Genomic DNA, 52,254 nt, shown 5'->3' with positions numbered 1-52,254 from the left:
GGGCCGATTGGGTGCGCCGGATGAAGGTGCGGGCGAATGCCGAAACCCCTCTCGACGCCGATACGGCGAGAAAGTTTGGCGCCGAGGGCATCGGCCTCTGCCGCACCGAGCACATGTTCTTTGACCCCGCGCGCATCGGCGCGGTGCGGCAGATGATCATGGCCGAGACCACGGAAGGCCGGCGTGACGCCCTGGCCAGGCTGCTGCCCTTCCAGCGTGATGATTTCGCCCAGCTCTTCCGCATCATGGCCGGCCTGCCCGTCACCATCCGCCTGCTGGACCCGCCGCTGCACGAATTCCTGCCGCATAGCGATGCGGAAATTGCCGAAGTGGCGGCCTCGCTGGGCGTGGAGCCGGCCACCATGCATCGGAGGCTGGAGGAATTATCCGAGGCCAATCCCATGCTTGGCCACCGTGGTTGCCGCCTGGGTATTTCCTTCCCGGAAATCTATGAGATGCAGGCCCGGGCGATTTTCGAGGCCACAGCCATCGTCGCCCGCGAGACCGGCCTGGCGCCGGTGCCGGAAATCATGATCCCGCTCATCGCCACCAAGCGCGAATTGGATATCACCCGCGCCCAGGTCGAGGGGGTGGCCGCCCGGGTTTTTGCCGAAGCGGGCATGACGCTGGAATACCTGGTCGGCACCATGATCGAGCTGCCCCGTGCCGCCATCACCGCCGACAAGATCGCTGAGGCAGCGGATTTCTTCAGCTTCGGCACCAATGATCTGACGCAAACCACCTTCGGTTTTTCCCGCGATGATGTGGGCAAATTCCTGCCCGATTATGTCGACCAAGGCATCCTGCCAAAGGACCCCTTCGTCTCCATCGATGTCGAGGGCGTGGGCGCGCTGGTGCGGATTGGCTGCGAGAAGGGGCGTTCGGTGAAGAGCGACCTCAAGCTGGGCATCTGCGGCGAGCATGGCGGGGATCCCGCCTCCATCGCCTTCTGCGAGACGGTGGGCCTCGATTACGTCTCCTGCTCGCCCTATCGCGTGCCTGTCGCCCGTCTGGCGGCGGCGCAGGCCGCCCTCAGCGGTGGGGGCGACCGTACGGCCTGAGATACTGCTCGGCCGCCTCGGCGGCCGGTTGCATGCCATAGGCGGCAAGCGCCGCCCTTTTTGCCGCCTGTGCCGGTGGAGGGGCGAGCCACGGGGCGCCTGTGCCGTGCTGCCACAGGGCCACGGCGCTGTCTTCCGCCAGGCAGCGCGCGGCCGCGGCGGCGCAGTCTGCATCGGCATCACCCGCGGCCGGCGCCAGGATCACCCCGCAATCGCGCGACCACATCAGGAAATGCAGCCCGGCGACCAGCCCACGAAACAATTCGCTGCCCATGGCCGGTGCGGTGCCATAATGCAGTCCCAGCAGGAATAGCCGCCCCGCGGGCAGGCAAAGCGCGGCTGCGGCGGCGCGGGCCTGGCGGGCGCGGGCCTCGGCCAGGGCAGTGTCACGGCCGCCATCGGTCATCACCGCCACCACCGGCGGCCGGCCGCGCAGGCAGGCCTGGGCTATCAGCCCGCCGCAGTGCAAGACCTCCTCGCCTGGATGGGTGGCCAACACCAAGAGGTTCTCGCATTCGGCCAGGGCCGCGACTTCGCTCATGCACAACAGCATGGACAAGCGCCGCACAAGGCGGAAGATGGCACAATCACCGCTGGAGACTTGGCATGGCCGAAACCGCGCCGATCACGCAGGACGTGCTGGATATTCGCTTCCCCCGCCGCGATGGCTCGCGCATTCCCTATGCCGTGTTCAATAGCGCCGAGGTCTATGCGCTCGAGCAGGAGCGCATCTTTCGCGGGCCCACCTGGAGCTTTCTCGGCCTGGAAGCCGAAATCCCCGAACCCGGCGATTACAAGCGCAGCTATGTCGGTGAGACGCCGGTGGTTATGACCCGTGCCAAGGATGGCGAGTTGGCGGCCTGGGTGAACCGCTGCTCCCATCGCGGCGCCGAGATCTGCCGCAAGACACGCGGCAATAGCGTGGTCCACACTTGCGTTTATCACCAGTGGAGTTTTTCGGCGAAGGGCGACCTGCAGGGCGTGCCGTTCCGCCGGGGACAGCGGGACCAGACGGGCATGCCCCCCGATTTTGACGTGAAGGATCACGGCCTGCGCAAGCTGCGGGTGGAAAGCTATCGCGGCCTGGTTTTCGGCAGTTTTTCCGAAACGGTAGCGCCGCTGGCCGACTATATCGGGCCTCAGATGCGGCCCTATATCGACCGCATCTTCAATCGCCCGATCGAGTATCTCGGCTGCACCAGGCAATTCTCCAATTCCAACTGGAAGCTCTATCTGGAGAATGTGAAGGACCCCTACCACGCCAGCCTGCTGCATCTCTTCCACACCACCTTCAATATTCTCCGTGTGGGAATGCAGGCCACCACCACCACCGATGCCACCGGCCTGCACAGCGCCCTGCTGGTCGTGAAAAATGCCGAGGACAATGCCGAGGGCTACAAGGCGCAAAATATCCGCACCTATCAGGATGGCTTTCGGCTGGAGGATTCTTCGGTTCTCGACATGGTGCAGGAGTATGAAGAGCTTTCCACCAACCATATCCAGCCGATCTTCCCGCAGCTCGTCATCCAGCAAATTCACAACACCCTGGTCGCGCGGCAGATCATCGCCAAGGCGCATGACAAATTCGAGCTGGTCTTTCACTTCTTCGGCTATACCGATGACACGCCGCAATTGCGGGCAATGCGGATCAAGCAGGCCAATCTGGTCGGCCCCGCCGGATATATCTCGATGGAGGATACCGAGGCGACGGAGCTGGTGCAGCGCGGCATCACCGGCCATGGCCGCGCCGCCTCGATCGTGGACATGTCCCGCCACAAGCCCGATGAGACGGCGACGATGATCTCCGAAGGACTCGTCCGCCGCTTCTGGGAGGGCTACCGTCAGCTGATGGGCTTTGCCGCTGAGGAAACGCTATGATTATTCCATTGCGATGGCAACTTCTCGAATTGCAGGACGCCTATATCGCCGCCATCGATGACGACCGGCTGGAGGATTGGCCCCGCTTCTTCACCGATAATGCGCTCTATGAAATCATCCCGAAGGAGAATGAGGATTTGTCGCTACCAGCCCCTATCCTGCGCTGCGACAACACGGCGATGATGAGCGACCGTGTGGCCAGCCTGCGCCACGCCAATATCTTTGAACAACCAACCTATCGTTACATGATCTCCGGCCTGCGGGTGCTGGAGGAAACCGGAGAGACCGCGGTGATGCGCACAAATTATCTGGTGGTGAACACCTCGCTGGAGGGCAGCACGAGCGTCTATCAGGCCGGCATCTACAAGGATGTGGTGGTGCGGACCGAGGCGGGCTGGAAATTCCGCGAGAAGCGGGTGGTCTACGATACTTCTCGCGTACAGACCCTGCTGGCCTATCCGATATGAGAATCCCCCGTCGCGCCGCGCTGTCGCTTCTGGCATCCCCGGCCTTCGCGCAATCCTGGCCGAACCGGCCGCTGCGCATCATCGTGCCCTTCCCCCCCGGTGGCGGCGTGGACCTCACCGCCCGGCTGCTGAGCGAGCCGCTGGCCCGCGAGTTGGGCCAGACCGTGGTGATAGAAAACCGCGGCGGTGCGGGCGGCGTGATCGGGGTGGAGGCGATGTCCCGCGCGCCGGCCGATGGCTACACCCTCTCACTGACCGGTGCGGGCACCATCACCGCCGGGCCGCATCTGCGCCGCCTGCCTTATGACGCGCTGGGCCTGGCCCATGTCACCATGCTGGTGCGCATGCCCTTTATCGTGGCCGTGCGCAGTGACCTGCCGGCGCGCACGCTGCCGGAATTCCTCGCCCTCGCCCGCCAGGGCGGCTTGCGCTACGCCAGCGGCGGCCCCGGCACCAGCCAGCATCTGACGGGCGAGTTGTTCAACCAGATGGCCGGCGTTGCCATGGAGCATGTGCCCTATCGCGGCACCGGGCCTGCCCTGAACGACCTCGCCGCCCGGGTGGTTGATGTCTATTACGGCGACCCGGCAACCCTGGCGCTGATCAGCTCCGGCCAGGCCCGCGCCATGGCCGTGACCTCGGCCCAGCGCTGGTCCCTGCTGCCCAATACCCCCGCCGTGGCCGAGGCAGTGCCGGGCTATATCAGTGAAAACTGGTATGGGCTGGCCGCGCCAACGGGCACGCCGGAGCCAGTGCTGGAGGCGCTCTCCGCCGCTGTCCTCAAGGTCCTCAATGACCCGGCGGCCAGACAGCGCTTTGATGCCGCAGGCCTGCACCCAGCGCCGATGGCGCGCGCCGAATATACTGCCTTTCTGCGCGCCGATACCACAATCTGGGGCCGTGTGGTCACCGCCGGCAATATCAGGATCACCGACTGAATGAACGCGCGCCTGGCCGTCGATATCGGCGGCACTTTCACCGACCTCGTGCTGGAAACGCCCCAGGGCACCCGCTCCCACAAGCTGCTGACCACGCCCGACGTGCCCGAGCGCGCGGTGCTGGAGGGGGCGAAAAAGCTCCTGCGTGGCGAGACACTGCGCCTGGTGCTGCATGGCACCACGCTGGCGACCAATGCGCTGATCGAGCGCAAAGGCGCGCGCACCGCCCTGCTCACCACCCAAGGCTTCCGCGACAGCATCGAGATCGCCTACGAGCATCGCTTCGCGCAATATGACCTGACGATGGAGCGCCCGGCGCCCTTGGTGCCGCGCGCCATGCGCTACACCGTGCCCGAGCGCATCGCGGCCGATGGCGGCGTGCTGCTGGCACTGGATGAGGCTGCCTTGCACACCGTGGCGGAACAGGCCCGGGCCGATGGGGTGGCCGCTCTCGCCATCTGCTTCCTGCATTCCTTCACCAATGATGCGCATGAGCGACGCGCGGCGGAGATTCTCTCCGCGCTGCTGCCCGGGGTCTCCATCTCGCTCTCCTGCGAGGTTTGCCCCGAGCTGCGCGAATATGACCGCGCCAGCACCACCATCGCCAATGCCTATGTGCGGCCGCTGATGGATGGCTATCTGGCCCGGCTGGAGGAGGGGTTTCGCGCCATCGGCATCGCAGCCCCGGTGCTGATGATGATGTCCTCCGGCGGCTTATGCACCGTGGAGGCGGCGCGGCGCTTCCCCGTGCGGCTGGTGGAAAGCGGGCCGGCCGGCGGCGCTATCCTGGCGCGCCACGTCGCCGCTGAGAATGGGCTCGACAAAGTTCTGGCCTTCGATATGGGCGGCACCACCGCCAAGCTCACATTGATCGACGATGGGGCCTTCCACATGGCCCGCAGCTTTGAGGTGGCCCGGGCCTATCGCTTCGTGCAGGGCAGCGGCTTGCCCATCCGCATTCCGGTCATTGAATTGGTGGAAATCGGCGCCGGTGGCGGTTCGATCGCGCGGCGCGACGCGCTGGGGCGTATCATGGTCGGCCCGGATTCCTCCGGCAGCGCGCCAGGGCCGGCCTGTTATGGCCGGGGCGGTCTATCGCCAACGGTAACGGATGCGGACCTGCTGTTGGGCCGGCTGGACCCTGCCCTCTTCGCCGGTGGCACCATGCCGCTGGATGAAGCCGCCGCCCAAAAATCCTTCGCGCCCCTTGGCGCCGATGCCGCCATCGGCGTGGCCGAGATCGTGGACGAAACCATGGCCAGCGCCGCGCGGGTGCATGCGGTGGAGAATGGCGAGGACACCGCCGGCCGCACCATGATCGCCTTTGGTGGCGCCGCACCTCTGCACGCCGCCAGGCTCGCACAAAAGCTGGGCATCACCCGCGTGGTGGTGCCGCTGGGCGCGGGCGTGGGCTCGGCGCATGGCTTCTTGCAGGCGCCCATCGGCTTTGAAGTGGTGCGCACCCGCTATACTCGCCTCGACAACATGGACACCACCGCGCTGGAGGCGATGTTCACCGATATGCGGGCCGAGGCCGAGGCCGTGGTGCTGCAAGCCGCGCCAGCAGACGGATTGGTGGAAAGCCGCACCGCCTTCATGCGCTATCGCGGCCAGGGGCATGAAATCCCTGTTCTGGTGCCGCCGGGCCTCGCCGCCACGGCGCTGCATCAGGCCTTTGTCGCCGCCTATGCCAGGGTCTTCGGCCGCGCCATTCCGGGGCTGCAGCCAGAGGTGATGACCTGGGCGCTCGCCCTCTCCAGCCCGCTCGCACCGCCGGCGCGCCTGGCCGAGGCAGCCCCGCTGCCCATGCCCGCCACCAGCGCCAGCCGCATGCTGACGGACCCAGCAACGGGCGCCGCGGATAGCGCCGCGATCCATGCCCGCACCAGCCTCGCCCCCGGCGCCACACTCTGCGGCCCCGCGCTGATCATCGAGGACGAAACCACCACCATCATCCCCAAGCACTGGACCGCGCGGATCAATGCCGGCGGCCAGATCATCCTGGAACACGCGCCATGAACGACATTCGCCTCCAGGTCATGTGGAACCGCCTGCTCTCAGTGGTGGAGGAGCAGGCGAAAACCCTGGTCCGCACCGCCTTCTCCACCTCGGCGCGGGAAGCGGGGGATATTTCTGCCGGTGTCTTCGCCGTGGATGGCCGGATGCTGGCCCAGGCGGTGACCGGCACGCCCGGCCATGTGAACTCCATGGCCCGCAGCGTGAAGCATTTTCTGGCGGCCATCCCGGCAGACAACATGCGCGAGGGTGACCACTACATCACCAACGACCCCTGGATGGGCACTGGGCATCTCTACGACATCGTCGTCACCTCCCCGGCTTTTCATCGGGGAAAAATGGTTGGGCTATTCTCCTGCACCGTGCATGTGGTCGATATCGGCGGCATCGGCCTCTCGCCAGACGGGCGGCAAGTGTTTCACGAAGGCTTACGCATTCCCATTATGCCCATGGCGCGCCAGGGCGTGGTGGATGAGGGGCTGATGAACCTCATCCGCGCCAATGTGCGCGAACCGGTACAGGTGGAGGGCGATATTTATGCGCTCATGGCCTGCAACGAGACGGGCGAGCGCCGCCTCTCCGCCATGCTGGAGGAAAACCAGTTGGAGGATTTGGAGGTGCTGGGCGCGCATATCATCGCCCGCTCGGAAGCCGCCATGCTGGCCGAAATCCATAAACTCCCCAAAGGCACCTGGCACGGCCATATGCGCATTGACGGCATCGAGGCGCCGATCGACCTGCACGCGGCACTGACCATCGCCGAGGATCACATCGCGGTCGATTTCGCCGGCACCTCGGCCCAGAGCAGCTACGGCATCAACTGCCCGCTCTGCTACACCGATGCCTATACCGCCTTTGGCCTGCGCTGCATCATCGGCCCCGAGATCCCCAATAATGCCGGCACGCTGGACCTCATTCGCGTCACCGCACCCGAGGGATCGATCCTCAACGCACCCTTCCCCGCGGCGGTGAATGCCCGCTCCACCATGGGCCATATGCTGCCTGATGTGGTCTATTCGGCCCTGGATCAGGCGCTGCCGGGCCGGGTGCCGGCCGAGGGCACCTCTAATCTGTGGAACCTGAAACTCGGCGCAGGCAATGGCCTGACCGGCGGCACGCAGCGGCCCTTCATGGTCACCATGTTCCATTCTGGCGGCGCCGGCGCGCGGCCGGGGCAGGATGGGCTTTCCGCCACGCCCTTCCCCTCCGGCGTGAAAAACGTGCCGGTGGAGGTGACGGAAACCATCGCCCCCATCGTGGTCTGGCGGAAGGACCTGCGTGACGGCTCGGGAGGCGCGGGCGAGTTCCGCGGTGGCGACGGCCAGATCATGGAAGTGGCGCATCGCCATGGCGAGGCCTTCGGGATTTTCGCCACCTTCGAACGGGTGACCTATCCGCCGCGCGGGCGGCATGGCGGGGAGGAGGGTGCCCGCGGTGTCGTACGGCTGGGCAGCGGCACCACGCTGAAGGCCAAGGGTTTTCAGGTGATTCCGGCCGGTGACCGGTTGGTGGTGGAAATGCCAGGCGGCGGCGGCATGGGCCGGGCTCACAAGCCCGGCGACAAATCTTCGTAAAGTTCCCGCGCCTCGTCCGCCGGGCCCCTGCGGGTGCCAAGCTGCGCCACCCGCCACACCCGCACCTCACTGCCCCAGGTATAGGTCAGCACATCACCCACCCGCAGCTTTGCATGCGGCTTGTCGGTGGGCTGGCGGTTCAGGCGGAAACCGCCATCCTGCACCGCCCTTGCACAAAGGGAGCGCGTCTTGGAGACGCGGGCATACCACAGCCAGACGTCCAGCCTCTCCCAACTCTCGGGAGTTGCCGTCACGCCCGCCGGCTCATTTCAGCTTGAGAGCCGCGAGCTTGGCGAAGGGATTATCCTCATCGGCCACCTTCACGCTGTCCTGGTGATAGACCCGGGTCTCAGGGCCACCAGGGCCACGATCATCGCGCCGGGGGCCGCGGTCACGATCATCACGGCGCGGGCCGCGGTCACGATCATCACGGCGCGGGCCGCGATCCTCACGGCCACCGCCGCCACCGCCGCCGCCAGGGCCGCCGGTCTTGCCAAAGGCACCGCCCGGGGCGCGAGGCTTTGCATTGCGATTATTGTTGCGGTCATCGCGGCGTGGCTCGCGCTCGGGGCGCGGGGCCTCGGCACTGGCCTCGCTGGGTGCGGCCTCGCTGGGTGCGGCCTCGGCCGGTGCCGCGGACGCTGCCGTTGCATCGCGGCGCGGGCCACGGTCACGGTTGCGCGGCGGGCGGGCATCACCATCGCGGCGCGGGCCACGCTCAGCGGCGGCACCTTCGCCACGCGGCTGCTGGTCACGCCGCGGGCCACGATTGTTGCGCTCGGGCTGCGCCGGGCGCTGCCAAGCCACCATCATCGGCCGGGTCGGCCCCTGCACATCCTCGCCCAGCACCTCGGCCTCGATCACCCGGAAGCCCAGGCCCGCCAGCACCAGCGGCACCATCTCGCCCTTGATGGCAAAGCGGCCCAGGATTTCCGGCGGCAGCGGCGAGGGTGCGCGGCGGGTGAGGTAGCTCAATTCGCCGGAGATACGCTCCGCCACATCAAGGCGCAGCAAGAGCGGGCCGGCCGGCACCCAGCCGATGGTCTCGGCAAAGCCGGGCAGCCAGGAAAGCGCGGTCACGCCATCGGCCGCCAGCGAGACCAGGCCGGGCGCGGGCAACTCGGGCGTGGGGATATTGCGGCTCAGCGCCCAGAGTTGGGCGCGCATGGCCATCGCACGCGGCTTCAGGGCCTCGGGCACATAAAGCGCATAGCGGCCGGCCCTGGCGCCAATAGTCTTCAGCTTGGCCTGCACTTCCTGAGGGAAATGCGCCTTGGAATTGCCCGGGCGAATGCCCAGCGATTCCCGCAGCATGAAGGCCGGCCCGCGCAGCGTATTGTCATCCTCGGCCTTTTTCTCGACCGCGGCGATGGATGAGAGATCCTTGGCGAGCGTGCCCTCGATGAAATTGCTCAGGCGCAGCCGCACCCGCTCACGCTGGGCACTGTCCAGAAACTCGCTGGGCAGCACCTCAACCACCGGCTTGGAGGGCTCGGCACCCGCGCGCAGCCGGGCGATATCGGCGCCATCCCATAGAATTTTATGGTCAGCCGTCAGCGAGAAGGCCTCGGACTTACCAATTTCCAGCGCGGCAACGCGGCGGGGCATTTCCTCGCGCAGCGCGCGACGGGCCGCGCGCAGCACCAGCTTGCGGGTTTCCTCATCCTCTGCCGTCGCATCGGGGTGGAAAATAAAGCCTTCTACCCGGCCGACATTATGGCCCTCGACGATCACATCGCCCTGGCGCGTCACAGCACTCAGCAGATCCTCTTCCGAGGCAGGGTCGAGGCGGCGGATCAATTGTGCGGCACGACGGTCCACAAAGCGCTGGGTCAGGCGCTCATGCAGCGCGTCGCTCACCATATCCTCGGCGGCGCGGGCCTGGGCCTGGAACTCGGCGGCGTTCTTCACCCAATCGGCGCGGGCGGCGATATAGCTCCAGGTGCGGATACCCGAGAGCCGGGCCATCAGCGTATCAAGGTCACCCTCGGTATTGGCGGTATTGGCGATCTGTGCCGCCAACCAGTCTTCCGGCAGGGCGCCATCTTCCGCCATATGGCGGAAAATCCGGCCACAGAGCTTCGTATGGCTGTCATCGGCCAGCTTGCGGAAATCCGGCACCTGGCAGGCTTCCCACAGCGCACCCACCCGGCCGCGGCCCGCGGCAAGGCGGCGAATATCGCTCTCGCGCGCCAGCATGTTGAGGGTGATGTGGTCCGTCGCGTCATGGCCCTTGGCCAGGCCAGCGGAGGGTGGCGGCGCGGCTAGGCTGTCCAGCAGCGCATCGACGCTGGTGAAGTCGAGATTGGAGTTGCGCCAGGCCAAAGCCTGCAAAGGCTCGAATTGATGGCCCTCGATCTTCTCCACCATATCCTCGGGCAGCGGGATGCAGTCGCCGGTGCTGCCAAAACTGCCATCACGCATACCGCGGCCGGCGCGGCCGGCGATCTGGGCCGCTTCCTGCGCGTTCAGCGCGCGCGGCGCATGGCCGTCAAACTTGTTCAGCGAGGCGAAGGCCACATGGTCCACATCCATGTTCAGGCCCATGCCGATGGCATCCGTCGCCACCAGAAAATCCACCTCGCGGTCCTGATACAGCTTCACCTGCGCATTGCGGGTGCGCGGCGAGAGGCGGCCCATCACCACGGCGCAACCGCCACGGCGGCGGCGAATGGCCTCGGCAATGGCGTAAACCTCGCCGGCGGAGAAAGCGACGACGGCGCTGCGCGGCGGCAGGCGGCCCAGCTTGGTGAAGCCGGTATGGGTGAGTTGCGAGAGGCGCGGGCGGCTCTCGATCTCAACCTGCGGCACCAGGCGCTGCAGCAAATGCCGCACCGTCTCCGCCCCCATGAACATGGTCTCGACCATGCCACGGGCATTCAGCAGACGGTCGGTGAAGATATGCCCGCGATCAGGGTCGGCGCAGAGCTGAATCTCGTCCACCGCGACGAATTCGGCCCGCCCACGGCCCACCGCGATATCGAGCGGCATGGCCTCAACCGTGCAGGCGAACCATTTCGCGTCGGGCGGGATGATCTTCTCCTCACCCGTGATGAGGGCGACGTTCTTCTCACCCTTCTTGGCCACCATGCGGTCGTAATTCTCGCGCGCCAGGAGGCGCAGCGGAAAGCCGATGATCCCCGAGGAATGCGCAAGCATCCGCTCCATCGCAAGGTGGGTCTTGCCTGTATTGGTAGGGCCCAAAATGGCCCGGACGCGCGCTTCGAACATGAGATGAAAAACCGGCTGCTGATCGTGGCAGGCTTGATGCGGCCAAAGCGCGCGGATTGCAACGGGCGTGGGCCCGGGCTGGACTGGATTACCGGAATAGGCGCAAAGCGGGGTGCCGTGAGAATATCCCCGCCCACCCGCTTCGCGCTGCTCTTTGCCGTGCAATTCGCCTCGCTCGGGGCGGCGATGCCGTTCATTCCCGCGGTATTGAGCGCGGGCGGGCTGAGCGCCACGCAGCTTTCCATCGTGCTGGCGCTGGGCAGTGTGACACGGCTGCTGACCAGCCCCGCCTCGGCCCGGCTGGCCGATGGCTGGGGGCTGCGCGCCGTGCTGGTGAGCGGTGCGGCGCTGGCAGCGCTCACCTTGCCCGCCATGGCGCTGCTGCAGGGCTTTGCCATGCTGCTGCTGGTGCAATTGGTGCATAGCGTGGGCGTGGCGCCGGTGGTGCCACTGAGCGATGCCGCCGCCATCGCTGAAATGCGCGCAAGACCCTTCGATTACGGCCGGGTGCGGGCCTGGGGGTCGATCGCCTTCATCGTCTCAGCCGTGGCCGCCGGGCAATTGGTGAGCCTGACAGGGCCCGCCGCGGCCCTGTGGCTGGCGGCCTGCTGCCTGGGTGCCACGGCGCTCGTCGCGGCCGGGCTGCCGCAGCCACCAGGGCCGCGCCCACGCCCCACCGGGGGGATGTGGGAGCCTTTGCGCCACCCGGGCTTCCGGCGGCTGCTGCCGGCCTCGGCGCTGATCCAGGGCAGCCATGCGATGTATTATGGCTTCGCGACGCTGCATTGGCAGGCGGCGGGGCTCTCAGCCGGCATGATAGGCCTGCTCTGGGCCTGGGGGGTGGTCATGGAGGTGGCGCTGTTCCTATGGGGGCGGCGCCTGGTGGAGCGGCTGGGCGCACCGGGCCTTGCCACCTTGGCGGCCCTGGCGGGGGTGCTGCGCTGGGTGGTGACCGGGGCGACAAGCGAATTGGTCCCGCTCTTCCTGGCGCAGACGCTGCATGCGCTCAGCTTCGGCGCCATGCATCTCGGGGCGATACGTGCCCTGGCCGCGCTGCCCAGCGGGCTGGGGGCGCGGGCGCAGACCCTGCATTCCTCGCTGGGGGTGGGGCTGGCCTCGGGGGCGGTGATGCTGGCCTCGGGGCCGCTTTATGCCGCTTTCGGCGGGCATGCCTTCTGGGCGATGGCGGGGCTCTGCGCCCTGGGCGTGGCGGCGGGGCTCAGGCTGCGGGGGTGACGCGGATGGCCACCTCATTGCGGCGCAGCGGCGGCAGGGTCCAGGGCGGGTCATAGAACCAGGCGGTGGCCTCACCCGCCGCAACCCAGCGCGAGCCCGCGAGCATGGCGCGGAGGCTGGAGGCATTGCGCGCCACCGCCGCGGGGTCGGTGCTGCCGGTGAAGCGCAGCACGGCGAAGGTTTCGGCCGGTAGGGTGGTGACGCGCACGCGCGGGTCATTCGGCTCGGGTGCGGTGTCCGCAGTCAGGCCGACGGGGAGGAAGAAGCGAATGCGAAAACCCTCGGCCACGGCGTCCTGCGCGACGGGCGCGGTCATCGCGATGCGGCTGGGTTCCTGCGCCACAGGGGCGGTCATGGCGATGCGCCTCTCGCCCCGATTGGCGCCAAAAATATAGCCGGCGAGGCGGCGAAAGCCTTCACTGCGCGCCGCATTCTCATCCGCCTCCACCTGAGTTTCAGCAACGACGCGGGGCGCATATTCGCGGATCTCCACCTCACCCAGTCGGGCGATGACGCGATGCGGCGGTTCCTCGCTGCCACGTACGCCTACCACCGAGCAGGCGCCCAGCGCGATGGAGGAGAGAATGACGAGGGCCTGGCTGAACATTCATGGCAGATGGGCCGCCCGCAGGGCGGATCAAGGCGCGCGGTCAGGGCCGGGGCTGCATCGCGAAACGGCCAGGGCCGGTCATGGTCAGAACCAGCAAGCCGCCGCACAGGGCGATATTCTTGAAGAAAGCCAGCATCTGGCCAAGCTGCGCGCCACCGGTGAATTCCCAGAAACGATGCGCAATAAGGTTGGTGCCCAACACATAGACAATGAGGCCCAGGGCCGCCCAGCGCATCCGCAGCCCCAGGATGAGAAGGAGGGGCAGGATGGCCTCGATGGCGGTGGCAATAACGCCCCCGAGCATGGGCAGCGGCGCGCCCTGATTGTCCAATAAGGTGACGATGCCGGGCCATTGCGCAACCTTATAAAAGGCGCTGATCAAAAACAGCGGCGCCATGGCCAAGCGAGCGATGAGCAACAGGATGTCGCTAGAGCGGGATGGGCTGATAACCGTCACGCGGGCCTCCTGCTGGGGATGGGCGAGGCTAACGGCACATGATGCGATGCAGCAAGATGATTATCAGATTGTGGGCGGCTGGATGGCGGTTACAACGAAAAAGGCTCAACCCGTTGAGGACCTGCCTGGCGGCAGGTCCTCGCGGCCAGTCGATAACGGCTTAGTTCTTCGCCTTGTCCACCAAAGCATTCGCCTTGATCCAGGGCATCATGGCGCGCAGGCGCTCGCCCACCGCCTCGATGGGGTGTTCGGCCAGGCGGCGGCGGGTGGCCTTGAGGCTGGCCTGGTTGACCCGGTTCTCCAGCAGCCAGTCGCGGGCGAAGCTTTTCGCTGTGGAGACCGGCTATTTTTTTGGAGATGCGAGGTCTTCAATGGAGGCGGGGACAGGAAAACCGATCTCGTAGGCGGTATCCAACCATCGCAGACCGCCGGTCTGTCCTTCCTCGGAGAACAGCAGCTCGGTTCCAATCCGCTCCATAGTGAGTTGAAGCGCCTGGAAAGCGTCGATTCCCATGACCGAGCCGCGACGCTGTGTTCGAGGGCCGGCAATGCCATAGTCGCACAGGAAATCGCCAGTCTCGGTTTCCTCGCGCGGAACTGTTATCCAAACAGCGACGGGACCATAACTGCTCTCCAGGGTTCGGCGCGCGCAGATGGTCATTGCGTTCTCATGATCCTTTTTGGTCACTGTTCTGGCTCCTCATTCGGGAAGGGACAGGCGCGGCAGTTCTCTTCCTGCCATACAGGCTCCAAAACGCAGGTTCACGCTGGCCCAGCAGAGAGCACGGGCGACACGAGCTGTGGGCCGTAAGCGTCGGCATCGTGCCTCGTCTGCCGCAGCCTGTGCATCACACCGCGCGCGCCGCTCGGCATCCGCATGCGGTCCCGGCCGGTCCGCGAACTGCACAGCAGTTCCATTCGTAGCCTCGCCGCCGGCCGGACCGCGTCGAGAATATGCAGAAACCTGGTGTCCGTCTCGGATATAGGATCGCACATGAACGATCCCGTGCGTCGTGCCGTCCTCGGGCTAGAGCGCGCGAAAGCCCTCCGACACCCACTGCCGAAATGCTTGGGCTTCAGGATGGTTCGAATTGAGATAACGCGGGTCGTTGATTGCGTTGCGAAGCGTATCACGTGTGACTTCGACAGTTTCGCTCATCGTCAATCTCCTTTGACGCGGATTTTACGCGCCTGAGGGACGATTGTCAATGAAATAATTCCCACAACGGCTATTATTCTTAGCGTGTGACCCCTGCATCGCTCGCTGGCGAAGGAGGCAGGGGTTCGCCGACGGGCAATTACCCCTGCCTCCCCAACCTCTCCTTAGTTCTTCGCCTTATCCACCAGGGCATTCGCCTTGATCCACGGCATCATGGCGCGCAGGCGCTCGCCCACCGCCTCAATCGAGTGCTCGGACAGGCGGCGGCGGGTGGCCTTGAAGCTGGCCTGGTTCACCTTGTTTTCCAGCATCCAGTCGCGGGCGAATTTGCCGGTCTGGATATCATCCAGCACGCGCTTCATCTCGGCCTTGGTTTCGGCGGTGATGATGCGCGGGCCGGTGACGTATTCGCCGTATTCTGCCGTGTTGGAGATCGAGTAGTTCATATTGGCGATGCCGCCCTCATAGATGAGGTCAACGATCAGCTTCACCTCATGCAGGCACTCGAAATAGGCCATTTCCGGCGCGTAGCCAGCCTCGACCAGGGTTTCGAAGCCAGCCTTGATCAGCTCGACCAGGCCGCCGCACAGCACTGCCTGCTCGCCGAACAGGTCGGTCTCGCATTCTTCCTTGAAGGTCGTCTCGATCACGCCGGCGCGGCCACCACCCACGGCGGAAGCGTAGGAAAGCGCGATTTCGAGTGCGTTGCCCGAGGGGTTCTGCGCCACCGCCACCAGGCACGGCACGCCGCCGCCGCGCTGATATTCGCTGCGCACCGTATGACCAGGGCCCTTGGGCGCGATCATGAACACGTCAAGGTCCGAGCGCGGGTCGAGCAGGTTGAAATGCACGTTCAGGCCATGCGCGAAGGCCAGCGCCGCGCCGGGCTTCATATTGTCATGCAGGTGTTCGCGATAGAGATCGCCCTGGCCCTCATCGGGGGTCAGCACCATGATCACATCGGCCCATTTTGCCGCATCGGCGGGGGAGAGGACCTTGAAACCCATGGCCTCGGCCTTCTTGGCGGAACCGCCGGGACGAAGGCCAATGGCCACTTCGGCCACGCCGCTTTCGCGGATATTCAGGGCATGGGCATGGCCCTGGCTGCCAAAACCAATGATCGCGACCTTCTTGGCCTTGATCAGGTTCACGTCAGCGTCACGGTCGTAATAAACGCGCATCAGGGCGCTCCTCGTTGCTCTTGGTCAAAAAAATGTCAGGCGGCGATGTGCCTTGTGCCGCGGGCGATGGCAACAGCCCCCGTCCGGCAGAGTTCGGCAAGCCCCAAAGGCTTCATCAGCGCACAAAAGGCATCGATCTTCTCGGCATTGCCGGTCATCTCGAAGACGAAGCTCTCGGGCGTGGCATCCACGACGCGGGCGCGAAAGGCATCGGCCAGGCGCAGCGCCTCCACGCGATGCTCGCCACGGCCCACCACCTTGATCAGCGCCAATTCGCGCTGCAGGTGGGCGCCGTCCAGCGTCAGGTCGCTCACCTTATGCACCGGCACCAGCCGGTCAAGCTGCGCCTTGATCTGCTCGATGGTCATCTCGGTGCCCGTGGTCACCACGGTGATGCGGCTAATGCGGCGGGTCTCATCCACCGGCGCCACCGTCAGGCTCTCGATATTGTAGCCGCGGCCGGAGAAGAGCCCAATGACGCGGGCCAGGACGCCGGCCTCGTTCTCGACGAGGACCGCGATGGTTGCTGTGCGTTCCATGGCTTCAGACCAACACCTTGCCTTCATCGGTGACGCCAGCGACGCCACCCTGCTGCCCTGCGGCCAAAATCATCTCATTATGCGCGGCACCCGAGGGGATCATCGGGAAGACGTTTTCCTTCTGGTCCACGCAGATATCGGCAATGACCGGGCCGGGATGGGCGATCATTTCACGGATCACATCATCCAACTGATCCGCCTCGGTCGCCCGCAGCCCCTTGGCATGAAAACTCTCGGCCAGCTTCACAAAATCCGGCAGCGCGGCGGAATAGCTCTCGGAATAACGGCTGCCATGCAGCAACTCCTGCCATTGCCGCACCATGCCCATATATTCGTTGTTCAGTATGAACACTTTTACTGGCAGCCGGTACTGCGCCAGCGTGCCCATCTCCTGGATGTTCATCAGGATAGAGGCCTCGCCGGCAATATCGATGCACAGCGCATCCGGATGCGCGATCTGCACCCCCATCGCCGCGGGCAGGCCATAGCCCATGGTGCCCAACCCGCCCGAGGTCATCCAGCGATTGGGCTTGTTGAAGCCGAAATACTGCGCCGCCCACATCTGGTGCTGACCGACCTCGGTGGAGATGAAGGTCTCGCGCCCCATCTCCTGGGTGATCTCGAAGAGCCGCTTCACCGCATGCTGCGGCTTGATGATCTTGCCTTCCTGGACATAGGCCAGGCAGTCCTTCTGGCGCCACAGGTCTATCTGCCGCCACCAGGCGGTCTGCGCCTCCTTATTGATCGGCGTGTCATCCTGCTTCCAGCATTCGATCATCGCCGCCAGGATATTGCCGGCATCGCCCACGATCGGCACATCCACCTTGACGTTCTTATTGATCGAGGAGGGGTCGATATCGGCGTGAATCTTCTTCGAACCGCGGCTGAAGGCATCCAGCCGGCCGGTGATCCGGTCATCGAAACGCGCCCCCATATTCAGCATGACATCGCAGCCATGCATCACGAGGTTCGCTTCGTAGGTGCCGTGCATGCCCAGCATGCCGATGAATTGCGGGTCGGAAGAGGGAAAAGCCCCCAGCCCCATCAGCGTATTGGTGCAGGGAAAACCCGTCATGCGGACAAATTCAGTCAGCAGCCGTGAGGCCTCGGGCCCGGAATTGATCACGCCGCCGCCGGCATATACCACCGGGCGAGCCGAGCGCTTGAGCATTTGCACGGCTTCGAGAATACGCGCCGGGTCAGGCTGCGTCACCGGACGGTAGCTGCGATGGGGCGTGCTGGGCGCCGGGGTATAGGGCGCGGGCTTGATCAGGATGTCCTTGGGCAGGTCGATCACCACCGGGCCGGGGCGGCCGCTGCGCGCGACATAGAACGCGTCATGCACCACGCCGGCCAGGTCCTCGCTGCGCTTGACCAGATAATTGTGCTTGGTCGCGGGGCGGGTGATGCCGGTGGTATCGGCCTCCTGAAATGCATCATTGCCGATCAGATGGGTCGGCACCTGCCCGGTCAGGCAGATGATGGGGATGCTGTCCATCAGCGCATCCACCAGCCCCGTCACCGCATTGGTCGCACCCGGGCCGGAGGTGACAAGCACCACCCCCACCCGCCCGGTGGAGCGGGCATAGCCCTCGGCCGCATGCACCGCCGCCTGCTCATGGCGGACGAGGATGTGGCGAATGGAATTTTGCTGGAACAGCGCATCATAAATCGGCAATACTGCACCGCCGGGATAGCCAAAAATGACTTCAACGCCCTGCTCCGTCAAAGCCCGGAGGAGAACCTCAGCACCCGAACGGTCTTCCGTGGTGGCGGCTGCGGTGGCGGTGGTGGCGGACATGATGGTTCCGTGATGATCTGATGGTGTTGCGCCGCTCCCTTATGCCCCGGCCGGTGGGGCGTCAACATGCAATTGAACAAAACTGTCCATTTCGGTCCATTTGCTTTGCGAAAATTGCGCCAGACCCGCAAACCGCGCATGGATCGTATGCAACCGCGTCGGGGCCACCAGGGCCTGATGGCGGAACCAGGTGCCCTGGCGCTTGGTGTATTGATGGGTGTGCAACACCGCCTGGTCACGCGCCGCCCGCGCATCCATCGCACCGCGCAGCAGCGCGGCGATCTCGGGCACACCATGCGCGCGCATCGCCGGCAAGGCGGGGTCGAGGTCCAGCAGCGCCCGCACCTCCTCAAGCGCGCCACCGGCCAGCATCGCATCGAAGCGGCTGGCGATGGCATCGCGCAGTTCCTCCCGCGCCGGGTCCAAGCGCAGGGCGGCAAAGCGATAGGGCGCGGGCGGCAGGGCGGGTGCCTCGCGCTGCCATTCCACCAACCCACGGCCAGTGCCGCGCCACACCTCGAAGGCGCGGGCCACGCGCTGGCTATCGCCGGGGTTCAGGGTGGCCGCGGTGGCGGCATCGAGCATGGCATGCAGCGCAGGGGCGCCGCGCTCGGCGAGCAGCATGCGCGCCTCGGCCCGCGCCTCGGGGGGCACAGCCGGCAGGGCCGAGAGGCCCTGGGTCAGCGCGCGCAAATACATCCCCGTGCCGCCGCATAGGATGGGCAGCCGGGCCTGCGCCATCGCCGCGAGCGCCTCTTCGCGCCACCAGGCCAAATTCGCTGCCTCCGCCGGCGAACGAATGCCATAAAGCCGGTGCGGCGCCGCTGCATGCTCCGCCAGGCTGGGCTGCGCCGTGATCACCGCCATGCCGGCATAAACCTGCATGGCATCGGCATTGATCACCGTCCCGCCCAGCGCCTGGGCGAATTCCAGCGCCAGCGCGGATTTCCCGCTGGCGGTCGGGCCGCAGATGATCAGCGCGGGTGGTTGCATGGCAGGGGCGCGATGGGCATGGTCAGATTTCCATGCCGCATATCCTCACCCTTGTCGCGCCCCCGGGCGGATTATCCCACCACATGCTGGCCGCGGTGCTGGCGGCCCTGGCCGCGGGCGGTGCCGTTTGCCGGGCGCCAGACTGGCTGTCCGAAGGCGAGGCGCTGGACATCCCCTTCTCCGGCATGGCGCCCGCCGCCGCGCAGGCCGCCGCCCAGGCAGCCCTGGCCGGCCAGAAAGTGGACGCCATCGCCCAGGCCGCCGCCACACGGCGCAAGGCCCTACTGCTGGCCGATATGGACAGCACCATCGTCACCACCGAGACGCTGGACGAATTGGCCGCCGAGGCCGGGCTGAAGGAGCGCATCGCCGCCATCACCGCCCGGGCGATGAATGGCGAGTTGGATTTCAAATCCGCCCTGCGCGAGCGCGTGGCCATGCTCAAAGGCCTGCCCGAGGCAGCCCTGCAGCGCACCTGGGAGACGACGGAACTGATGCCCGGCGCCCGCGCCCTGGTCGCCACCATGCGCGCCGCCGGGGCCCATGCGGCGCTGGTTTCCGGCGGCTTCACCTTCTTCACTGGCCGGGTGGCGGCGCTGGTGGGCTTCCATGAGCACCACGCCAACCAATTGATCCTCGCCGATGGCGCTTTGACCGGCACGGTGGCCGAACCCATTCTGGACCGCGATTCCAAGCTGGCCACGCTGCTGCGCCTGGCCCAATCGCTGGGTCTGCCGCTCGAGCGGAGCTTGACGGTGGGCGATGGCGCCAATGACCTGCCGATGCTGCAATCCGCCGGGTTGGGTATCGCCTTTCGCGCCAAGCCCACGGTGCAGGCGGCGGCGCATGCGCGGGTCAATCATGGCGATTTGACAGCCCTGCTCTTCGCCCAGGGTTTTCGCCGTGCCGAATTCGCCGCGATGTGACCGGGGGCTGGCTGCTTTCCTGCGGGCGTGATACCACCCAAAGTTATTTCCAGGAATAATTATAAATTTGATGTTTATTATAATTCATATTAATCAGTAAAGAATTCGATTACCCTCTGGTAGCACCGTGAACATGGGTATGTTATTGCGCCAATTGGGATGATGTCATTAACATAACGGAGTGGTCGGAGTGGATCCAGTATCGATTGCCATGGCTGTTGCCATGGTGTTTGGCCTCTTATCCGCAGATGCGGTCGTCAGCGCCAATACGGTCACGGTGAATGTGTCGGTGCCCCCAGCAGTGGCCTCTACCGGCCTCTCACAGGACGTGGCCGAGCGTGTCTTCACCAGCGAAATATGGCGGATGAGCCAGGCCCGATCGCTGCTCTCGCCCGCCAGCGTGCGCTCATCGCGGGACCCGACGATCGTTGGCGTGGTAGCGAATGCGTTGAAACTCGATGGTTTCACCGCCGCCCTGCAGGACCTGTTCGGGCTGGAGCGCCCGCGGGTTAACGCTTCGATCATTTATCAGGATGCGAACCGCTCCCGGCTCCTGATCAACGGTATAACAGGGCAAACCACCAACTTCTCCTTGCAACTCGACGGCGAGGCCGGGGCCGAGGCTCTGCTGCGTCGCGGCGCCACCGAGACCATGGAGCAGTTTGAGCCATACCGCTCCGCGCTGTATTACTTTGAGCAGTCGCTGAATGCCCGCAGCAATGACTTCAGCAGGACCAAAGCGGTGGCAGAGCGCGAACTCGCTCGTGTTCCCCGCGCCGAAACCATCGTGCGACGCGCCTTCCTTGAGAACCTTTTGGGCGTCGTGGCCCTGATGGAGAATGACAAGGCCGGCGCCGCAAGGCGGTTCCGCAATTCTTTCACTAACGACCCGAATTTTCATGTCGGCCGGCTCAATCTTGGTTTCGTGCTGATCGAGCTTGACCGTTATCAGGAAGCCATTGATCTCCTGACCCCACTGACCAGGGTCACACTGTCTCCATCGGCAGCACTGAGTGGCGCTTTCGCGCCGCTGTTCGAAGCCCTGCACAGCACCATCGGCGTCGCCCGCTGGGGCCTGGGCGACCTTGATGGCGCAGAGCTAGCCTTTAGAGACGCGGTGCGCGCCTTTCCCGACACAGAGGCCGCTTATACCTATTGGGCGCGCCTGCTCAGGGAGCGCGGCCGTACCGCCGAGGCTGAAGAAAAGGAAGCGATTGCCCGGGTCAATGCTTTGACCTTCGACAATTATCCTGAAGTGGCAAACCTGTTCTTCTGGATGAATCACAAGGACAATCAGCCGCTGGTCCGCCGTGCCTCCAGAGTGGCGCGGCTAAACTAGAGCCATTTCACCGGAAGCGAAGACGGTGAAAAGCCTCTAGCTGTTATTATAACGCATTTTTCGAGTTGCCTTGCCAAGCCGCAAGGCTTGAGAATGCTCTGAGCCAATATAAACCTACGCAGCGCTAGGCGATTGCGCTGGTCTGACCGTCGCCCTATGGATACTCCGGTTTTAGGAGTATCCATCATGGTTTATCGGGTCGCGGTTGTAGGCGCCACTGGTGCGGTGGGGCGAGAAATTCTCAAGACGCTGGCTGAGCGTAATTTTCCAGTCAGCAAAGTTGTCGCCCTGGCCTCGGCCCGTTCCGTTGGCCAGCAGATCAGCTTCGGCGAGAAAACCGTGCTGACCTGCCAGAACCTGGAAACTTTTGATTTTACTGGCTTTGACCTCGGCCTCTTTTCGCCCGGTGCCGCAATCTCTGCAGTGCATGCGCCGCGTGCCGCCGCCGCGGGCTGCGTGGTGATCGACAATACCAGCCATTTCCGCATGGACCCCGACATCCCGCTGATCGTGCCGGAGGTGAACCCGCAGCATCTCCACCTGTTCAAAAAGCGCCGGATCATCGCCAACCCGAATTGCTCGACCATCCAAATGCTGGTTGCGCTCAAGCCGCTGCATGATATTGCCCGCATCAAGCGCGTGGTGGTGGCCACCTATCAATCGGTCTCCGGTGCCGGCAAGGAGGGGATGGACGAGCTCTTCGCCCAATCCAAGGGCAGCTTCGTCAATGACCCGCCGCTGGTGGAGCAATTCACCAAGCCCATCGCCTTCAACTGCATCCCGCATATCGACAAATTCATGGATGACGGCTTCACCAAGGAAGAGTGGAAAATGGCGGCCGAGACCAGGAAGATTCTGGACCCCGACATCAAGGTCGTCGCCACCTGCGTGCGCGTGCCGGTCTTCATCGGCCATGCCGAGGCGGTGCATGTCGAGTTCGAGCGCCCGATCACCGAGGCGCAGGCCCGTGCCGCCTGGAAGAAGATGCCTGGCCTCAGCGTGTTCGATAAGCGCGAGGATGGCGGCTACATCACCCCACTCGACGCGGTGCATGAGGATGACGTTTATGTCTCGCGGCTGCGGCGGGACCCGACGGTGGAGCATGGCCTTGCCTTCTGGTGCGTGGCCGATAATTTGCGAAAGGGTGCGGCGCTGAACGCGGTGCAAATCGCCGAAGCGCTGGTGAAGATGAAAATGCTGGACAAACAGGCGGCCTAAGCCGGCGGCGCGCGGCCGGGCCTCCCGGCTGCGGATCGGCTTGGCGGCGTTACGCTCAGGCCCGCAGGCCCGGCGCCTCCTGCCCGGTCCGGGCGACATATTCACTATAGCCGCCGCCATAATCCTGGATGCCGCCTGGGGTAACCTCCAAGACGCGGTTGGACAGTGCTGCCAGGAAATGCCGGTCATGCGAGACGAAGAGCATGGTGCCGTCATATTGCGCGAGCGCCGTGATCAGCATCTCTTTCGTTGCCATATCGAGATGGTTCGTCGGCTCATCCAACACGAGAAAATTCGGCGGGTCATAGAGCATCCCAGCCATCACCAGCCGCGCCTTCTCACCCCCTGAGAGCACCCGGCAGCGCTTATCCACATCGGCACCGGAAAAGCCAAAACAGCCAGCCAATGAACGCAAAGAGCCCTGCCCAGCGCGCGGAAACTGCGCCTCCAGCGCCTCAAAGACGGTCAATTCGCCATCGAGCAATTCCATCGCGTGCTGAGCGAAATAGCCCAGCTTCACGCTGCCCCCCAGCGAAACGCTGCCAGCATCGGGCTTGGTCGCCCCCGTCACCAGTTTCAGCAGGGTCGATTTGCCAGCACCATTCATGCCCAGAACGCAGGCCCGCTCCCGCCGGCGGATCAGCACATCCAGGCCCTGATAGATCACCCGCTCGCCATAGCGTTTATGCACACCACGCAGGTTCACCACATCCTCACCCGAGCGGGGCGCGGGCTGGAATTCAAAGGCCACACTCTGCCGCCGGCGCGGCGGCTCCACGCGCTCGATCTTGTCGAGCTTCTTCACCCGGCTTTGCACCTGCGCGGCATGCGAGGCGCGTGCCTTGAACCGCTCGATAAACTTGATTTCCTTGGAAAGCATGGCCTGTTGCCGCTCGAACTGCGCCAATTGGTGCTGCTCGTTCAGCGCCCGCTGCTGCTCATAGAACTCATAATCGCCCGAAAAACTGGTCAGCGCGCCGCCATCGATCTCCACCACCTTGTTGATGATGCGGTTCATGAACTCGCGATCATGCGAGGTCATCAGCAACGCGCCATCATAGGCCTGCAGGAAATTCTCCAGCCAGATCAGGCTCTCCAGATCCAAATGGTTGGAAGGCTCATCGAGCAGCATGACATCGGGGCGCATGAGCAGGATGCGCCCCAGCGCCACCCGCATCTTCCACCCGCCCGAGAGCGCGCCAACATCGCCATCCATCATCGCCTCAGAAAAGCTGAGGCCCGCCAGCACCTCTCGCGCCCGGCTTTCCAGGGCATAGCCGCCCAGATCGTCAAAGCGTGCCTGCACCTCGCCGAAGCGCTCGATGATCGCCTCCATCTCATCGGCGCGGTCCGGATCGGCCATGGCGAGCTCCAGGCCGTGCAACTCGGCCGCCACCTCGCTCACCGCCCCCGCACCATCCATCACCTCGGCCACCGCACTGCGGCCGGACATTTCGCCCACATCCTGGCTGAAAAAGCCGATGGTGACGCCGCGCTCGACCAGCACCTGGCCCTCATCGGGCGGCTCCTGCCCGGTGATCATGCGAAACAGCGTGGTCTTGCCCGCGCCATTGGGGCCAACCAGGCCCACCTTCTCGCCCTTCTGCAAGGCCGCCGAGGCCTCGATGAAAAGCAATTGGTGGCCATTCTGCCGGGTGATGCTGTCGAGGCGGATCATTGCTGCCTCAGGCGTTGCCCACCGGGTTTTCCATCGCCTGGCCGCGGCGGCTCTGCCACAGGGCCACGAAGTCAATGGGGCTCAGGAAAACCGGCGGGAAGCCGCCATCACGCGTCACCTCGGCCAGGATATTGCGGGCGAAGGGGAAGAGCAGGCGCGGGCACTCCACCAGCAGCACCGGCTCCAGATCCACCTCTTCGACATTGATGGTGAAGATCCCGCAATAGGTCAGCTCAGCGATGAAGCAGACCTGATCCTGCGCCTTGGCATCGGCGCGGATATCCAGCGTTACCTCGAAGAGGTTCTCGCCCTCCTGGATCGGGCGGGCCTGAACATCGAGCTGCAGGTCGATGGCCGGCTGCTCGCGCAGCGTGGCGAAAATGCCGGGCGCGCCAGGAACCTCGAAGCTGAGATCCTTGGTGTACTGCATGTTCAGCACGAGGGGGCCGGCGCCTGGCGGGGGCGGGGTATCGGACATGATGTGGTTCCTTTGAAGCCCGCGCGGGGTAGCACGCGGCGGCGAACACGCCAAACCGAGCAATTAATTCTTGATTTGTTCCTATTATAGGATTATGTGCCGTTACCCCTGATAGGAGACGGCCCATGCCCCCCACAGCCCTCCACTCGCTCATATTTGGCCTTATAGCCGCACTCTTTGGCACTGCCGGCGCAGCCCTGGCCCCCCAGGCGCTGGCAGGGCCACCACCGGTGCTGATCATCGCCGGGCTTATCTTCCTTGTTGGCCTCGCCTTCGCCGGCTTTCTGTGGTGGCTCGCAGCGCGTAGCTTCGCCCTATTGGGCCAGCCTGGCACAACGCCCGAGCACATTGCCGCCTTGCGAGACCTGCCAATGGGCCTGCCTGAGGGCACGGTGCGCGCCATCCTTGCCCTCATTGTGGGCGTGGTGGGGCTGCCGCTGCTGCTCTTTGCCGCCGCGCTGAATTTGTCCGATGCGGTCGCTGGCTACGTCAATGGCATCATCGCCGGCGTCTTCGGCTATTATTTCGGCGCGCGCGCCACCACGCCCGATGCCCAGGCCAATCGCCGCGTGGCCGAGGCTCTGAGCCAGGAGCAGCGCGCCCACGAAACGCTGCGCCAGAGCACCGCCACTGCCATTGAGGCGGCAACCGAAGCCGCAACCCGCCCCGCGCGTGAGGCCGACGCCATGGCCAGGCTGGAGCGCCACCTCAGCGTGGCCGCCGAATTGGTGGAGAATTTGGGGCCCGCCATGCCCCCGGGCCTGCTGCCGGCCGAGGCCCCGGCCATGCTCCGCCGCGCCCGCGATGCGCTCGACGCCGCCCGCGCCACGCCTCCCAACCTGAGCCGGATCGCGGAAGCCACCGTCGCATTGACCGGCGCCTCTGGCCCCTTCGCCACCCTGCTGCGCTTAGCCGCGCCGCTGCTGCCGGCCGCGGCGGCCGGCGGACCATTGGCCGGAGTGGCGCTGCTGCTGGGCTTTGGCTGGTCGCTCTCGGCCGGGGCCTGGCGGCGCTGGCAGGCACAATTGCTCGATGCACCGCATGACCCCAGCCTCTTCGACCCCGGCGCCATCACCCCGCAGGAGGCGCTGGCGCGGTTGACCCCAATCTTCGCCCAAGCCCTGGCCTCGCTGCGCGACACCCCAGGCTTCGCGGCAGACCTGCTGGACATGGCGCTGCGCGATGATGGCGCAGCCCGGATCTGGGCCCGCTGGGGCGCCGGACATTTTGCAAACCCGGCCCAGGTGGAGGCAGGCCTGGCCGAATATCGCAGCGCCCTGCTGGCCGGCGAGGCGGCCGGCGATGTCTCGGCCGAGACGATACGCAGCGTCACCGCAGGCCTTTCCAGCGCGGCGCCCGCCCTTCGCGCAGAGCCGCCCAATGCCCAAACCGCCCGTGCCCTGCTGGCCCCGGGCCAGGGCTCAGCCCAGCAGCATGCCGCGCTGCAGGCCCTGACCCTGCTGCTCGGCCACCTGCGCGAGGCCCGGCAGGACCCAATGCAACTCCTGCGTGAGGTGACGCCATGAGGCCCGCACTCTTATTGCTCTCGCTGGCCGGCTGCGCGCCCCTGGCCATGGTGCTGGACCCGCCGCTCAGCCAACTAGCACGCTGGCACCACGCCCCGGCCCTGGCGGCCGAGCAGCCGGTCATCACCCCCTGCCCCGATGCCAACCCAGCCTGCCCGCAATTGCACACCCGTCGGGCCGAGGCCTGCATGGCCACCGCCATGGCGGCCCGCGCCCCTGCTGCCGCCTGCCCCGGCAGCGCCGCCCGGCCTATGCTCGATTGCGCCGCGCAATCCTACGCAGCGGCGCGGCGCAGCAATCCTCATCCGGCGCTGGCGGCGGGCCAGGCACAGGCGCTGATCTGCGCGGCGAATTTGTCCGATAACACCCATTCCGTCGTTTTGGCGCGCGAGGCCCTGCGCGCCGCCCAGGCCAGCCTCTCGCCGCTGCTGCGCGCCCGTGCCCAGGCGCTGCTCGATCAAACGCAAGGAACCACGCCATGATCCCGCTCGAACGCCGCCTGTCCTTTCGCCTGCCGCTCCTATCTGGCGCCGATATCCGGCTGGCCCAGCAGGCGCTGCGCCGCGCCGGCATGGGCAACCTCGCCACCGATGGCATTTTCGGCCCCGCCACGCGCGATGCGGTGCGGCGCTTCCAACAGGCCCAGAGCCTGGCGGCCGATGGGATTCTCGGCCCGGCAAGCTGGGCCCGGCTGATGCAGGCCGCCCCACCCAGCACCATGCCGGGCGATTGGCGGGCCATGCTGCAACCCTTCATCGCCCGGCTGAGCGAGGCGCATGGCGCCCCAATCGGCAATGCCCCGCGGCGCTGGCAACTCACCGCCGATGGCCTGCTGATCGATGGCCAGCACCCTGCTTCCGGCACGCCCATGGTGGCGCGCGCCTGGGCCGCCCATGGCGCTGCCATGCAGCGTGCTGCCCGGGCACAGCGCGTCCCGGTGGAATTGCTCCTGGCCTGCACCTGCACCGAGAGCGGCGGCCGCGCCGATGCCCTGCGCGAAGAACCCGGATATTTGGATGACGAGACCACGCCCGACCGCGTCTCCCCCGGGCTGATGCAAACCCTGATCTCAACCGCGCGCGAGGCCCTGGCCGACCCGACACTCGACCGCGCCCGGCTGCTGCAACCGGATACCGCGCTGGCCGCCGGCGCCGCCTATATCCGTCGCCAAGCCCTGGCCGGCCGGCTCCCCACCGGCTTCGACCCGCCGCTGGCCGCCATCGCCTATAATGCCGGCTCGCTGCGCCCGGCCGACAACCCCTGGGGCCTGGTGCAAACCCGCAGGGCCGACCATTGGCACGCCGATGCCTTCTGCGCCTTCTTCAATGACGCCATGACCCTGCTGCGGGCGGTGCCACCGGAGGAGGCAACCCCCTGCTTCGCGCTACTCCTGCGCGGCCAATAGGGTGAGCAGGCCCTGAATGATCTGGGTCGGCGTGGGTGGGCAGCCAGGGATGCGAATATCAGGGCGCATCATCGCCTCGCCGGGGCGCGTCTCCGCCGCGAGGCCGCCCTCCACCGCATAGCTGCCCTTGAAGACGCCACCATCAATCGCGCAATCGCCCACCGCCACGATGAAGCAGGGCTCGGGCGTGGCGGCACGGGTGCGCTCCAGCGCCTCGCGCATGTTGCGCGTCACCGGCCCGGTGACCAGCAGCACATCGGCATGGCGGGGCGAGGCGACGAAACGCAGGCCAAAGCGCTCAAGATCATGCACCACATTCTGCGTGGCATTGATCTCCAGCTCGCAGCCATTGCAACTGCCCGCATCCACCTGGCGAATGGCGAGCGAGCGGCCAAGCCTGCGCCGGGCGCTGGCCTCCAGCATGGCGGCAAGCGCGGCCACCTCTTCGGGCCGCGTGGCGGGTGCGGGGTCGGTCAGCGGCCGCGAGATGAGGTTCTTGGCGAGGCTGGGCCAGAGCATCTACAGATCCACCCCCGAATACGAGCCATTGATGCTTTTGTTGATCAGCGGAAAATCGGCCACGATATTGCCCTGCACCGCCGCCTCGAGCAGCGGCCAATGCAGCCAGGAGGGGTCGCGCAGGAAGGCGGCCTGGATCAGCCCGCCATCATCGAGGCGCAGCCAGCAGAAGCACTCACCGCGAAAGCCTTCGACCAGGGCAAAACCTTCACCGGCACGGCCTGGCAGCGCGGTCATGATCTCACCCTCCGGCATGCCGGCGGCGATGATGTGCAGCATCCGCAGACTCTCGCGAATTTCGTCCTGCCGTACGGCCAGGCGGGCCGCGACATCGCCCTCGGTGCGGGTGATGGGCACCACCTCCAGCTCATCATATGGCGCGTATCCCGGCACCGCGCGGGCATCCACCGCCCGGCCGGATGCGCGGCCCACCACGCCACCGGCATTGAGCAGGGCCGCAAGCCCGGGCGCGATGATGCCGGTGCTCACCAGCCGGTCCTGCAGGCTGGCATGGCTGGCGGTGATGCGCTCAAGCGCCGGCAGTTCGGCCTCGATACTGGCCAGCGCATCGGCAATCAGCCCCAGGCCACCGGCGGCAATATCGGTGGCCACGCCGCCGGGCAGCACGCGGTCCATCATCAGCCTATGGCCAAAGGCGACATGGCAGGCCCGCAGCAAGGCCTCGCGCAGCACCCCGGTGCGGGCATGCACCGCGGGGAAGGCCGCGTCATTGCAGATGAAACCCCAATCATTGAGGTGGTTGGCGATACGCTCGATCTCGGCCATGGCGGCGCGCATGGCCACGGCGCGCGGCGGCGCGGTGATGCCCGCCGCCTGCTCAGCGGCCAGCGCGAAGGCCAAGGAATGCGCCACCGTGGAATCGCCCGAAAGCCGTGCTGGAAACCGCGCCGCGGCGCGTGGCGATTTGCCGAGCATCAGCCCGAGCGTGCCCTTATGGGTATATCCCAGCCGGGCCTCCAGCCGCACCAGCGTCTCGCCCACCACATGGAAACGAAAATGCCCGGGCTCGATAATGCCGGCATGCACCGGGCCCACGGCAATTTGGTGGACGCCAGCGCCCAAGGCCTCGAGGAATTCAGGCTGCGGCGGCGCGCTGCCATGGCGCACCGGGCGGCTCGACATCGGGTTCAGCACCGGCCAGCGGCCGTGGTCCAGCCAGGGCCGGCCATCGATGCTGCCCACCGCCTCCAGGCCCCAAAGATCCTGGATGGCCCGTTCAAACCAGGCCGCCGCGGGATGCTGGGCGGAGAAGGAGGCAAAGCGGCCATCGGGAGCCGGGCAACTGACCAATTGCGGCGCCGCGCCATCCATGAAGGCCGCATAGATGGTGGTGGGGTCTGCCCACATCGCCAGCAGGGGCGGGCTGGATCGGGCCAGCGCCTGCCATTCGGTGGCGGAGAGGTTTTTTCTGATCATCCCGGCAGCTCCGCCGCCGCACGCAGCATCGCGGCAATGGGGGCGGGCATGGCCAGCATGCCGCAAAACGCCAGCAGCAACAGGCCCCAGAGCGGAATTTGCACCAGTAGCCCCGGCGCGGGCGCATCGGGCAGATCCGCCGTGGCGGGCCCCAGGCACAGCCGTTGCGCGGCCCGCACCAAAGCCGCCGCACCCACCAGCAACCCCAGCAGAAGCGGCAGCAGCAACCATGGCGCCTGCCGCCCCGCGCTGGTCAGCAGCAGAAACTCCGAGGCGAAGAGCATGAAAGGCGGCAGCCCCGCCGCCCCCAGCACGGCCAGCGCCAGCCCCCAGCCCAACCCGGGATGCGAGGCGATGAGCCCGCCAATATCCGCCACACGCTGCGAGCCCTTGAGTTGCACAGCAGCCCCCAGGCCGATGAACACCGCACTCTTAACCAGGGCATGGCCGATCAGATGCAGCAACCCGGCGAGATTGGCCGCCGGCCCACCCAGGCCAAAGGCAATAGCCGCCACGCCCATATGCTTGATGGAGGACCAGGCGAAGAGCCGCCGCGCATCCCGCCGGCGCCACAGCCCAAAGGCCGCCACCAGCAGCGTCGCCACCCCCAGCACCAGCAGGAAGGTACCGGGCGGAATGGTGCCTGGATTGGCGCCCACCACGCTCTTGGCCCGCAGCACGGCATGCATGGCGGTGGTCAGCAATAGGCCCGAGAGCACGGCGGTGATCGGCACCGGACCCTCGGCATGGGCATCGGGCAGCCAATGGTGCAGCGGCACCAGGCCGGATTTGGTGCCATACCCCACCAGCAGCAGAATAAAGGCAAGATTCAAAAGCCCAGGATCCGCCGCCGCCGCCCCGGCGCGCAGCGCGGCGAAGGACAGGCCGGCACCGGGCAGCGCCATCTGCAGCACCACCGTGCCGAACAGCGCGAGCGCGATGCCCACGCCGCAGAGAATGAAGAATTTCCAGGCGGCCTCAAGCGCCGCAGTGCTGCGCGGGCTGGCCACCATGATGACAGAGGCCAGCGTCGCCGCCTCAATCGCCACCCACATGAGGCCGAGATTATCCGACAACATGGCCAACATATTGGCGGCGCAAAACCCCTGGAAGGCGGCATGGTACTGGCGGGAATGCGACACCCGCTCATGCGCCGAGAACACCGCAGTGGCGAGGCCGACAACGCCCGCCACCAGCACCAGCGGATGGTTCAGCGCATCAAGCCGCAGCCATCCCGTGCCGCCCGCCTCCATCAACAGCACAGCCAGCAGCGTAGCAGCGGCGAAGGCGATGTTCAGCCAATGCGCCACACGTGGCACCAGGGGCAGAATCGCGGCACCGAGTGCTGGGATGAGAACGGCCCACATCAGTGCCGGTCCCCGCGATGGGCATCGAGCGCCTGGGTGTCCAGGCTTGCCACCTGCTCGCGCATGCGCATACCGAACAGCCCCGCCAGCGCCGCCACCGCCAGCACCAGGCCGGCGGCGGAAAGTTCCACCACCAGCGGCATGCCAGCGGCACCGACGGCGGCAAGCATGAGCGCATTCTCCATGCTCAGCAGCCCCGCAGCCTGGGCCAGGGCATGGCGGCGGGTGCACATCATCAGCAGCCCCAGGAGCAGAACGGAGAGCGCGATGGCCAGATCCTCCCGCATCAGCGCCGAGGTGCCGGCAGAGGCCGGCAGCGCGACCAGAATGGCCAAGGCCACCATCGCCCCTCCGCCGAGCAATGCGGGCATGGTGGGCAGGCCGGCATCGGCGCCGCTGCCACCGGTGCGCCGCGTCGCCTCGCGCAGCGCCAGCGGTATCGCCACCGCCTTGGCGGCCAGGGCGATGGCGGCGGAGGCGTAGAGATGAACCGACCCTTGAGAATAACCCTGCCACGCCGCAGCCATGGCCAGCAGCAGCCCCTGCGCCGCCAACAGCCAGATAACCCCACCCAGCCGGCGCTGGGTCAGCAACAGAAAGGAGCAAAGCAGCATGGCGCCGCCCAGCACATGCGCAATGTCATAGGCCAGACCACCCATCAGGCGAGCCCTGTCGAAACAAAGAGCAATGCGACCGCCAGCGCCGCCAGCAACAGCGCCACACCGAGAAATTCCGGAATCCGGAACACCCGCATTTTGGCAATCGCACTCTCAAACACCGCCAGCGCCACGGCCAGCGCGGTGATCTTGCCGAGCCAGGCCACCAGCCCCAGCAGCCAGGCCAGCGGCCCCGCCCCGGCCGGCGCCATACCCCAAGGCATGAACACGGCAGAGAGCAGCGCCATCCAGACCAGCAGTTTCAACGCCGCTTGCAACTCCCACAAAGCAAGGTGGCGCCCGCTTGCCTCCAGGATCATCGCCTCATGCACCATGGTGAGTTCCAGATGGGTGGCCGGGTTGTCGGCCGGCATGCGGGCATTCTCCACCAGCCCCACCGCCAGCAGCGCCACGGCAATGAGTGCGAGCGACACCCGCAGGCCCACGCCTCCCTCACGGAAGGCCACAATCATCGCATCCAGATTGGTCGTCCCGGCGATCATGGCCAGCACCAGGATGCACAGCAGCAGCACCGGTTCGGCGCAGGCGGAAAAGCTCAATTCGCGCGCAGCACCCATGCCGCCAAAGGCCGTGCCCACATCCATGCCCGCCAACGCCAGCGCCACCCGTGCCAAGGCCAGCAATCCTGCCAGCAGTAGCAGATCAGCCAGCGGCGCGAGCAGCATGCCCTGGGCAAAGCCCGGCACCAGCACGGCGGCGAAGAGCGTGGCCGCGCAGGCGACATATGGCGCAGCGCGGGAGATCTCGGTGGCGCCATCGGCCAGCACCGGGCGCTTGCGCAGCAATTTTGCCAGATCCCGCCAGGGTTGCAGCAACGCAGGGCCACGCCGGCCCATCAGCCGCGCCTTCACCAGCCGCACCAGCCCCACCAGCACCGGCGCCATGGCCAGCACGAGCGCCAGATGCATCATCTGCGTCACAATGGCGGCAAGACCCAGCATCATGGCCGCTCCAGCCCCGCCAGCACGGCCAGCAGCAGCACCAGGGTGGCGAAGAGCAGCCCGAGAGCGTGGCGGACCGAGAGGGCGCGAAAGCGATCCACCCGGTTGCTCACGGCATGGCGCGCGGCGCGCAGCGTGGTCAGGGCCCGCCAGGTCGGGTCAGCGCTGGAGGCGCTGTATTCTGCGCTGGCCATGCTGCCGGGCGGCGGCACCGCCACGTTTTCACGCGCGGCCATCAGCGGGCCGGCCAGCATGCGGGAGATAGGCTGGGCAAAACCCTCACCACTGGGCTGCGTAGCGGCATTGCCGAAAGGGAGATGCACGGGGGGCGCGATGAAGCCGCAATCCCAGGCCGGTGCGCGAGTGGCGCCGCCGCCGCCTCGCCATTGCGCGCCACGCCACAGCACCAGCGCCAGAACCCCCAGAAGCAGGATGGCCGGCAGCACCATGTAGCGCGCCCCGGCATCGCCCGCCGAAAGCCCCAGCACGCCCCCCGGCATTGCCACCGCCGGGCCCAGCCATTGCGCGAGCACTGGTTGCATCAGCCCCAGCGCCAGGGCGGGAAAGGCGCCCAGCAGAAGGCTCAACGCCGCCGGCAACAGCAGCCCGGCGCGGCCAGGGCCGGAGACATCCTCCGCCCCCGCCACCCGGGGGCTACGCGGGCGCCCCAGAAACACCAACCCCCAGAGTCGCAACATGGCCGCCGCCCCCAGCGCCACCGCCATGGCCACCATGGCCAGCGCCACCAGGGCCGCGAATTGGAACAGCGCATCGCCAGTGCGCCAGGCGCCCAGCAAGGCCTGCAACAGCAGCCATTCACTGGCAAAACCCGAGAGCGGCGGCACAGCAGCGGCCGAGAGCGCGCCCACCAGCATGGCCCAGCCCAGCACCGGCATATTGTGCAAAAGCCCGCCCAGCGCATCCAACCGGCGTTGCCCCGCCTGCTCCAAGACCACACCCACACCGAGGAAGAGCAGGCATTTGAACAGCCCATGGTTCATCACGTGCAGCAGCGCGCCAGCCAGGGCCAGGGCCGCAGGCACCGCCATGTCAGCACCACGGAACATCAGCGCCAGGCCCAGGCCCACCGCGATCATCCCCACATTCTCAATGGTGGAACAGGCCAAAATGGCCTTGGTGTCATTTTCGAGATTGGCCCGCAGCGCGCCCAGCAGGGCCGAGGCCGCGCCCATCAGCAGCAAAGGCATACCCCAGAAGGAGGCCTGCGCCGGGCCGCAAAGGTCGAAGACCATGCGCAAGATGACATAGAGCGCCACCTTCACCATCACCGCCGACATCAGCGCCGAGACATGCGCCGGCGCGGCCGGATGCGCCAGCGGCAGCCACAAATGCAAAGGGGCCAGGCCGGCTTTGGCCCCCGCCCCCAGCGTGACCAGCAAGAGCACGGCCAAGGCGACGAAACCCTCGGGCGGCGCCGCGCGAAGGGCAGCGAAGCCAAGCGACCCCGCACCAGCCGCCAACAGGCCCATTGCTGCCATCAGGCAGCCACCGCCGAAAATGGCGAACATCAGATATAACCGGGCCGCCCGCCGTTCATGCAGGATGGCCCAACTGGCCAAAGACATGGCCTCAAAGCCCAGCAGCAGGCAAAACCCATCGGCGGCGGTGATGCACAGTGCCATGCCGAACAGGAAGAGCGGGAAGCAGACCATTTCATGGCGTGGCCCCGGATTGATCAGCAGTGCGGCAAAAGCGCCGGTGAGCCCTAGCAGCAGCAGGAACCAGGCCGAAAGCGGGTCCAAAGCAACCAGCGCCGCCGCCCAGGGCGGGCCGAGCGGCAGGGCCATCACCGCAGCCGAGGGCGCGAGCAAGGCCAGCACTGCCAGCACCGCCAGGCCCGCCATCACCAGGGCGCCGCCCAGCCGCAGCAGCCTCACAAGGCCCAGCGCGGCCGGCAGCACGAGCAGCAACAGCGCTGCGAGCAGCAGGCATAGCGTGGTCAGCATGGCGGAGGGTTGCGGCGCGTCACGAATGCAGCATGCGCCATGCAGCAGGCTGTGGGGAAGAGTCAGCGATGGACGCGGCGGCAGAATTCACATAGGGGACAATTCGGTTAAGAATTGCGGTGGTATTCCACGTGGCTCGGGAGAAAACGTCCATGCAACGACGCAACATCATGTCGGCTGGTGCAGCTGCCGCGGCTATTCTGCCGGCCCTTGCGACCCCGGCCCTGGCCCAGGCCATGCCGGAAGTGCGCTGGCGCTGCGCCAGCAGCTTTCCGCGCGCGCTTGATACCATCTACGGTGCGGGTGAGCATGTTGCGCGCCGGGTGGCGGCGCTGACCGACAATAAATTCCGCATTCAGGTCTTCCAGGCCGGCGAATTGGTCCCAGGCCTGGCCACGCTGGACGCCGTCCAGGCCGGCACGGTGGAATGCACCCATACCGCCAGCTACTACTTCGTCGGCAAGGATCCGACCTTCGCCTTCGATGGCACCGTGCCCTTCGGGATGAATTTCCGGCAGATCAATTCCTGGCTGATCGCCGGCGGCGGCCGTGAGGTGATGAAGGATTTCTTTGCCACCTATAACGTGCTGAGCATTCCGGCCGGCAATACCGGGGCGCAGATGGGCGGCTGGTTCCGCCGCGAGATTCGCTCGGTGGAAGACCTGCGCGGGTTGAAGATGCGCATCGGCGGCTTTGCCGGCAATGTCCTGGCCAAGCTGGGCGTGGTGGCACAGCAGATCGCCGGCGGCGACATCTACCCGGCGCTGGAGCGCGGCACGATCGACGCCGCCGAATGGGTCGGCCCCCATGATGACGAAAAGCTGGGCTTCCAGCGCGTGGCGCCGTTTTATTACTATCCCGGCTGGTGGGAGGGTGGCCTCAACCTCTCGATGACCATCAACCAGGCAAAGTTCAACGAGCTGCCGCAACTCTACAAGGATGCGCTGGAATCCGCCTGCCGCGACGCCACGATCGAGACCATCGCCAAATACGACAACCAGAACCCGCAGGCGCTGCGCCGCCTGGTCGCCGCCGGCACCCAGTTGCGGCCCTTCCCGCGGCCAGTGATGGAGGCCTGCTACCGCGCCGCCTTCGAACTCTATGACGAGACCGCCGCGCGCAACGCCAATTTCAAGAAGGTCTATGAGCACTTCAAGACCTATCGCGATTCCCAGCTGCAGTGGTTCCGGGTGGCAGAGAGCACCTATGACAACTTCGTCTATGGCATGCAGGCGGCCGAAACCGCGCCGGCGCGCCCGCGCTGATGCAGCCCCTGCTCAGCTTCAGCGCTGCGGTCGATTGGGTCTCCACCCGTTTTGGCCGTCTGGCGGATTGGATGGTGCTGGCGGCCTGCACGGTCTCGGCCGGAAATGCCTTCATCCGCTATGGCATTTCGGTCTCCTCCAATGCTTGGCTGGAGCTGCAATGGTATCTCTTTGCCGGCATGGTGATGCTGGGTGCCAGCTACACCTTGCTGCGCAATGAACATGTGCGGGTCGATCTGGTCTATGGCTGGGTTGGCCATCGTACCCGGCTCTATATTGATATTTTTGGCTTTATCTTTTTTGTACTGCCGGCCATGTGTCTGTTGTTATATATGACCTGGCCGTTCTTCTGGGACAGCTTCATGCGCCAGGAGGGCAGCCCCAATGCCGGTGGCATACTGCGCTGGCCGGTGAAGCTGATCCTGCCGCTGGGTTTCCTCCTGCTGGTTCTTCAGGGCCTGTCGGAATTGATCAAGCGCATCGCCGTGCTGCGCGGCGTGCCGGTCAAGGGCAATGCCTTCCTCGAATACAAGAAGCCCGAACAATGAGCCTCGACATGATGCCGCCGCTGATGTTCGGCGGGCTGGTGCTATTTCTGCTGGCCGGATTCCCGGCGGCGTTCAGCCTCTCAGCTGTGGGGCTGTTCTTCGGATTCCTGTCGATCGAGCTGGGATTCTTCAACCAGGCCTTTCTGGGCAATCTGCCGCTGCGGGTGTTTGGCATTCTCTCGAACGACCTGCTGCTGGCCATCCCGTTCTTCACCCTCATGGGCGCGGTTCTGGAGCGCTGCGGCCTGGCCGAGGATCTGCTGGAAGGCACCGGCCAGCTCTTCGGCAAGATTCCGGGCGGGCTGGCCTATGCGGTGATTCTAGTCGGCGCAGTGCTGGGTGCCATCACCGGCACGGTTGCCGCCTCGGTCATCGCCATGGGCATGATCTCGCTGCCGATCATGATGCGCTATGGCTATGATATGCGGATCGCGACGGGCGTGATCGCAGCGTCCGGCACCATCACCCAACTCATTCCGCCCTCGCTGGTGCTGATCGTGCTGGGCGACCAGCTCGGCAAGAGCGTGGGCGATATGTATGCCGGCGCGATTGGGCCCTCGATCCTGCAGATCGTGCTGTTCATGCTCTTCATCCTGGGTGTGTCGATCTTCGCCCCCCATAAGGTGCCGCCCCTGCCGCCCGAGGCGCTCTCGCCGCGCGGCTGGCCGCTTTACTGGCGGGTGCTGAAGGGCATGGTGCCCTCCATCGTGCTGATCTTTCTTGTGTTGGGCACCATCTTCCTGGGCCTGGCCACGCCGACCGAGGCCGGCGCCATGGGCGCGGTGGGCTCTGTGGGCCTGGCCATGGCGCAGGGCACTTACAGCTGGAAGCTGCTGCGTGAGGCCATGGGCAATACCATGCGCATCACCTCCATGGTCATCTTCATCCTGATCGGCGCCACGGTGTTTTCGCTGGTGTTTCAGGGCGTGGACGGCACGCATTGGATCGAGCACCTGCTGAGCCATCTGCCCGGCGGGCAGACCGGCTTTCTCGTCTTCGTCAATATCTTTGTGTTCTTCCTGGCCTTCTTCCTCGATTTCTTTGAGATCGCCTTCATCGTGGTGCCGCTGCTGGCACCTGTTGCGGCAAAACTGGATATTAATCTGGTGTGGTTCGGCGTGCTGCTCTGCATCAACCTGCAGACCAGCTTCATGCACCCGCCCTTCGGCTTCGCGCTGTTTTACCTCCGCGGCATCGCGCCGAAGGAGGTACTAACCAAGGACATCTATCTCGGCGCCATTCCCTGGCTGGCGCTGCAGATCATCCTTGTTGGCATCGTCATCCTATGGCCCGAGAGCGTGACCTATTGGCTGGATTCCGGAACCGGCGTGGACCCGAGCACGGTGCGTATTGACGTCCCCCTGCCCGACCTGCCGGAAGACGATACGGTGCCCACCTTCCGCTAAGCTGCTGAGGGGGTGGGTGTGGCCCCACCCCCAGGCTGTCTGGAAGCCCTCCGCCGCCAGTGCTACCAGCGGCGGTATCATCTCTCCCAAGTCTCGTCCTTCGAGCCCGTAGCAGGATAGCCAGCATCCATGCCCTTTCGCACCCTTGATGACCTCAATGCCCAGGGGCTGCGCGTGCTGCTTCGCGCAGACCTGAACCTGCCGGTGCGCGATGGCCGCATCACCGACATGACCCGCATCGAGCGCCTCGCACCCACCATTCGAGAATTGTCGCAAAAGGGCGCCCGCGTGGTCGTGTGCAGCCATTTCGACCGGCCAAAGGGCGTGCGCGTGCCCGAGATGAGCCTCAAGCCCATGGCCGTGGCCCTGGCCGAGACGCTCGGTCACGCGGTGGGTTTCGCTGATGATTGCATCGGCCCCGAAGCCGAGGCCGCCATCGCCGCCATGGCAGATGGCGATGTGCTGCTGCTGGAGAATACCCGCTTCCACAAGGGCGAGGAGAAGAACGACCCGGCGATGTCGGCGGCCTTGGCAAGGCTGGCTGATGCCTTTGTGAATGACGCCTTCTCCGCCGCACACCGTGCGCATGCCAGCACCGAGGGCGTGGCCCGGCTGCTGCCCAGCTATGCCGGCCGGCTCATGCAAGCCGAGTTGGAGGCGCTCGACCGCGCATTGCTCAACCCCGCGCGGCCGGTAATGGCCATCGTCGGCGGCGCCAAGGTCTCAACCAAACTGGATTTGCTGGGCAATCTTTCATCCAAGGTGGATGTGCTGGTCATTGGCGGCGCCATGGCCAATACGTTTTTGGCCGCCCAGGGGATGAATCTGGGCAAGAGCCTGCAGGAGGCCGATATGCACGACACGGCGCGGCACATTATGGCCGGCGCAGCGGCGCGTGGATGCAGCATTTTGCTGCCGACGGATCTTGTGGCCGCCGCTGAATTCAAGGCGCATGCGGAACACCGCGTGGTACCGACCGATGGCACGCCCGCCGATATGATGGCGCTGGATGTCGGCCCCGCGACGGTGGCGGCGGTAAAGGCCAAGCTGGCGGAATGCCGCACCCTGGTGTGGAACGGGCCCTTCGGTGCCTTCGAGATCGCGCCATTTGACGCAGCCACCGTGGCGGTGGCGCAAGAGGTGGCGCGGCTGACTGAGGCCGGGAAGCTGGCCAGCATTGGCGGCGGCGGCGATACCGTCTCTGCCCTCAAACATGCCGGCGTGGCCGAGCGGATGACCTATGTCTCCGCCGCCGGCGGCGCCTTCCTGGAATGGCTGGAGGGCAAGGAATTGCCCGGCGTGGCTGCTCTGGCGGTATAGTCAGGCCAGGCTGCCGGGCGTGGGGGAATTCTCCCCGCCCGCCATTAATCCTGAAAATTGAGGCGCAGCCCCGGTTCCGGCCACGGCATTGCCACCAGTTCGCCCTTGCGGGAGAGGGTGATATAGGCCGTTTGCATATCCGGCCCGCCAAAGCAGATATTGGTCGGGTGCGTGTCCGGCATGGCCACCGATCGCACCACCCGCCCATCGGGGGCGAAGACCGTAATCGCACCGGTCAGCATCGTTGTGACGGCAATATTGCCCGAAGCCTCCACGGCCAGGCTATCGAAGCGGCAAAGCTCGCCCATAGTGGCCAGGCTCCGCCCGCCATGCGGTGAGGGAAAACCGGCCTTGCGGATTACGCCCGGTGCCACGAGATCAAACGCCCACAGCCGTGCGGTCTCGGTATCGGCCACATAGAGTGTCTGCTCATCGGGGGAGAGGCCAACACCATTGGGCGAGAGCATAGGGTAGGCCAGTTCTTTGATCGATGAGCCATCCGGCTGCGCATAATACAGCCCGCCATGATCCCTATCGCGCTTGCGCCGTTTGCCCAGATCGGTGAAGTAAAAGCCACCGTGGCGGTCGAAGACGATATCATTCGGCGCGGCCAGCTTGTTGCCGTCACAATCATGATAGATCACCGTGCGGGCGCCGGTCACAGGGTCCACCCGCTCGATCGATCCGCCATTATAGTCCTTCGAGGGGCCCTGGCCGGCGAAATGGCCGGGCTCATAATGGCTGCCGCCATTGTTGCAGAGGTAGAGCAAGCCATCGGGCCCCATGGCGAGGCCATTGGGGCCACCCCCGGCCGGGCCGAGCACGCTATAGCCGCCAGCGGCATCCACCCGGGACACCCGCCCACTATTCAGCTCAACAAAGATGACAGAGCCATCGCGCATGGCCACTGGGCCCTCAGGAAAGCCCAGGCCTGCGGCAAGTGTCCTGATATCGTTGCTCATAACCTCACATCCTCAACCCAAGATCACGCACGACCAGGCGCTGCTCCTCCAGCGTGGCCGGCAGGCTGGCGGCGTAATCCGCACTGTTGAGATAGGCCAGTGGCATATCCATCCGCTCCAGCAGCGCCAGATGCTGCGGGTCATGCAACGCGCGATGCAGCGCATCATGCAGGATGCGGGTGATGCCGGGGTCCATCCCCTTGGGCGCCACCAGCCCATAGGGCGAGGTATGCGCTACATCGATGCCGGACTCGCGCAAGGTGGGCACGGTGGGGAAGCGGGCAATGCGCTGCTCACCGAAGGAGACCAGCAGCCGCAATTGGCCATTTTGCACCATCTCGGCCCAGAGGCTGGAGGAGGCCACCGCATCGAGATTGCCGCCCAGCAGCGCCTGCACATCATCGCCGCCGCCGCGGAAGGGAATATGCACCCAATCCAGCCCCGCACTGCGCGCCACCTGCTCCATGGCAACATGCTGGGTGGTGCCCACGCCGGCCGTGCCAAAGCTCACCTTGCCGGGATTGGCCTTCACGTGAGCGACGAATTGCGCCCAGCTCTGCCAAGGTGAATCGGGGCGCACCACCACACCATAGGAATAGCCCACGAGGCGGATGACAAAGCTGAAATCGCGCAGCGCATCATAGGGCGGACGCTGCATCATGAAGGGTACGCGCAGGGCCGAGTTGTGCAGTTGCGTCAGCAAATAGCCATCGCCCTGCGCCTCACTGGCCAGAAGCTGCGCGCCGAGGATGCCGCTGGCGCCGGCTCGGTTCTCGATGATGATAGGCTGGCCCAGATGGCGCGTGGCGATCTGCGCCAGCGAGCGCAATTGGATATCGGCTGCGGCACTCGCAAGCCATGGGACAATGAGGCGAATGGGCCGGGAGGGGAATTCACGCTGCGCCAGTGCAGGGCTGGCCAGCAGCAGGCCCGTGGCACCAAGAATGGCGCGCCGGAAAAGCGGTTGATGATTGTGGTTCATGGCCGTGTCCTCGTGATGATGATGGGCGCATCACCTATGGCGATGCGCAGGCAGGCGATATCCGCTCGCATGCCATCAGGGCATTTGCAGGCCGCCATTGACCTCAATGATCTGCCCGGTGATGAAGCCGGCCATCTCACTGGAAGCCAGAAAGAGATAGGCGCCCACACACTCGTCAACCGTGCCGATGCGCCGCATGGGCGTCAGTTTGATCGAGGCCTCCAATTGATGCGCGGGCTGCGTCTTGGCCTGATTGGGCTTGCCGATCACGCCCGGTGCTATGGCATTCACCCTGATGCCATGCCGCGCCACCTCCTTAGCCAGCCCGCGGGTGAAGTTCGACACAAAGGCCTTCGAGGCGGCATAAAGCGTTGATTTGCTGCCGCCACCATTGCGTGCCGCGAGCGAGGTGGTGGAGATGATGCAGCCACCACCGGCCGCATCCATCAGCGGGATAGCGGCACGCGAGCAGGCGAAGACCGAGCGCGCATTGAGGTTCACGATCTCATCGTAAAGCGCATCATCAATGTCGCGCAGCGGGTGGCGCTTCACCACGCCGCCGGCATTGTTCACCAGCACATCCAGGCCGCCCAATGCGGCATGGGCATCCTGCACCAGCGTCGTGCAAGCCTCGACCGAGCGAACATCGGCCTGCAGCACAATGGCTGATCCGCCCGCGGCCTGGATCTCGGCAGCAAGCACTTCGGCCGCCTCGCGGCTGGCATTGCAGTGAATGGCAACCCGCGCCCCCTGCGCCGCAAAGCCGCGCGCCACCGCCGCGCCAATGCCGGTGGAAGCCCCTGTGACGAGAACCGCCTTGTCCTGTAAATCCGTGATGCGCATCTGTGTTTCCCCGTTCCTCAGGCTTGCTGCCAGGGCCGTGGCAATGCCCCAAGCCAGCGATTTGCTTCACCGGGCCACCAGGGGGCGCCATCCACGCCCAGGGCCCATCCGGCCCCCACGCCCTGCACATGCAGGCCATCCTCGGCGCGGGCGCGGTAGCAGACATGGTGATGGCCATGGATGACAAGGCGCGCGCCCATCATGCGGGCCAGATCATCGAGCATGGCGGCGCCCTGCGGGTGGCTTGATGGCGCCTCATGCGCCACCAGCACATCGGCACGCAGCCCCGCCAGGGCATCGTAATCCTCGGGCCAGATTGCCATGGCGGCGAGGGCATGGGCCATCGCCTCGCGCTGCGCCTGGGTCCAATCATCGCCCAGGGTGGCCACGTCATCGGCCAATTCATCGCGGGAATGCAGCCGGCGCGGAAGCGGCGGCTCCCACACCCGGCGGCGAAAGGTGCCACTCAGGCCGGCGATACGCAGCCCGCCAATCTCGCGCACGCAGCCATTCAGCCGGCCGGCATGGGTGCGCGGGTTGCGCGCCGGCTCGCTCAGATTGGCCCACATCTCGGGGCCGCCATCATAATCGTGATTGCCGCAAATCCAGTGCACGGCAATGCCGGCATCGAGCAGCGGTGCCGCCACCTCATCCAGCGGGCGGTCACATTCGATATCGCCCAGCAGCACGGCCGCATGCGGCAGCCGCGGCAATTGCGCCAGGCCGCGCATGATATGGTGCCATTGGCGGTGGATATCGCCGATGAACACCACATCCTGCGGGCCGGGCGCGCCATCGGCCATGTCAGATCACGCCTTCAGCGGCCAGGGTGGCGACCTCGGCGGCGGAATAGCCCAGCATCTCGCCTAGGATGCGGGCATTATCCTCGCCATAGCCCGGCGCGCCGCGATCAATGATGCCGCCGCTATAGGGCGGGGTGGCGGAGAGCTTCATCGGCAATTCGGTGACAGGCCATTGGCCGATCTTCGTGCCTGTCACTTCGGTGAACCAGTTGAGCGCGGCGAGTTGTGGGTCATGCTCAACCCGGTCTTCGGCATTTTGGCAGACGCCGGCCGCAACGCCCGCCTTCTGCAAGGCATCCATGCAGGCATAGGCATCCTGGCCCTGGGTCCATTCGGTCACTGCCGCATCCAGGGCATCGTGGTGCAGGAGGCGGCTTTGCAGGGTGGCAAAGCGCGGGTCGCTCAGCCAGCCTGGCCGCTGCGCCACCCGGGCCAGCGCCTGCCACTCGGCGTCATTAAAGACGGCGATGGCAATCCAGCGATCAGTGCCGGCGCAACGATATGCGCCATGCGGCGCGGCCGGCTTATAGGGTGAACGGTTGCCGATGCGCGACCAGACGCGCCCATTGGCAGACCAGTCGAGTACCGGAACGCCGCCGAGAAAAATCCCGGACTCGCATTGTGAGGAATCGATCCATTGCCCCTGCCCGGTGCGGTCGCGATGGAACAGCGCACCCATAATACCGGTGGCAAAACTATAGGCGCCAATCCAATCAAGGAAGGAATAGCCCCAACCGGCCGGCATAGCCGGCTCGGGCATGCCCGACATTTCGGAAGTGCCGGCGAATGCCGCGGCAACAGGGCCAATGGTGCGGAAACGCCCATAACTGCCCACGCCGCCCATGCCCGATTGCTGAATGTAAATAATGTCCGGCCGCAGCGATTTCAGCACATCATAGCCCAGGCCCAGGCGTTGCAGCACACCAGGCGAGAAGCCCTCGGCCACCACATCGGATTGCGCGATCAGCCGCCGCGCGATCTCCAGCCCCTTGGGGTGGCGGATATTGAGCGACATGCCGCTCTTGCCGGAGTTCTTGTTGTTGAACTGCCCGCCCATATCGGCATCGGTCACGCCCTTGAGCGGGCCGGTTGCCGCCCTGCGGGCCGCACGCCCGCCCACCGGCGACATGGCGGCAAGGCGGGTATCAGGATTGTCCTTCCACTCCACCTTGATGACCTCGGCGCCCAGCGCTGCGGCAAAGCGGGTTCCCCCGGCCGAGGCGAGGAACCAGGAGAAATCAAAGATCCGCACGCCCTGCAATGGAAACGGCTTGTTCAGGGGGGAAAGCCGGGCGGGTGCGGCGGCGCGCGGCCTGGCCGGCTGGGTCAGCCTTGGGCGGGGTTCCAGCGCACCCATCACGGCGGTTGTATCCTCGCCCAACAGGGGCGCACGGCGGCCGGCCTGCCAACTCGTTCCGGTCGAGAGCCAGCGGCTCACCGGATAATGGAAGCTGCGGCCATGCTCGGGGTGCTCTACCTCGGCGAAGGTGCCGCGGGTTTGCCAATGCACATCCGCCACATTTTCCTGCGGCTTGCGCAGCGGCGCCCAGAGCAGCCCGGCATCCTGCGCCTCACGCCAGGGCATGCTGTCATAGCGATGGGCGCGGATGAAGCGCTGGACGATTTCCAGAACATGCGCCTTGCTCTCGTCATTGGCGCCCGAGCCGGGGACGTTGCGCGCCTTGGTATCCGCCTCCGCACTCGGCAAGGCCAGATCAGCCTGCATCCCGTATTTGGCTAGGAAGGGCACGAGATTCGTCTGGTCACGCACCGAGACGCCGGTGGCGATATACCAGCGGCCATCCTTGGTATGGCCAATGGAGGGCACATGGGTGGGGTTCTCGATCGCGTGGCGGCAGGTCTGCCGATAGAGCGGCGCGTGCCGCATCACCCAGGACATCACATCAAGCTCGGTGTTCTTCGACACGGCGTCATGGATGGCGACGCTGATATCCTGGCCTTCGCTGGTGTGCAGGCGGTGCGTCAGGGCGGCGATGATGCCGACCACCGCCTGATCGCCGGCGATGTGATAGGCGTGCCAGAGCTGCGGCGCGATGGGTGGCATATCGTAATGCCGCGCCGGATCAGGGTCATAGCCGCAATTCATCATGATGCCGCCAAGCGCGAGATGCACCAGATCCGACGCCTTGTGGTCCTTCCATGGCCCCACATCGCCGAAAGGCGTGATGCGGGTGGTGATCAGGCCGGGAAAGACCCCGGCGATGGCACCGGGCTCCACACCCAAGGCGCGCGCCACGGCGCCGCTGCTGGCATCGAGCAGGATATCGGCCGAGGCGAGCAGCCTGCGGAAATCCGCGATGCCAGACGGCGTCTGCAAATCCAGCATCACCGAGCGCTTGCCGCGATTGTAGTTCCAGAAATGCAGCGAGCGCTCGTCCCCTGGCTCATCATTGAGGAAGGGCCCGATATGCCGCGTGGGCGAGCCTGACGGCGCCTCGACCTTGACCACATCCGCACCCAACCCGGCCAAAGTGAGGCCGACATATTCGCCCGTCTCATCCGCCACCTCGATGACCCGAATCCCGGCGAGCATGCCGGGCAGGTGAGCCGCATCCTGGCGGGGCAGCGGGCCGGTGGTCTGAGGATTGGTCATTCGGTCTAGTCCTTGCGGTGGGGTGGCGCGGTGGTGCCGCGCACCACGAGTTCCAATGGGAGTTCAGCCGGCAGGCCAATCGGGCGATCACCAACACGGGCCAGCAGGTATTCGGCGGCCAGGGTGCCAATGCTGCGCTTGGGTGTGCGGATGGTGGTGAGCGGTGGATGGAGATGCCCGGCCATCTCCAGATCGCCGACACCGACAATGGAGAGTTGCCGTGGCACGCGAATGCCCTGCGCCTGCGCCTCAAGCAGCAGGCCCAGCGCCACGATATCATTATTGGCCGCCAGCGCCGTGGGCATGGGGCCGCGCTGTTGCATCTCACGGAAGGCGGCGCGCACCGCATCGATCCGGTAGCTGGTATAGACAACCCGCTCCGCCGGCAGCGGAAGGCGATGGCGGCGCATCGCGGCCCTGATGCCGGCGATGCGCGCGCGCACCCGGTCATTATGCCCCGTCAATCCGGCGATCACGCCAATATCGCGATGCCCCAGCCCGACCAAATGGTCCACCACAATCCGGGCCAGCGCCGCATTGTCGTAGCCGATGGTGGGGTATGGGCTGGCTTTGGGCGGCGCCCAGGTCTGCACGAAGGGGGTGCCGGATGCTGCCAGCAAATCATAAAGCGCCTTGCCATGCGACACGCCAACCAGCATGAGGCCATCCACACCACGCTCTACCATGGTGCGCACATTGCGGTACTCGACCGCCTCATCATACTCGAAGGTGGCCAGCAGCATGGTGTAGCCATCGGCCTCCAGCCGGTGCTGGAAGGCGCTGATCGCCTCGGAGAAGATGGTATTGGCGAGGGTGGGGACCACAGCGCCCAGCACGCGCGAGCGGCGCGAGGCCAGCGCACGGGCCGCACCATGCGCAACATAACCGAGTGTCCGGGCGGCATTGTCCACCCTGGCCCGCAATTCCGGGCTGACGAGGCCTGGGGTATTGAGCGCGCGGGAGACGGTGGCCGCGGAGACCCCCGCCATCCGCGCCACCTCCTCCAGCCGCACCTTCGGCCGCGCCGCTATGCTCACGCCGGGGCCCGAAGATGGCAGGCCACGGCATGGCCGGAAGCGTCCGCCAGCAAGGGCGGCTCAGCCTCGCGGCACCGGGCCACGGCAATCGGGCAGCGGGTGTGAAAGCGGCAACCCGGTGGTGGATTGATTGGGCTGGGCACATCGCCGCGGAGCACCACGCGCTTGCGCCGCAGCCGTGGATGGGCGACCGGAACCGCCGCGAGCAGCGCCTCCGAATAAGGATGGCGCGGTGCTTCGAAAAGCGATTGGCGCGGCGCAATCTCCACGATCTTGCCCAGATACATCACCGCCACGCGATGGCTGATATGCTCCACCACGCCCAGATCATGCGCGACGAAGAGGTAGCTGAGTTTGAGCTCCTCCTGCAGATCGACCATCAGATTGATGACCTGCGCCTGCACTGAGACATCCAGTGCGGAGACCGGCTCATCGCCGATGATGATGCTGGGGCCCAGCGCCAGCGCACGGGCGATGCCGAGGCGCTGGCGCTGGCCGCCGGAGAATTCATGCGGGTAATTCCCCCGCTGGTCCGGCCGCAGGCCAACGCGCGCGAAGAGCGCGGCCACGCGCTCCTGCTGCTCGGCCCGGCTGCCGATGGCGAAATTGATCAGGGGCTCCTGCACGATATCCCCCGCGGTCATGCGCGGATTGAGCGAAGAATATGGGTCCTGGAAGATGACCTGCATGCGCCGGCGCTTGGCGATCATCCCGACGCGGTCGAGCGCCGTAATGTCCTCACCCTCCAGGATGATCTGCCCGGCGCTGGGCTCCACCAGGCGCAGCACGGATTTGCCCACGGTGGATTTGCCGCATCCGCTTTCGCCCACCAGGCCCAAAGTTTCGCCCGGAGCAATGCTGAAGCTGACGCCATCCACCGCACGCACATGGCCTATGGTGCGCCCAAAGAGGCCACCACGAATGCCGTAATGCTTGACCAGGCCTTCCACCTGCAGGACCGGTGTCATACCCCTGCCTCCTGGCTAGCGGTCACCCAGCAGGCCACCGAATGGGTGCCACCCACGCTGACAATGGGCGGCGCGGTGATGCGGCATTGATCGGTGGCGAGATCACAGCGCGGCGCAAAGGCACAGCGGGCCGGGCGGGCATTGAGCGCCGGCACCACGCCGGCAATTTCGTTCAGCCGGCCCCGATGCCCCTGCCCCCCGCTCAAATGCGGCATGGCCGCCATCAGGCCGCGGGTATAGGGATGGGTTGGCGCGTCGAAAATCTCCTCGACGCTGCCTTCCTCCACCTTATGGCCGGCATACATAACGAGCACGCGCTCGGCCATTTCCGCCACCACGCCCAGGTCATGGGTGATCAGAATCACCGCCGTGCCTGTCTGCTCCTGTAACTCCCGGATCAGGTCGAGAATCTGCGCCTGGATGGTCACATCGAGTGCGGTGGTCGGCTCATCGGCCAGCAGCAGGCGGGGGCGGCAGGCGAGGGCCATGGCGATCATGATCCGCTGCCGCATGCCGCCGGAGAGTTGGTGAGGGTATTCATGCAGGCGGCGCTCGGGCTCCGGAATGCGCACCTGGCGCAGCATCTCCAGCGCGCGCGCCATGCAGTCATCCCAGGCGAGCCCCTCATGCACCATCACCGTCTCGGCGATTTGCCGGCCAATGGTCAGCACCGGGTTCAGGCTGCTCATGGGCTCCTGGAAAATCATCGAGATCGCGCGGCCGCGAATACCGCGCATTTCCGCATCGCTGATCCGCGCCAGGTCCTGATTATCGAGCAGCACCCGGCCGGCGCCGATCCGCCCATAGGGGCGCGGCAGCAGCCGCAGGATGGACAGCGCGGTGAGGCTCTTGCCGCAACCGGATTCGCCCACGATGCACAGCGTCTCGCCACGGCGCACGGTGAAGGAGAGATCATCCACCGCGACAATGGGCGCGCCCTCGCCGGTGGCGAATTCGGTGCGCAGCCCCTCAACGGCGAGAACCACCTCCGCCATCACAACCGCCGCGCCAGGCGCGGGTCCAGCATATCGCGCAGGCCATCGCCGAGGATATTGATGGAGAGCACCATCAGCGCCAGGAAGACGCTGGGGAAGAGGATGTTCCAGAAGGCGATCTGCACATAAAGCCGCCCCTCGGCGATGATGTTCCCCCAGCTCGGCACCTCCGGCGGCGTGCCGACACCCAGGAAACTCAAATAGGATTCCACCAGCACGGCGGAGGCGGCGATATAGGTCGCCTGCACGGTCAGCGGCGCCAGGGTATTGGGCAGGATATGCTTGAGCATGAGGCGGGGAAAACGGGTGCCGATGGCCGTTGCTGCCTCGATATAGACCTGCTCACGCACCGTCAGCACCACCGCGCGCACCAGGCGCACCACGCGTGGAATTTCCGGGATGGTGATGGCGACAATAACCACCCCGACGCTGGCCCGGGTGAGCGACATGAGCGCGATGGCGAGCAAAATGCCGGGAATGGCCATCAGCCCGTCCATCACCCGCATCAGTATGGCATCGGCCAGGCGGAAATAGCCGGCCACCACACCGATGAGCAGGCCGATCAGCGTGCTCGCAACGGCCACGGCTATGCCGATGGCGAGCGACACCCGCCCACCATGCAGGGTGCGGCTGAACAGGTCGCGCCCATAGGCATCAGTGCCGAACCAGTATTCCTCGTTGGGCGGCTGCAGCCGGTCGACCACATTCATCTCGAATGGGTCATGCGTGGTGATCCATGGCGCGGCCAGCGCCGTCGCCACCAGGGCGATCAGCATGAGCGCGCCGAAGCTGGGCAGTGGATAGCGCCGCATGCGCCGCAACAGGCCCACAGGCTTGCGCGGCGGGGCCGCGGTGAGAGTCGCGCTCATCAGAACCTAATCCTCGGGTCGAGCAGCGGATAGGCGAGGTCAATCGCCAGATTGACCAGCACATAGACGGTGGCGATCACCAAGATGACGCCCTGGATGATGGGATAATCGCGCTGCAGCACGGCCTCGATCGTTAGCCGGCCAATGCCTGGAATGGCGAAGACACTTTCGGTGACGACAACGCCGCCAATCAGCAATGCGAGGCCGGTGCCTATCGTCGTGACAATCGGCACGGCGGCGCTTTTGAGTGCGTGCAGCAGCAGCACCCGCGGCTCCGCCAGCCCCTTGGCGCGGGCGGTGCGGATGAAATCCTCATTGAGTGTTTCCAGCATTGTCGCGCGGGTGATGCGGGCCAGCAGCGCCATATAGACCAGTCCCAGCGTGATCGTCGGCAGCACCAGATGCGACGCGAAGCGCATGGGGTCCTCAGCGAAGCTGACAAAGCCTTGCACTGGCAACCACTCAAGTTCGAGCGACAGCCCGATCACCAGGCCATAGCCGATGAGAAACACCGGCACCGAGAAAGCCAGCACCGACAGCGCCATAATGGTCTGATCCACCCATGAGCCCGCCCGCCACGCCGCCAGCACGCCCATGGGAATGGCCAGCAGCATGGCGAAGACCATGGTCGTCAACGCCAGAGCCACAGTGGGTTCAACCCGCTCCACGATCAGCCCCAGCACCGGGCGGCTCAGATAGATTGAATTGCCAAGGTCGCCGCCCAGCAACTGCATCGCCCAGAGGATAAATTGCTGCAGCAATGGCCTATCAAGGCCCAATTGCTCGCGGATCATCGCGATATCTTCCAGCGAGGCATTGTCGCCAGCGATGATCGCGGCCGGGTCACCCGGGCTCAGCCGCAGCAGCAGGAAGACGACAATGGCCACCACGCCGAGGACCGGAATGGTCGCCAAAATCCGGCGCGTGACATAGGACCACATGATCGTTCAGCGCTTCTCGATGTTCCAGTAGACCGGCATGCCTGCCGCGACGATCCCCTGGACATTCGCCCGCACCGCAATGGGCTGGGTGTATTGGCCATAAGGGATATAGGGCAGCGATTCCCAAGCACGGCGGTGGATGCGCTCCAGGATGGGACGCCGGGCGGCAGGGTCACTCTCACGCGCCCAATCCGCCACCATGGCGTCGAGTTCCATGTCGCAGGCCCAGCCGGGATTGGCCCGCTCGCAGCGCGAGTTGAACCAGATGTTTGAGACCGGTGCTGCGGTATCCGGCCCGCCATGGGTGGTGATGAAGAGGTGATAGCCGCCCTGCTCCGGCGGGTTGCGGCTGGCCCGGCGCGAGAGCAGCGTGCTCCAATCCATCGCCTGGACATCCACATTCACGCCCGCCCGGCGCAGGCTCTGCACCAGCACCATGGTGGCGGCATTGTACTGCGCCCGGTCGGTGGGCTGCATCACCACGATGCGCTCGCCATTATAGCCGGCCTCGCGCAGCAATTCCCGCGCGCGGTCGATATTGGGCCGCATGAAAGCCTCGCTGCCCACGGCGGTGTCATTGCCCGACCCGCACTGGAAGAAGGCGCCGCAGAAATTCTGATAGAGGCGCGGATTGCCCACGACCACCCGCATATAGTCTTCCTGCCGCACCAGATGCGCCAGCGCCTGGCGCGCCCGCGGGTCATTGAAGGGCGGGAAGAGGTGGTTCGGCCGGATCAGCCCCTGGGTGCCGAGCGTATCGATACTGACGATGCGGATATTGCGGTTGCGCTCCATGCTGGCGATGAAATCCAGCGGCGGCGCCTCGTAATAGTCGATCTCACCCGCATTCAGCGCCGCCAGCGCGGTGTTCTGGTCGGGGATATAGAGCCACTCGATGCGCTCCATCAGCGGCCGCTTGCCGCCGGACATATAATCGGCCGGCTCGGCCCGCGGCACGTAATCGGGGTTGCGGCGATAGACCACGCGGTTGCCTGGCCGCCACTCATCGCGCACGAAGATGAAGGGACCCGAACCGATCGTCTCCGTCACCTGCGTATTGGGCGGCGTCATCGCAATGCGCTCAGGCATGATGAAGGCGGGGGTGGAGGCTTTGGCCAGGGTTTCGATCACGAGGCCCCAGCGCTCACGCAGGCGGATTTCAAAGGTCCGCTCGTCGGTGGCTTCGATGGCGCTCGTCACCGAGCCCAAGCGCTGGCCCATCGCGTCGCGCGCCATCCAGCGCCGCAGCGAGGCCACGGCATCTGCCGCCCGCACCGGCGAGCCATCATGGAAGCGAAGTCCTTCGCGGAGTTTGATCCGATAGACGAGGCCATTCTCCAGCACCTCGTGCCCCTCGGCCATTTGCGGCAACGGCTCGAAGCGCGAATTCATGGCGTAGAGTGTGTCGTAGATCAGATAGGCGTGGCGATTGGTGATGAAGGCGGTGGTCCAGACCGGATCAAGAATCTGCAGATTGGCATGCACCACCACGCGCAGCGTCGTCGCACGGTCCTGCGCGATGGCAATCCCCGGCACGGCCAGGCCCAGCAACAGGGCCACCATCAGAATGAAGCGCTTCATTGATCTTCTCCCTTTGTAGCCCCGGCGCTGTCCCGCGCCTTGCTTGGGCCTGTCAGTCGCAGATGCGGAATTTAGGCAGCGTCAATTCATCATCCACCTTCTCGAACACCACCTCGACGGCGGCGCCGATGGTGATCTGCTCGGGCTCAACTCCCACGAGGTTGCTCACCAGCAGCGGCCCCTCATCGAGGCCGACGAGGCAGACGATATAAGGCAGGTCGTCACGAAAACTGTCCCAATAGGCGCGGTGGAAGCGCACCCAGGAGAGCAGCTTGCCCTTGCCGGAAACCTCTGCCCAGACCTGATCCTCAGAGAGGCATTTGGGGCAGACCGGGGAGCCGGGAAAATGCGAATGGCCACAGGCCCGGCAGGCCTGGATGGAGAGCTTGCCGGCACGGGCATTGTCCCAAAAACCCCTGGAGACATTGTCAATCTTCGGGCGCGGCTTGGCAGCGATGGCGGTTTGCATCGGAAGCTCCTTCAACCTGGCGTATAGATGAT

Annotated in this window: 48 protein-coding genes and 1 pseudogene; 17 read left to right on the top strand and 32 right to left on the bottom strand. The window is 65.7% G+C overall.

All coding sequences use genetic code 11. From position 1 onward, the window contains the following. Positions 1 to 1,061: putative PEP-binding protein (locus tag ABWP84_RS06575; protein WP_353211211.1), on the top strand; the 1,061-nt coding region annotated here is incomplete at its 5' end. Here the strand turns inward: ABWP84_RS06575 and ABWP84_RS06570 are convergent. Continuing rightward, the gene (locus ABWP84_RS06570) at positions 1,033 to 1,602 is read right to left on the bottom strand and encodes a hypothetical protein (RefSeq protein ID WP_353211210.1); all 570 of its coding nucleotides are present in this window, start codon (positions 1,600 to 1,602) and stop codon (positions 1,033 to 1,035) included. The two genes, ABWP84_RS06575 and ABWP84_RS06570, sit on opposite strands and share 29 nt — an antisense overlap. A 65-nt stretch (positions 1,603 to 1,667) precedes the next feature. On the opposite strand from ABWP84_RS06570, the gene andAc reads away from it, so the two are divergent. Genes andAc through ABWP84_RS06545 form a run of 5 tightly spaced genes read left to right on the top strand, consistent with a single transcriptional unit; the run spans position 1,668 to position 7,934 of the window. Next, complete coding sequence (gene andAc / locus ABWP84_RS06565; RefSeq protein ID WP_353211209.1) at positions 1,668 to 2,939, top strand: anthranilate 1,2-dioxygenase large subunit AndAc; 1,272 nt, start codon at positions 1,668 to 1,670, stop codon at positions 2,937 to 2,939. Between the two features lie 8 nt (positions 2,940 to 2,947). Then, a complete protein-coding gene (gene andAd, locus ABWP84_RS06560; RefSeq protein ID WP_353211208.1) occupies positions 2,948 to 3,406 on the top strand; it encodes an anthranilate 1,2-dioxygenase small subunit AndAd in 459 nt (152 codons plus the stop codon). Further along, a complete protein-coding gene (locus tag ABWP84_RS06555) occupies positions 3,403 to 4,344 on the top strand; it encodes a tripartite tricarboxylate transporter substrate binding protein (RefSeq protein ID WP_353211207.1) in 942 nt (313 codons plus the stop codon). Before andAd ends, ABWP84_RS06555 begins: the two co-directional genes overlap by 4 nt. Continuing rightward, the gene (locus tag ABWP84_RS06550; RefSeq protein WP_353211206.1) at positions 4,345 to 6,363 is read left to right on the top strand and encodes a hydantoinase/oxoprolinase family protein; all 2,019 of its coding nucleotides are present in this window, start codon (positions 4,345 to 4,347) and stop codon (positions 6,361 to 6,363) included. It begins immediately after the preceding gene. Continuing rightward, positions 6,360 to 7,934: a hydantoinase B/oxoprolinase family protein gene (locus ABWP84_RS06545; protein WP_353211205.1), complete on the top strand. Its 1,575-nt coding sequence runs from the start codon at positions 6,360 to 6,362 to the stop codon at positions 7,932 to 7,934. The genes ABWP84_RS06550 and ABWP84_RS06545 overlap by 4 nt, the downstream gene beginning before the upstream one ends. Here the strand turns inward: ABWP84_RS06545 and ABWP84_RS06540 are convergent. Both ABWP84_RS06540 and ABWP84_RS06535 read right to left on the bottom strand, forming a co-directional pair. Continuing rightward, entirely contained in the window at positions 7,907 to 8,188 is a 282-nt protein-coding gene (locus ABWP84_RS06540) for an RNA-binding S4 domain-containing protein (RefSeq protein WP_353211204.1), read from the bottom strand. The genes ABWP84_RS06545 and ABWP84_RS06540 overlap by 28 nt on opposite strands. 10 nt (positions 8,189 to 8,198) lie before the next feature. Beyond that, a complete protein-coding gene (locus ABWP84_RS06535) occupies positions 8,199 to 11,165 on the bottom strand; it encodes a helicase-related protein (protein ID WP_408904244.1) in 2,967 nt (988 codons plus the stop codon). Between the two features lie 117 nt (positions 11,166 to 11,282). On the opposite strand from ABWP84_RS06535, the gene ABWP84_RS06530 reads away from it, so the two are divergent. After that, entirely contained in the window at positions 11,283 to 12,401 is a 1,119-nt protein-coding gene (locus ABWP84_RS06530) for an MFS transporter (RefSeq protein WP_353211202.1), read from the top strand. Here ABWP84_RS06530 and ABWP84_RS06525 read toward each other — a convergent pair. The 9 genes and pseudogenes from ABWP84_RS06525 to miaA all read right to left on the bottom strand — a co-directional run bounded on the left by ABWP84_RS06525 (position 12,385) and on the right by miaA (position 19,141). Continuing rightward, positions 12,385 to 13,008, bottom strand: coding sequence for a heme-binding protein (locus ABWP84_RS06525; RefSeq protein ID WP_353211201.1), 624 nt, complete (start codon positions 13,006 to 13,008; stop codon positions 12,385 to 12,387). The two genes, ABWP84_RS06530 and ABWP84_RS06525, sit on opposite strands and share 17 nt — an antisense overlap. A 43-nt stretch (positions 13,009 to 13,051) precedes the next feature. Continuing rightward, positions 13,052 to 13,468 carry a DoxX family protein gene (locus ABWP84_RS06520; protein ID WP_353211200.1) on the bottom strand — a complete coding sequence of 139 codons (417 nt, stop codon included), beginning with the start codon at positions 13,466 to 13,468 and terminating at the stop codon, positions 13,052 to 13,054. A 160-nt stretch (positions 13,469 to 13,628) separates the two neighbouring features. Next, positions 13,629 to 13,790: pseudogene (locus tag ABWP84_RS06515) on the bottom strand (ketol-acid reductoisomerase); the annotation flags it as partial. A 21-nt stretch (positions 13,791 to 13,811) separates the two neighbouring features. Then, a complete protein-coding gene (locus ABWP84_RS06510) occupies positions 13,812 to 14,156 on the bottom strand; it encodes a DUF6968 family protein (protein ID WP_353211199.1) in 345 nt (114 codons plus the stop codon). A gap of 339 nt (positions 14,157 to 14,495) precedes the next feature. Then, entirely contained in the window at positions 14,496 to 14,627 is a 132-nt protein-coding gene (locus tag ABWP84_RS06505; RefSeq protein WP_353211198.1) for a hypothetical protein, read from the bottom strand. A gap of 164 nt (positions 14,628 to 14,791) precedes the next feature. Beyond that, entirely contained in the window at positions 14,792 to 15,808 is a 1,017-nt protein-coding gene (gene ilvC / locus ABWP84_RS06500) for a ketol-acid reductoisomerase (RefSeq protein ID WP_353211197.1), read from the bottom strand. Between the two features lie 35 nt (positions 15,809 to 15,843). Further along, positions 15,844 to 16,347: an acetolactate synthase small subunit gene (gene ilvN, locus ABWP84_RS06495; protein ID WP_353211196.1), complete on the bottom strand. Its 504-nt coding sequence runs from the start codon at positions 16,345 to 16,347 to the stop codon at positions 15,844 to 15,846. A gap of 4 nt (positions 16,348 to 16,351) precedes the next feature. Next, positions 16,352 to 18,148 (bottom strand): acetolactate synthase 3 large subunit, encoded by a 1,797-nt coding sequence (locus tag ABWP84_RS06490; protein ID WP_353211195.1) that lies wholly within the window; start codon positions 18,146 to 18,148, stop codon positions 16,352 to 16,354. A gap of 39 nt (positions 18,149 to 18,187) precedes the next feature. Beyond that, the gene (gene miaA, locus ABWP84_RS06485) at positions 18,188 to 19,141 is read right to left on the bottom strand and encodes a tRNA (adenosine(37)-N6)-dimethylallyltransferase MiaA (RefSeq protein ID WP_353211194.1); all 954 of its coding nucleotides are present in this window, start codon (positions 19,139 to 19,141) and stop codon (positions 18,188 to 18,190) included. A 32-nt stretch (positions 19,142 to 19,173) separates the two neighbouring features. On the opposite strand from miaA, the gene serB reads away from it, so the two are divergent. From serB to ABWP84_RS06470, 3 genes are all read left to right on the top strand, one after another. Next, positions 19,174 to 20,067, top strand: a complete 894-nt coding sequence (gene serB / locus ABWP84_RS06480; protein WP_353211193.1) for a phosphoserine phosphatase SerB — start codon at positions 19,174 to 19,176, stop codon at positions 20,065 to 20,067. A gap of 211 nt (positions 20,068 to 20,278) precedes the next feature. Then, on the top strand, positions 20,279 to 21,406 hold the full coding sequence (locus ABWP84_RS06475; RefSeq protein ID WP_353211192.1) for a hypothetical protein: 1,128 nt from the start codon (positions 20,279 to 20,281) through the stop codon (positions 21,404 to 21,406). 186 nt (positions 21,407 to 21,592) lie between these two features. Continuing rightward, positions 21,593 to 22,624: an aspartate-semialdehyde dehydrogenase gene (locus tag ABWP84_RS06470; RefSeq protein WP_353211191.1), complete on the top strand. Its 1,032-nt coding sequence runs from the start codon at positions 21,593 to 21,595 to the stop codon at positions 22,622 to 22,624. A gap of 55 nt (positions 22,625 to 22,679) precedes the next feature. Here ABWP84_RS06470 and ABWP84_RS06465 read toward each other — a convergent pair whose 3' ends face one another. Both ABWP84_RS06465 and secB read right to left on the bottom strand, forming a co-directional pair. Beyond that, entirely contained in the window at positions 22,680 to 24,302 is a 1,623-nt protein-coding gene (locus ABWP84_RS06465; RefSeq protein ID WP_353211190.1) for an ABC-F family ATP-binding cassette domain-containing protein, read from the bottom strand. A gap of 7 nt (positions 24,303 to 24,309) precedes the next feature. Further along, on the bottom strand, positions 24,310 to 24,780 hold the full coding sequence (secB, locus tag ABWP84_RS06460; protein WP_353211189.1) for a protein-export chaperone SecB: 471 nt from the start codon (positions 24,778 to 24,780) through the stop codon (positions 24,310 to 24,312). Positions 24,781 to 24,905: 125 nt separating this feature from the next. Between secB and ABWP84_RS06455 the strand changes: the two genes are divergently transcribed. From ABWP84_RS06455 to ABWP84_RS06445, 3 genes are read left to right on the top strand one after another with little or no spacing between them, the layout of a single operon-like run. Next, complete coding sequence (locus tag ABWP84_RS06455; protein ID WP_353211188.1) at positions 24,906 to 26,306, top strand: hypothetical protein; 1,401 nt, start codon at positions 24,906 to 24,908, stop codon at positions 26,304 to 26,306. Then, on the top strand, positions 26,303 to 26,788 hold the full coding sequence (locus tag ABWP84_RS06450) for a hypothetical protein (protein WP_353211187.1): 486 nt from the start codon (positions 26,303 to 26,305) through the stop codon (positions 26,786 to 26,788). Before ABWP84_RS06455 ends, ABWP84_RS06450 begins: the two co-directional genes overlap by 4 nt. Next, positions 26,785 to 27,711, top strand: a complete 927-nt coding sequence (locus tag ABWP84_RS06445; protein ID WP_353211186.1) for a peptidoglycan-binding protein — start codon at positions 26,785 to 26,787, stop codon at positions 27,709 to 27,711. The genes ABWP84_RS06450 and ABWP84_RS06445 overlap by 4 nt, the downstream gene beginning before the upstream one ends. Here the strand turns inward: ABWP84_RS06445 and ABWP84_RS06440 are convergent. From ABWP84_RS06440 to ABWP84_RS06415, 6 genes are read right to left on the bottom strand one after another with little or no spacing between them, the layout of a single operon-like run. Beyond that, positions 27,691 to 28,230, bottom strand: a complete 540-nt coding sequence (locus ABWP84_RS06440; protein WP_353211185.1) for a hydrogenase — start codon at positions 28,228 to 28,230, stop codon at positions 27,691 to 27,693. The genes ABWP84_RS06445 and ABWP84_RS06440 overlap by 21 nt on opposite strands. Then, on the bottom strand, positions 28,231 to 29,667 hold the full coding sequence (locus ABWP84_RS06435; protein WP_353211184.1) for a hydrogenase expression protein HypE: 1,437 nt from the start codon (positions 29,665 to 29,667) through the stop codon (positions 28,231 to 28,233). Next, positions 29,664 to 31,034 (bottom strand): proton-conducting transporter membrane subunit, encoded by a 1,371-nt coding sequence (locus ABWP84_RS06430; protein ID WP_353211183.1) that lies wholly within the window; start codon positions 31,032 to 31,034, stop codon positions 29,664 to 29,666. Before ABWP84_RS06430 ends, ABWP84_RS06435 begins: the two co-directional genes overlap by 4 nt. Beyond that, the gene (locus ABWP84_RS06425) at positions 31,034 to 31,693 is read right to left on the bottom strand and encodes a hydrogenase-4 component E (protein WP_353211182.1); all 660 of its coding nucleotides are present in this window, start codon (positions 31,691 to 31,693) and stop codon (positions 31,034 to 31,036) included. The genes ABWP84_RS06430 and ABWP84_RS06425 overlap by 1 nt, the downstream gene beginning before the upstream one ends. After that, positions 31,693 to 32,655, bottom strand: a complete 963-nt coding sequence (locus tag ABWP84_RS06420; RefSeq protein ID WP_353211181.1) for an NADH-quinone oxidoreductase subunit H — start codon at positions 32,653 to 32,655, stop codon at positions 31,693 to 31,695. Before ABWP84_RS06420 ends, ABWP84_RS06425 begins: the two co-directional genes overlap by 1 nt. Further along, the gene (locus ABWP84_RS06415; RefSeq protein ID WP_353211180.1) at positions 32,652 to 34,619 is read right to left on the bottom strand and encodes a proton-conducting transporter membrane subunit; all 1,968 of its coding nucleotides are present in this window, start codon (positions 34,617 to 34,619) and stop codon (positions 32,652 to 32,654) included. Before ABWP84_RS06415 ends, ABWP84_RS06420 begins: the two co-directional genes overlap by 4 nt. A gap of 152 nt (positions 34,620 to 34,771) precedes the next feature. On the opposite strand from ABWP84_RS06415, the gene ABWP84_RS06410 reads away from it, so the two are divergent. From ABWP84_RS06410 to ABWP84_RS06395, 4 genes are all read left to right on the top strand, one after another. Next, on the top strand, positions 34,772 to 35,884 hold the full coding sequence (locus tag ABWP84_RS06410; protein ID WP_353211179.1) for a TRAP transporter substrate-binding protein: 1,113 nt from the start codon (positions 34,772 to 34,774) through the stop codon (positions 35,882 to 35,884). Beyond that, complete coding sequence (locus ABWP84_RS06405) at positions 35,884 to 36,432, top strand: TRAP transporter small permease subunit (protein WP_353211178.1); 549 nt, start codon at positions 35,884 to 35,886, stop codon at positions 36,430 to 36,432. Before ABWP84_RS06410 ends, ABWP84_RS06405 begins: the two co-directional genes overlap by 1 nt. Then, positions 36,429 to 37,838: a TRAP transporter large permease subunit gene (locus ABWP84_RS06400; RefSeq protein ID WP_353211177.1), complete on the top strand. Its 1,410-nt coding sequence runs from the start codon at positions 36,429 to 36,431 to the stop codon at positions 37,836 to 37,838. Before ABWP84_RS06405 ends, ABWP84_RS06400 begins: the two co-directional genes overlap by 4 nt. A gap of 129 nt (positions 37,839 to 37,967) precedes the next feature. Beyond that, the gene (locus ABWP84_RS06395) at positions 37,968 to 39,158 is read left to right on the top strand and encodes a phosphoglycerate kinase (protein WP_353211176.1); all 1,191 of its coding nucleotides are present in this window, start codon (positions 37,968 to 37,970) and stop codon (positions 39,156 to 39,158) included. A 44-nt stretch (positions 39,159 to 39,202) separates the two neighbouring features. Here ABWP84_RS06395 and ABWP84_RS06390 read toward each other — a convergent pair whose 3' ends face one another. From ABWP84_RS06390 to ABWP84_RS06335, 12 genes are all read right to left on the bottom strand, one after another. Then, positions 39,203 to 40,120 (bottom strand): SMP-30/gluconolactonase/LRE family protein, encoded by a 918-nt coding sequence (locus ABWP84_RS06390; protein ID WP_353211175.1) that lies wholly within the window; start codon positions 40,118 to 40,120, stop codon positions 39,203 to 39,205. Between the two features lie 4 nt (positions 40,121 to 40,124). Beyond that, complete coding sequence (locus tag ABWP84_RS06385) at positions 40,125 to 41,102, bottom strand: tripartite tricarboxylate transporter substrate binding protein (RefSeq protein ID WP_353211174.1); 978 nt, start codon at positions 41,100 to 41,102, stop codon at positions 40,125 to 40,127. A 75-nt stretch (positions 41,103 to 41,177) separates the two neighbouring features. Next, positions 41,178 to 41,945, bottom strand: a complete 768-nt coding sequence (locus ABWP84_RS06380) for an SDR family oxidoreductase (protein WP_353211173.1) — start codon at positions 41,943 to 41,945, stop codon at positions 41,178 to 41,180. Positions 41,946 to 41,962: 17 nt separating this feature from the next. Continuing rightward, on the bottom strand, positions 41,963 to 42,748 hold the full coding sequence (locus ABWP84_RS06375; protein WP_353211172.1) for a metallophosphoesterase: 786 nt from the start codon (positions 42,746 to 42,748) through the stop codon (positions 41,963 to 41,965). 1 nt (position 42,749) lies between these two features. Continuing rightward, on the bottom strand, positions 42,750 to 45,362 hold the full coding sequence (locus ABWP84_RS06370; protein WP_353211171.1) for a CoA transferase: 2,613 nt from the start codon (positions 45,360 to 45,362) through the stop codon (positions 42,750 to 42,752). 5 nt (positions 45,363 to 45,367) lie between these two features. Further along, positions 45,368 to 46,399 carry a LacI family DNA-binding transcriptional regulator gene (locus ABWP84_RS06365; RefSeq protein WP_353211170.1) on the bottom strand — a complete coding sequence of 344 codons (1,032 nt, stop codon included), beginning with the start codon at positions 46,397 to 46,399 and terminating at the stop codon, positions 45,368 to 45,370. Further along, positions 46,396 to 47,367 carry a dipeptide ABC transporter ATP-binding protein gene (locus ABWP84_RS06360; protein WP_353211169.1) on the bottom strand — a complete coding sequence of 324 codons (972 nt, stop codon included), beginning with the start codon at positions 47,365 to 47,367 and terminating at the stop codon, positions 46,396 to 46,398. The genes ABWP84_RS06365 and ABWP84_RS06360 overlap by 4 nt, the downstream gene beginning before the upstream one ends. Beyond that, the gene (locus ABWP84_RS06355; RefSeq protein ID WP_353211168.1) at positions 47,364 to 48,362 is read right to left on the bottom strand and encodes an ABC transporter ATP-binding protein; all 999 of its coding nucleotides are present in this window, start codon (positions 48,360 to 48,362) and stop codon (positions 47,364 to 47,366) included. The genes ABWP84_RS06360 and ABWP84_RS06355 overlap by 4 nt, the downstream gene beginning before the upstream one ends. After that, entirely contained in the window at positions 48,362 to 49,231 is an 870-nt protein-coding gene (locus ABWP84_RS06350; protein ID WP_353211167.1) for an ABC transporter permease, read from the bottom strand. Before ABWP84_RS06350 ends, ABWP84_RS06355 begins: the two co-directional genes overlap by 1 nt. Next, positions 49,231 to 50,172 (bottom strand): ABC transporter permease, encoded by a 942-nt coding sequence (locus ABWP84_RS06345; RefSeq protein ID WP_353211166.1) that lies wholly within the window; start codon positions 50,170 to 50,172, stop codon positions 49,231 to 49,233. Before ABWP84_RS06345 ends, ABWP84_RS06350 begins: the two co-directional genes overlap by 1 nt. A 6-nt stretch (positions 50,173 to 50,178) precedes the next feature. Beyond that, positions 50,179 to 51,753 (bottom strand): ABC transporter substrate-binding protein, encoded by a 1,575-nt coding sequence (locus ABWP84_RS06340; protein ID WP_353211165.1) that lies wholly within the window; start codon positions 51,751 to 51,753, stop codon positions 50,179 to 50,181. A gap of 52 nt (positions 51,754 to 51,805) precedes the next feature. Beyond that, the gene (locus tag ABWP84_RS06335; protein WP_353211164.1) at positions 51,806 to 52,222 is read right to left on the bottom strand and encodes a Zn-ribbon domain-containing OB-fold protein; all 417 of its coding nucleotides are present in this window, start codon (positions 52,220 to 52,222) and stop codon (positions 51,806 to 51,808) included. Between the last annotated feature and the right edge of the window lie 32 nt (positions 52,223 to 52,254).

It is taken from the genome of Rhodovarius sp. (assembly GCF_040399605.1).
In the GTDB taxonomy this organism is placed as follows: domain Bacteria; phylum Pseudomonadota; class Alphaproteobacteria; order Acetobacterales; family Acetobacteraceae; genus Rhodovarius; species Rhodovarius crocodyli_A.
Note: the sequence above shows the minus strand (reverse complement) of the source record. Positions and strands in the feature narration are given on the sequence as shown.

What these genes read in the sequence shown, in the direction of transcription:
- ABWP84_RS06570 (WP_353211210.1), bottom strand. Translation starts at nt 1,602, where the DNA reads ATGAGCGAAGTCGCGGCCCTGGCCGAATGCGAGAACCTCTTGGTGTTG.
- andAc (WP_353211209.1), top strand. Translation starts at nt 1,668, where the DNA reads ATGGCCGAAACCGCGCCGATCACGCAGGACGTGCTGGATATTCGCTTC.
- ABWP84_RS06555 (WP_353211207.1), top strand. Translation starts at nt 3,403, where the DNA reads ATGAGAATCCCCCGTCGCGCCGCGCTGTCGCTTCTGGCATCCCCGGCC.
- ABWP84_RS06550 (WP_353211206.1), top strand. Translation starts at nt 4,345, where the DNA reads ATGAACGCGCGCCTGGCCGTCGATATCGGCGGCACTTTCACCGACCTC.
- ABWP84_RS06545 (WP_353211205.1), top strand. Translation starts at nt 6,360, where the DNA reads ATGAACGACATTCGCCTCCAGGTCATGTGGAACCGCCTGCTCTCAGTG.
- ABWP84_RS06535 (WP_408904244.1), bottom strand. Translation starts at nt 11,165, where the DNA reads ATGTTCGAAGCGCGCGTCCGGGCCATTTTGGGCCCTACCAATACAGGC.
- ABWP84_RS06525 (WP_353211201.1), bottom strand. Translation starts at nt 13,008, where the DNA reads ATGTTCAGCCAGGCCCTCGTCATTCTCTCCTCCATCGCGCTGGGCGCC.
- ABWP84_RS06505 (WP_353211198.1), bottom strand. Translation starts at nt 14,627, where the DNA reads ATGAGCGAAACTGTCGAAGTCACACGTGATACGCTTCGCAACGCAATC.
- ilvC (WP_353211197.1), bottom strand. Translation starts at nt 15,808, where the DNA reads ATGCGCGTTTATTACGACCGTGACGCTGACGTGAACCTGATCAAGGCC.
- ilvN (WP_353211196.1), bottom strand. Translation starts at nt 16,347, where the DNA reads ATGGAACGCACAGCAACCATCGCGGTCCTCGTCGAGAACGAGGCCGGC.
- ABWP84_RS06490 (WP_353211195.1), bottom strand. Translation starts at nt 18,148, where the DNA reads ATGTCCGCCACCACCGCCACCGCAGCCGCCACCACGGAAGACCGTTCG.
- miaA (WP_353211194.1), bottom strand. Translation starts at nt 19,141, where the DNA reads ATGCAACCACCCGCGCTGATCATCTGCGGCCCGACCGCCAGCGGGAAA.
- serB (WP_353211193.1), top strand. Translation starts at nt 19,174, where the DNA reads ATGCCGCATATCCTCACCCTTGTCGCGCCCCCGGGCGGATTATCCCAC.
- ABWP84_RS06475 (WP_353211192.1), top strand. Translation starts at nt 20,279, where the DNA reads ATGGCTGTTGCCATGGTGTTTGGCCTCTTATCCGCAGATGCGGTCGTC.
- ABWP84_RS06470 (WP_353211191.1), top strand. Translation starts at nt 21,593, where the DNA reads ATGGTTTATCGGGTCGCGGTTGTAGGCGCCACTGGTGCGGTGGGGCGA.
- ABWP84_RS06465 (WP_353211190.1), bottom strand. Translation starts at nt 24,302, where the DNA reads ATGATCCGCCTCGACAGCATCACCCGGCAGAATGGCCACCAATTGCTT.
- secB (WP_353211189.1), bottom strand. Translation starts at nt 24,780, where the DNA reads ATGTCCGATACCCCGCCCCCGCCAGGCGCCGGCCCCCTCGTGCTGAAC.
- ABWP84_RS06455 (WP_353211188.1), top strand. Translation starts at nt 24,906, where the DNA reads ATGCCCCCCACAGCCCTCCACTCGCTCATATTTGGCCTTATAGCCGCA.
- ABWP84_RS06450 (WP_353211187.1), top strand. Translation starts at nt 26,303, where the DNA reads ATGAGGCCCGCACTCTTATTGCTCTCGCTGGCCGGCTGCGCGCCCCTG.
- ABWP84_RS06445 (WP_353211186.1), top strand. Translation starts at nt 26,785, where the DNA reads ATGATCCCGCTCGAACGCCGCCTGTCCTTTCGCCTGCCGCTCCTATCT.
- ABWP84_RS06440 (WP_353211185.1), bottom strand. Translation starts at nt 28,230, where the DNA reads ATGCTCTGGCCCAGCCTCGCCAAGAACCTCATCTCGCGGCCGCTGACC.
- ABWP84_RS06435 (WP_353211184.1), bottom strand. Translation starts at nt 29,667, where the DNA reads ATGATCAGAAAAAACCTCTCCGCCACCGAATGGCAGGCGCTGGCCCGA.
- ABWP84_RS06430 (WP_353211183.1), bottom strand. Translation starts at nt 31,034, where the DNA reads ATGTGGGCCGTTCTCATCCCAGCACTCGGTGCCGCGATTCTGCCCCTG.
- ABWP84_RS06425 (WP_353211182.1), bottom strand. Translation starts at nt 31,693, where the DNA reads ATGGGTGGTCTGGCCTATGACATTGCGCATGTGCTGGGCGGCGCCATG.
- ABWP84_RS06420 (WP_353211181.1), bottom strand. Translation starts at nt 32,655, where the DNA reads ATGATGCTGGGTCTTGCCGCCATTGTGACGCAGATGATGCATCTGGCG.
- ABWP84_RS06415 (WP_353211180.1), bottom strand. Translation starts at nt 34,619, where the DNA reads ATGCTGACCACGCTATGCCTGCTGCTCGCAGCGCTGTTGCTGCTCGTG.
- ABWP84_RS06410 (WP_353211179.1), top strand. Translation starts at nt 34,772, where the DNA reads ATGCAACGACGCAACATCATGTCGGCTGGTGCAGCTGCCGCGGCTATT.
- ABWP84_RS06405 (WP_353211178.1), top strand. Translation starts at nt 35,884, where the DNA reads ATGCAGCCCCTGCTCAGCTTCAGCGCTGCGGTCGATTGGGTCTCCACC.
- ABWP84_RS06400 (WP_353211177.1), top strand. Translation starts at nt 36,429, where the DNA reads ATGAGCCTCGACATGATGCCGCCGCTGATGTTCGGCGGGCTGGTGCTA.
- ABWP84_RS06395 (WP_353211176.1), top strand. Translation starts at nt 37,968, where the DNA reads ATGCCCTTTCGCACCCTTGATGACCTCAATGCCCAGGGGCTGCGCGTG.
- ABWP84_RS06390 (WP_353211175.1), bottom strand. Translation starts at nt 40,120, where the DNA reads ATGAGCAACGATATCAGGACACTTGCCGCAGGCCTGGGCTTTCCTGAG.
- ABWP84_RS06385 (WP_353211174.1), bottom strand. Translation starts at nt 41,102, where the DNA reads ATGAACCACAATCATCAACCGCTTTTCCGGCGCGCCATTCTTGGTGCC.
- ABWP84_RS06380 (WP_353211173.1), bottom strand. Translation starts at nt 41,945, where the DNA reads ATGCGCATCACGGATTTACAGGACAAGGCGGTTCTCGTCACAGGGGCT.
- ABWP84_RS06375 (WP_353211172.1), bottom strand. Translation starts at nt 42,748, where the DNA reads ATGGCCGATGGCGCGCCCGGCCCGCAGGATGTGGTGTTCATCGGCGAT.
- ABWP84_RS06370 (WP_353211171.1), bottom strand. Translation starts at nt 45,362, where the DNA reads ATGACCAATCCTCAGACCACCGGCCCGCTGCCCCGCCAGGATGCGGCT.
- ABWP84_RS06360 (WP_353211169.1), bottom strand. Translation starts at nt 47,367, where the DNA reads ATGACACCGGTCCTGCAGGTGGAAGGCCTGGTCAAGCATTACGGCATT.
- ABWP84_RS06355 (WP_353211168.1), bottom strand. Translation starts at nt 48,362, where the DNA reads ATGGCGGAGGTGGTTCTCGCCGTTGAGGGGCTGCGCACCGAATTCGCC.
- ABWP84_RS06350 (WP_353211167.1), bottom strand. Translation starts at nt 49,231, where the DNA reads ATGAGCGCGACTCTCACCGCGGCCCCGCCGCGCAAGCCTGTGGGCCTG.
- ABWP84_RS06345 (WP_353211166.1), bottom strand. Translation starts at nt 50,172, where the DNA reads ATGTGGTCCTATGTCACGCGCCGGATTTTGGCGACCATTCCGGTCCTC.
- ABWP84_RS06340 (WP_353211165.1), bottom strand. Translation starts at nt 51,753, where the DNA reads ATGAAGCGCTTCATTCTGATGGTGGCCCTGTTGCTGGGCCTGGCCGTG.
- ABWP84_RS06335 (WP_353211164.1), bottom strand. Translation starts at nt 52,222, where the DNA reads ATGCAAACCGCCATCGCTGCCAAGCCGCGCCCGAAGATTGACAATGTC.